A 57,671-nucleotide genomic window follows, 5' to 3' on the forward strand; every position below is an offset into this window, starting at 1 on the left:
TATAGCTCATAGGTAGCTTCAATAAGATTGATTTAGAAGTTCACACCAAAATACTTCCTCTCTGAAAAATCTATACAAATCTACTCATCCTAATCACAGCTAATTATTGAATTTTATAAAGAAATTATATTTTATATACTTAAATATGTCAATATTTTTAGAATAAATAATAATTTAAATCATCATAAATAACTTTTATTATAACACCAATTGGAACTGCAAGTATCATTCCACACACACCAAAAAGTCTTTCTCCTATGAGTAAAAGCACAATTATTATTAAAGGATGTATATTTGTACTATCCGCTGTTACCTTTGGTGCTAATATATTACCTTCAATCTGTTGTATTATAAATATTCCAATTATAACCCATAATCCCTTACTAGGCGAGTCTATAAATGCAACCAACACTGCTGGAATACCTCCAAAAAAAGCTCCAAAGTACGGAACAATATTAAAAATCCCATTTATTATTGATAATAATATTGCAAATTTCACATCAAGACCTAAAAACAAAACTAAGCATAAAACACCTGTTGCTATTGATAATATTACTTGACTTACAATATACCTTTCCAATAAAAGATTAATATCTTCTATTATCTTTTTAGTTACACTTCTTTTTTCTTTAGGCACTATAAGATACATTTTATTTGATATTTTTTCACCATCTGATAGAAAATAATAAGATACAACTGGCACTATAGCAATCGCTATAATATTATTTGCAAATTGTATAACCCATGTTATTAAATTTCTTGACAGTTCCATTACATAACCCCAAAACTTACCTTCTACATCATCATATATAGTTGATGCAATTGGAGAGTTATCTAAAAATTTAATGTTATTTCTAAAATCTTTAAGATAATTTGAAAAATCTTCTATTATTTGCACTGAATTACCCATCTCTCTAATTAATTTAGGGATTAAAACTGCAAATATTAGTAACATAACTAAACAAATAGACAACATTACTATTAATGTTGCTTTCCTTCTAGAAATCTTTATTTTTCTAATTATCATATCCCTAATTGGCTTTAGAACATAAGCAAGTATTGAAGATACTAAAATTAAATTTGATACTTCTCTAAAAATATTCCAATTTAAATATAATAACAGCGTAACTAAAACCATTAAAATTATAGTTATCTTTATTAATAAATCTCTGTTTAAAAACTTTAGCTTCATATTTTTTCAACCTTCCTAGGCATAGACTTTAAAGTGATTTCATTCTGTCCTAAATATAATATGTATTCTTCAGCTAATATACATTCATTAATAAGAAGTATTTCCTTGCCTTTTATAAGCCTCTCAATGATTCCAGTACTTACAACTAACCCCTTTATAGTATAATCTTCCTCATTAATTATGACATCTTCTAAGACGCCCCTAATAATACCAGTCCTATCTTTGATGTCCATTCCTTTTATTTCTTTAAATTCTAACCCTTCGTTAACAATATTTTTATTAGCTATAATCATTTTATCCATAGCTACTATATCTTCACTTTTTATATAAATCCTTTTTGAGAACAAAGAATAATTTGATATCTTTAGTCCAACTACTTTCCCTTCAAAAAAATTAATAAATAAGTCTTCAACTATCCCAAGTTTTTTACCTGCTACATTATATACACTTTTCATATAAAAATCTTTACTTCTTATCATTTCCTCCCCTCCTATTTTAAACATAATTAGTTTACCCAAATATACCCTTTTTAAACTAACTATTATTAACTTTTAAATTAATGGAAATAAAAAAAAGCCTAATAACTAGATTAAACTAGTTATTAGACTTAAAAATACGTAATATTTAAGCTAAACCTTCTATTATTCCTCCACCTACAACAACCTCTCCATCGTAGAAAACTACTGATTGACCCTTTGTTATAGCTCTTTGGTTATCTTTAAAGCAAACCTTAATCTTACCACCTGGAAGTGGTTTTATAACTGCATCTGATGGTTTTGCAGCATATCTAACTTTTGCTTGAACTTCCATTTCTTCTTTTAATTCATCAAAAGGAATAAAATTAACATCTTTTGCTACTAAATTAGCTTTAAATATATTCTCTTCAGCCCCTAAAACAACTTCGTTAGTCTTCGGTCTTATATCTATAACAAATACAGGCTTTCCAAGTGCTAATCCAAGTCCTTTTCTTTGGCCTATAGTATAGTATACAATACCTTTATGTCTTCCAAGAATATTTCCTTTAGCATCAACAAAATTACCAGGTTTAACTTCATTTGGTCTTTCTTCTTTTATGAATCTACCATGATCGTTATCTGGAATGAAACAAATTTCTTCACTATCCTTTTTATTATGAACAGCTAAACCTATTTCTTTTGCTATTTCTCTTATTTTATCTTTAGTAAACTCTCCACAAGGCATTAATGTATGTGCTAATTGATCTTGTGTAAAATTATAAAGAGCATATGTTTGATCCTTTTTATCATCATCTGATCTTATTAAAAGATGTCTTCCATCTCTCTCTTCGATCTTGGCATAGTGTCCAGTTGCTACATACTCAGCTCCTATACCTCTAGCTTTTCTTAAAAGTTCATCAAATTTTAAATGTTTATTACAAGCAATACATGGATTTGGTGTTTTTCCATCTATATATTCTTGAACAAAATATTTAATTACGTTCTCTTTAAAAGAGTCTCTAAAATTCATTACATAAAAAGGGATATCCAATTTTTCTGCAACTCTCCTTGCATCCTCTACAGCAGATAAAGAACAGCATCCGCCTTCTCTCTCTTCGTATTCTGCATCTTCTTGCCATATTTGCATTGTAACTCCAATTACATCATAACCTTGTTTCTTTAAAAGGTAAGCAGCGACGGAACTATCCACTCCGCCGCTCATACCTACAACAACCTTCTTCTTTTCCATAGAATTCTCCTATTCTTCTCCGTGAATGTGATCGTGTAAGTCATCTCCATGTTCTTCAAAATCCCAAGCTTCTAAGCCTTCTTTTTTTCTATAATCATTTATAGCCTTATGAATAGCTTCTTCTGCAAGTACTGAACAGTGCATTTTAACTGGTGGAAGACCATCTAATGCTTCTGCTACGGCTTTATTACTTAACTCCCAAGCTTCATCTATTGTCTTTCCAATAATCATTTCTGTTGCCATTGATGATGATGCTATAGCAGATCCACAACCAAATGTTTCAAATTTAGCATCCTTAACTACATTATCTTCTATTTTAAGGTATACTCTCATGATATCTCCGCATTTAGCGTTTCCAACTTCACCTATACCGTTTGCGTCTTCTATAACTCCTACATTTCTTGGATTTCTAAAGTGATCCATAACCTTTTCTGTATATATCATAATTACTTTTCTCCTCTCTTAATAAAGTCAGTCCAAAGTGGTGACATTTTTCTAAGTCTTTCTATAATTGGTGGTACAACTTCTAATACGTAATCTACATCTTCTTCTGTTGAGCCATCTCCAAGTGTTAATCTTAATGAACCATGTGCTTCTTCATGAGGTAATCCAATTGCTAAAAGTACATGTGATGGATCTAATGAGCCTGATGTACAAGCACTACCACTTGATGCGCATACTCCTTCAAAATCTAATGAAAGAAGTATTGATTCTCCTTCGATAAACTCAAATGAAACATTAACATTACCTGGAAGCCTCTTATCTCCTCTAGGTCCATTTAATCTTGTGTAAGGAACTTTTAATAATCCTTCTATTAATCTATCTCTTAAAACAGTCATTTTTTTAGCATGTTCTTCTAAGTTATCTGTTGCCATTTCTATAGCTTTTCCAAATCCTACTATACTTGCTATGTTTTCAGTTCCTGCTCTTCTGTTTCTTTCTTGACCACCGCCGTGGATTAAGTTGTGTATTCTAATACCTTTTCTTATATAAAGTGCTCCTATTCCCTTTGGTCCATATACTTTATGACCTGCAATAGATAATAAGTCAATGTTCATATCCTTAACATCTATTTCAACATTCCCTATAGCTTGAACCGCATCTGTATGGAATAAAATTTTTCTTTCTCTACATATTGCACCAATTTCTTTTATTGGTTCTAATGTTCCAATTTCATTATTTGCAAACATTATTGAAGCTAGTATAGTTTTATCTGTAATTGCATTTTCAAAATCTTCTACACTTACAAAACCTTCTTCATCTACATCTAAATATGTAACTTCAAACCCTTGTTTTTCAAGATACTGACAAGTGTGTAATACAGCATGATGCTCTATTTTTGTTGTTATTATGTGGTTTCCTTTATTCTTGTAAGCTGAAGCTATACCTTTGATAGCCCAGTTATCTGCTTCTGATCCACCACCTGTAAAATATATTTCATTAAGATCAGCATTTAAAGCTTTAGCAACTTGACCTCTTGCTTTATCTACCGCCATTTTAGTTTCTCTAGATAATCCATAAAATGATGATGGGTTACCAAATTTATTAGTGAAGTAAGGAAGCATTTCCTCTAAAACTTCTGGTTTTACGTATGTTGTTGCAGAATAATCCATGTATACTGATTTCATATCTATTCACCTCTGTCAATTAAATTTAATTCTTCATTTTTTCTTTTGATTGAGTAATAATCACTCACTATATCTTCAAGTGTTATACCTTCCATAACACTATCAATGCTATCTTTAATTTTTTGCCAAAGTATTCTAGTTGCGCAACAATCTATATTGTTACATTTAGAACCTTCAATACAATCTGCTATTTCAATAGGTCCTTCTAGTACATACATAATGTCTGAAACCTTTATATCTTTTGGTTCTCTATTAAGTACGTATCCACCTTGAGCTCCTCTTATACTTTTTATAAGTTTTGCTTTTCTAAGGGGACTAAAAAGCTGTTCTAAATAATATTCAGATATATTTTGTCTTTTAGAAATTGTTTTTATTGATACTGGTGACTCTCCATAATTGATTGCTAAATCAACCATAGCTTTAACACCATATCTTCCTTTTGTAGATAATTTCATTTTTTCACCCCTTCATAGTAGAGTAACTTACTACGATTTATGTTTATATCTTACCAAAGCACTCGGTTATTGTCAATAATGTTATGTAAATAAATTAATAATAATCAAATTATTTTTTTACTTTACTCCAATAATCATAAATCGCCTTCTCAAATTTATTATTTCCTTCAATATAATACTTTTTATTTTTTATATTATCTGGAAGGTATTGCTGTTTAACATATGAATTTTCAAAATCATGAGGATATTTATAATCTATTCCACGCCCTAAACTTTTAGCTCCACTATAATGTGCATCTTTTAACGTTTTAGGTATATCATCAACCTTTAAGGTATCTAAGTCTCTAAGGGCGCTATCTATTGCTGAATATGCACTATTTGATTTTGGACTTGTAGCTAAAAGCAATGTAGCTTCTGATAATGGTATCCTAGCTTCTGGGAAACCAAGCTCTCTTGCAGAATCAACTAATGATTTAACAATTAAAGATGCTTGAGGATATGCAAGACCAATATCTTCGCTTGCAATAACTTGAAGTCTTCTACAAATTGATATTAAGTCTCCAGCCTTTATAAGTCTTGCTAAATAATGTATTGATGCATCAGGATCACTACCTCTTATAGCCTTTTGAAATGCACTTAGAATATCATAGTGACTATCACCTTTCATATCGTAAGCAATTACTTTACTTTGAGTACTCTCTCTTGCAGTTTCTAGATTAATTATTATGTCACCTTTTTCATTTGGATTAGTTGAATTAATTGCAACTTCAAGACCATTTATTCCTTTCCTAACATCTCCATTGGAAGCTTTTGCAAAGTAATCATATGCTTCATCAGTTACAACTATTTTTAAATTTTCATATTCCTTTTCTTGAATTTCCTTTGCTCTTTTAAGTGCAAAAATAACATCTTCCTCACATAACGGTTTAAATTCAAATATAGTTGATCTACTTAATAAAGCTTTAAAAATATAATGATAAGGATTTTCTGTAGTTGAAGCAATTAATGTTATTCTTCCATCCTCTATATATTCTAACAGTGATTGTTGTTGTTTTTTATTAAAGTTTTGAATCTCATCTAAATATAAAACAACTCCGTCTCTTCCCATAAAAGTATCTAAGTCACGTCCAATATCTTGAATATCCTTTAAAGATGCAGTTGTTGCATTTAATTTATAAAATTTCTTATTTATTTTATTAGAAATTATATTCGCTACAGTTGTTTTACCTATTCCAGGTGGTCCATAAAAAATCATATTATTTATTGCACCACTTTTAACTATTCTATTTAATATTTTATTTTCACCTAATATATGCTTTTGCCCAAATACTTCATTTAGTTCTTTAGGTCTTACCTTTTCAGCTAATGGTTTATACATTGCACCTAACTCCTATTTTCATCTTAATTATTAAATAATTATATCATACTTAATAAAAAAAGCTGCACCTTAAAAGATGCAGCTTTTATAAACTATTTAAATATATCTCCCTTTAAAATATCTTCTCTTATCCTCATCTGTTATTTCTCTTATAACTTTGCATGGGTTACCACCTGCAACTACATTACTTGGTATATTCTTTGTAACTACACTACCAGATGCTATTACAGTGTTTTCTCCTATAGTAACTCCAGCGTTTACTATAGTTCCACCACCTAGCCAAGCATTATCACCTATTTTTATTGGAAAGGCATATTCAACGCCTTTAACATTTCTAAGTTCTGAATCAACAGGATGTCCTGCTGCAAAAAGAGATACATTAGGTCCCATAAGAACATTCTCTCCTATAAACACTTCTGCACAGTCTAATACTACAAGATTATAATTTGCATAAGAGTTCTCTCCAAAATGAATATTATATCCATAATCACAACGGAAAGGAGGTTCTATAAAGAAATTCTTTGGTCGATTTTTAAAAAGACCTCTTAACAATTCATTTCTTCTTTCTATTTCTCTTGGGTTTAGACTATTATATTCAAATATAACATCTTTAGCATGTTGTCTTTCCTCTAAAAGTTCATCCCCAAAAGCTAAGTATAAATCACCATTTAACATTTTTTCTTTTTCACTTCTCATAACATACTCCTCACTTAAATAAATTTAATTTTACAACTCTATTTCTACACCATAATGATCAGAAACAATTTCTTTATTTTTCTTATTAAATATAACTTCAGATCTTTCAATATATGACTTTTCATTTGTTAATATTAAATCTAGTCTTTTACTAGAATTACAATCTTTCCAACCATCTATTGTACCTTCAACTGTAATTCCAGAATCCTTAAACTCAGCTATATCATAAGTGTCATATAACTGTTTTTTTATCAAATAATCATACCCTTCATTTTTAACAAAAGCATCATTATTAAAATCACCCATAACAAAGGCTCTACAGTCATTTCTCACATGTTCATAAAGTTTATCTACTTGATGCGTAAAACTCTCACTTTCATCATTCCACCATCCTAAGTGACATGATAAAAACTGTATATCACAATTATTAATTGAAATTATAGCTTCGACTATCTTTCTACTTTTATAAAATTTATAATCCTTATTTTTAGAAACATAAAAGCTACTGCTCTCCTTTATTTCATGTCTTGTAAGTATGGCCAATCCTTCTTCAAAAATATCATACCCAATATGAGAGAAATCCCAAATATAATTATACATACCAGCACCGATATTTGTAAGCTCTTCTATTAATATATTACAAAAGTTATTTTTTTTAACCCCTATTTTTTGGCTAACTTCTTGAAGTGCTATTACATCATACTCTTTTTCTTTTATAACTTTTGCTAAATATTTTATTTTGTCTATCTGATTATCTTCTTGCCACGAATGGCAATTTAATGTTAATAACTTCATAATTATCCTAAATTCCTAGTGCATCTTGTATATTAGATTTTAATACATCAGCCTTAGGTCCATATATAGCTTGGACCCCTCTATCTTTTGTAATTAGTCCAAGTGCGCCATTCTTTTTCCATTCATTTTCACTTGATACTTTATCAATGTCTTTTACAGTAACTCTAAGCCTTGTCATACAAGCATCTATATCTTCAATATTTTCTTTTTCCCCAAGTAGAGTAATAATATTTTTAACTTGTTCATCATCAGTAACTATATTTTTCTCTTTTGAGCCTTCTACATTATCCTCTAGTTCAATATAATTTCCCATTCTTCCCGGAGTTGCAATTTTAAATTTCTTAATTAAAAAGTTAAATACGAAGAAGTTTGCGCCAAACATAACACCACATGTAATTACAAAATTAATTAAATCTCTTGTAAGTCCAGCATTTATCATCATTGGTGTTCTAGTAAGAAGTTCAATAAATCCAAAAGCATGTACCCTTGCCTGAATTAAATCTGCTATAGCAAATGCTATTCCAGTTAAAAGTGCATAAACACCATAAAGTATTGGTGATACAAATAGGAACATAAATTCAATAGGTTCTGTAACACCAGTTAAGAATACAGCAAGTGCTGCTGAGAAAAATATTGTTTTATATTTTTTTCTTCTATCTTCATCAACATTTTTATACATTGCAAGTGCAATTGCAATTAATGAAGAACATGATAATACTACTTGTCCAAATTTAAATCTTGCAGGCACTACACTATTTAAAAGTTCATTGTAACTTGCCATATCACCAGCAGACTTAAAGTTTATTAAATCTGTAATCCACGCAAGCCATAAAGGATCTTGTCCTGCAACCATAGCCCCTGCGTTTGTTCCAGTTAAAGCTTGATATACACCACCTAGTTCCGTATAGTTTATAGGAACTGTTAACATGTGATGCAATCCAAATGGCAATAATAAACGTTCTAAACAACCATACACAAATGGAGCTAACACTGGCGCTGTATCTTTTGACTCTGCAAGCCATATACCAAAATCATTTAAAGCTCCTTGTACAAATGGCCATAATATTGATAAACCTATTGCAACAATAGTTGACCATGCAATAACAACAAATGGTACAAATCTCTTACCATTAAAAAAGTCTAAAGCACTAGGTAATTTATTAAAATTATAATATTTATTATATAAAGTCCCTCCAAGAAAACCTGATATAATACCGATGAAAACCCCCATATTAAGAGCAGGTGCTCCTAACACATCAATAAAATAATTTGATACTACAAGAGGTGATCCAAATAAAGATTTTACAACCGATGTGTTATCTAATAACATTTCTGGGGTTACAGCAAATATTGCTCCTGTTATCCTATTTATTAATATAAAAGATAGTACACCTGCAAAAGCACCGCCTGCTTTATCTTTAGCCCAGGATCCCGCAATAGCTGCTGCAAATAATAGGTGTAAATTATTAATTACGGCCCATCCTATATCCTCCATAACTCTTCCTACTGTATCTATAATCGTTATGTCTGTGTACATTCCAATGAGTTTTCCTAAAGAAATCATTATTCCTGCAGCTGGCATTACTGCTATTACTACAAGAAGTGCCTTCCCAAATTTCTGCCAAAAATCAAAGGAAAGTATTTTTGCTTTTTTATTTTTACCTTTCATATCCTCGTCTCCCCACTATTTTATTTTTACCATAGTCTATAACTTGTACATTCTACACTCATAAGGTTTTAGTACAAATTCATTAATATCATCATGTTCTGAAACTTCATAATTGTTAATAAGTAAATTATTATATTTTAAAGTATTATCATAGCTATAATTAACATCATTTAGAGATAAATTAGTAATTATAATATACTTTTCATCTTCTAAAGTTCTTGTATACGCATATATGAAGTCGTCATCTTCTAATATAAGTTCATATACACCATATATTAATGCTAAGTTATCTTTTTTTAGTTTAATCATTTTTTTATAAAAGTTTAAAATAGAATTATTATCATCTTTTTCTCTTTTAACATTTATATTCTCATAATTGCTATTAACTTCAATCCAAGGTTCACCACTTGTAAATCCTGCATTTCTTGAATTATCCCATTGCATTGGTGTACGCGAATTATCTCTTGAAGTAGCTCTAAGTACTTTAAGAGCCTCTTCTTCACAAATCCCATTCTCAATTTTATCTCTATACTCATTAATACACTTAACATCATCATACTTATATACAGAATCATACCTTACATTTGTCATGCCAATTTCTTGACCCTGATATATAAAAGGCGTTCCTTTTTGCATGAAATACATAAGCGCTAAAGCAGTTGCACTTTCTCTCCAATAGTCTGTATCATTGCCCCAAGTTGAAACAGCTCTTGTTATATCATGATTTTCTATAAATAATGCGTTCCAACCAACACCTTCTAATCCTTGTTGCCATCTTGTGAGTATTTTTTTACACTCTTTTGCACTAAATTTCGAATCATTCTCATTATTCCAAAGATCTAAATGCTCAAACTGGAATACCATTGAGAATTTACCATTATCTTCTCCAACCCACATATCTGCTTCATCAGCACTAACTCCATTTGCTTCTCCAACTGTTACAATATCGTACTTATCGAAAGTTTCTTCTTTTAGTTCCTTTAGGAAGTCATGTATTCCAGGTACATTCATATGTTTCTCAAAAGATGGTACATATTCATAATCATCTTCACTTTCCATATTCTTAAGCCCTTCTTCTTTTTTTATGTGGCTTATTGCATCAACTCTAAATCCATCGATACCTTTAGCAAGCCACCAATTAATCATCTTATATAACTCTTCTCTAACCTCTTTATTTTCCCAATTTAAATCAGGCTGCTTCTTAGTAAATAAGTGCATATAATATTCATCAGTATTTTCATCATATTCCCAAACTGAACCTTTAAAAATACTTTCCCAATTGTTAGGCTCTTTATTATCTTCACCGGATTTCCAAATGTACCAGTCCCTTTTAGGATTATTCTTAGATGATTTAGATTCGATAAACCATTTATGCTCATCGCTAGTATGATTTATAACTAAATCTATAATTAATTTCATATCCCTTTTATGCACTTCTTCCATTAGAAGGTCAAAATCTTCCATATTTCCAAAATCTTTTAATATATTTTGATAATCACTTATATCATATCCGTTATCATCATTTGGAGATTCATAGACTGGGCATATCCATATAAGATTTATACCGAGTTCTACTAAATAATCAAGTTTTGATATAATCCCTTTTATATCACCTATACCATCTCCATTTGAGTCCTTAAAACTTCTAGGGTAAATTTGATATCCTATAGCTTCTTTCCACCACATTTTCTTCATATATTACCTCCAACAGTGCAACCGATTGCACAAATGCTTAAAAAAATTTCTTTTAGTTTTATGTTAATAATATATCATTATTTGAAAACTATTACAAAACACATTGCAGCTTGTTTACTTAATTTATACTTAAATATTTCCATTTTCCTCGTATTTCCTTTAATTTGTGCAATCGCTTGCACAAATTAATTTTTATCTAAATGAATCCCTTTTTATTAGCTCAGTTTCAATAATATAATTAGACTTACATTCATTTACTTTATTTAATCTATCAATTAAAAGCTTCGCTGCATAATATCCAAGCTTTTCAGAATTAATATCTACAGACGATAATGTAGGATTACTATGCATACAAAAAGGTATATTATTAAATCCTACTACTGCTATATTATTTTTATTTAAAGCCATTAAAGCTTTCTGTACTCCAAAAGCTAAAAGGTCATCTCCAGCTATAATAGCTGTAGGATTACTATTTTTTAATATCTCCATTGCTCCTTTAAAGCCAAATTTCTCTTTAAAGTCTTCTGCTTCATAAATTAATTTACTTTTAAGTTCTATCCCATTATCTTTAAGACCACTAATATAGCCATTTAATCTATTCTTTGATACATTTAAAGTATTATGTCCACCTATAAAACCTATCTCACTATGACCGATAGCAATAAGTTCATTTACTAGATCATATACCGCCTTAAAGTTATCATTATCAACCCACAACATATTATCATCATCTTCTGGCTTTCCTATAACTACAAAAGGAAATTCTATTTTTTTAAGATACTTTACATAATTATCATTTTCTTTTGCTCTAAACAAGCATATTCCATCTACTAAATTGCTATCACTAAATTTTCTAATCCAATCATCATTGTTTGAATTTGCCTCTTCAAAAGCATACATTATGTAATAATTATTTTTTTCTGCACATATACTAACTCCTTTTAGTACTTGTATGAAAAATGGATTTGAAAATATTTCCTCGGCACCTTCTGGTACTACTACTGCTAAAATATTTGTTTTATTATTTGCAAGTCCTCTCGCTATAGCACTTGGCACATAATTTAATTTTTTTATGGCATCATGAACTTTCTTTTTAGTTTCTTCACTAATTTTATTGCTATTAGATAATACTCTAGATACTGTTGACGTTGCAACATTAGCCTCTTTTGCTACATCTTTTATTGTCGCCTTCATACTCTCTCCCCTTAATTTACTTTTTATTAACTATAGTACCTAATATTATAAACTATTATTAAGTACTATAGTCAATATATAAATTTCTTAATCGCAAAAATATATTTATCTATTATGATATAGTCTAAAATTATAATTTGAATTTTTATATATCATATTTAGTATTTCAGGGTCTGTTTTTTCTATTACTTCATATGTAAATGCACAATATAATAAACCACCTATAGGTAACTGTTTAAATTGTATATCTCCTAATGAAATAATAGTTATACCTCCTCCTATTAATGAATAAATAAGCATCCTCTCTTTTGTACAATACTTTTTAAGCGACTTCTTTATTCTTTTTGGCGTTGGAATTGTTATTACTTTTATAAACATAATTAACCCTTCTAAAAATGATTCCATTATATATATACTTCTTTAGCACTTTAATTATTCTGTAAATATTTACCAGGAAATAATATTTGACAGCTATGATAATATTAAATTAAAAGGAGATGTTTTTATGGAAATACTAAATAATAAAGACTTAATAAATGAAAAGATTAAAGAAAATCAATTTACTCTTTTATATTTTTCATCACCAACTTGTAGCGCATGTTCTGCTATAAAAGAAAAATTATTAATTGACCTTAAAAGGTATCCTAAAATAAAAGCATATGAAATTCCACCTTTTAATACAGATGAAATACTTGCAGACTTTAGTGTATTTACTTTCCCTGCAATTTTACTTTATATAGATGGAAAAGAATACATTAGAGAAGCGAGATATCTTAGTGTAGAAAAATTAGTTGATGATATAGATAGATTATATAATCTTGCTTTAGAAGAATAAAAAATATGAGGATGAATAATCATCCTCATATTTTTATTCTACTTGTGTTAAAAGTCTTCTAAGTACATCTGACATTTTCACATCAGAAATTTCATCATTTCCAATAACAATAATTCCTTTAATATCATTATCTGAAAGATCCCACTTATATGTTACAAATCTTACCTTACTCTCCTCCGGTAAATATTCTTCTATTTCCATAGCTGATTCTTCAGCTGTTGCTAAATATTCTTCAAAAAGAGTATCTTCATCTAAACCTTCTATATCAAATCCTTCTAACTCTTCTTTTAATTCATCAATACCAATGCTTAAATTATATGCACAAACATCTTCTCTCTTAGTACCTTTGCTCATATCTTTAAGTACTTTAAATGCTGTATTTTCTTCAATACATTCCTTCATTTCAGTTGTATCCATTACTTTATTTCCAAATGCTATATACAAATAAATCACTTCTTTCTTTCAATATATCATCACTTTATCAAACATCACTATAAATTTCAATAAATAAATTATTATTTAGAAATTAAAAACTAGTTATAATAAAAACATATTTTATTATAACTAGTCTAAATTTGTAATTAAATCTTATAAAGGTATTGCTCTATGACCTATTCCAATTACAATCTCATCTAAATGCAGTAATCCTATACTCAAGAATATACAAACAGATATATGTTCTCCTCTTCTTGCAATACCAATCTTTCCACCGACATTTTGACCGCTTGCTCTGTTCTCTACTTGCATTAAAGCATCTCTAGTCGCTCCAATTATCGCACCTTCATGTAAATGTTCTTCTCTTATTAGCCCATTTCTTTTAGCAGCAACTAAAGATCTTTCAAGTATTTTATGTACAGAATCATTAATGTTTCCACCAATATTTACAGCAGTAACTTTGTAGTCAGTATTTCTGTACTGTTCTTTTAATGCTTCTTCTTCATCTCTAGTTGATATAGCCATTTTTGTTGCAATCTTAGCAACTTCTACACTATTGTTTCCCATATTATCGTCTCCAATTCATAATGGTTTTTAAAAAATAATAGCAAATGCAATATACTCTTCTATAAGATATATCAATTCTCTTTCTCCTTCTGTATCTAAATCAATTATATCGCCTTTAATATATTCAATATATCTCATCAAAACAATACAAAGTGATATTTTAAATAAAAGTTTATCACTTAAACCCTTACTATTAAAATTTTTCTTATCAATGAGCATATTGTAAATATTTAATACTTCTTTAGAATACACCTCTTCATTTTTAACAAAGTTTGATGCAAGTCCAATTAACGGATAAACATCATCATCTAATATGTTGAAGTGTTCTACTAAATAGCATCTTATATTTAATGCTCTTTCGATTTTTTCATCTAATTCTTCATTTGAAATAAGTAAGGAAAGATAAAAAGCATCAAGTTCTTTAACTTCTTTAAGCTTTATTTCTTTAAATCTTAAATCCATATTTTTTATAAGTTCTATTGTATCATTAAATTCTCTATCCATAAGCGTCAGATATACATGCATTATATAATCATTCTTCTTAAAGAAATCATATGAATATTTATCTAATTCGTCTTTGACATTTAATAAATCATTTAGATTTTTATCAAGTTCCTTTCCAGAAAATCTTTTAGCTAATAAAAACGCAGCATATAATGCCTCTTTATTTTTACAAAAGTCTTTTTCACTAAGTACAGAATAAACATACTTTGTATTTTCAAATACTTTATCATAATCTTTTCTAAGATTCATTAAAATAGAAAATACTTTTAAAAATTCTCCTCTAAATTCCGAGTTGAATTTTGTGCTTTTTCTAATATACTTTCTTATTGCTTTCATATTTTTTTCATCAAAGCCATCTAATGAACTTCCTGTAATTAAAGATGCAAGACAATTAACCTCGCTTCCATCCCATCTTAAATTTCTTCTAAAATCATTATTTACATCACTAAATATTCTTACTTTCTCTTTCAGCTCAATATCCATTTCATCATCCTCATAAAATTATTGTAAAATCTATAATATAATTATATATTATTTCTATTATATTATAACTGTCAATAACAATTAAAAAAAGAATTAGAACAAAATAATTATTCTAATTCTTTTTGTAATGTTATAAATCACTACCAAAGCTTCTAAACTTCTCATATCTTCTATTTAAAAGTTCTTCAATTTCAAGATTATTAATCAATTCTAATTGACTCACAATAGATTTTTTTAAGCTATTTGCAGCACGAACCTTATTTTTATGAGCACCGCCATTTGGTTCTTTAACTATAAAATCTATAATTTTATAATTTTTAAGATCTTCTGCTGTAATTTTCATAACTTCTGATGCTTCTTTAACTCTATCACTATCTTTCCAAAGAATAGATGCGAATCCTTCTGGCGATAGTATTGAATAAATTGAATGTTCAAGCATTCCTACAGAATCACCAACTGCTAGAGCTAAAGCACCGCCACTTCCACCTTCTCCAGTTATTACTGATATTATAGGTGTTTTAAGTCTACTCATTTTAAAGAGGTTAGTTGCTATAGCTTCCCCTTGTCCTCTCTCTTCAGCAGAAACTCCACAAAAAGCTCCTGGAGTATCTATTAGACATATTACTGGTCTATTAAATTTTTCAGCTTGTTCCATAAGTCTAATAGCTTTTCTATAGCCTTCTGGGCTTGGCATACCAAAGTTTCTTTTTATATTTTCTTTAGTATTTTCCCCTTTAGTTATAGCAATAACTGTAACTGCAATTCCTGAAATTTCACCTATTCCTCCAATTATTGCAGAGTCATCACCAAAATTTCTATCTCCATGAAGTTCAATAAAATCATCGAATACATTTTCTATATAAAATTCACCAGTAGGTCTTTCTTTATGTCTAGCTATAGCTACCTTATCCCAAGGGCTAATTGATTTTACAAGTCTTCTATTCATATCTATTCACCCCATGTAATCTAAGTAATTTATATACACAAGTTCTTAAATCTTCTCTATTTACTATTTTATCAACAAATCCTTTTTCTAAAAGGAATTCAGCTCTTTGAAAATCATCTGGAAGAGTTTCTTTTATTGTATTTTCGATTACTCTTCTTCCAGCGAAGCCAATCAATGCATTTGGTTCACTTAATATTATATCGCCTTCCATTGCAAAACTTGCAGTGACTCCACCAGTTGTAGGATCAGTTAAAACAGTTATATAAAGAAGTCCAGCTTCATTATGCTTTGCAAGTGCCGCGCTAACTTTAGCCATTTGCATTAAAGAGAATATCCCTTCTTGCATTCTAGCTCCACCAGATGCTGTAAATATTATTACCGGTAGTTTATGGTCAGTTGCATATTCAACCATTCTAGTTAATTTTTCACCTACAACAGTACCCATACTTCCCATCATGAAAAAACTATCCATTATACCTGTACAAATACTAATTCCATTAACTTTACCTTCACCTGTTATTACAGCTTCTAAGCTGTCAGTTTTAGTTCCTGCAATTTTAAGTTTTTTATCATAACCTTCAAAATCTAATGGATTATTACTCTTTAAACCTTTATCAAATTCCTTAAAAGAATCTTTATCAAAAAACATATCGACTCTTTCTTTTCCTTTTAGCCTAAAGTGATTATTACACTTTGTACATACATGCTTATTATTTATTAGATCTTCATAATAAATAATTGAATGACATGCATCACACTTAGTCCACATCCCAGATGGAATATTTGGCTTCATTTCTGTATCTATTTTTTTTATTGTTCCATAGTTACTTTTTTTACTAAATAAATCCTTAAGCATGTTTATTCACCATCTTCTCACCTAAAAATGCTGTATCATACTCTCCTCTTAAAAACTCTTCCATTTCTAGTATTGAGTATTGAAATTCTATATTAGTCTTAACTCCACCAACTCCGAATTCACTTAAAGCTCTTTTCATTCTAACTATAGCTTCATCTCTATCCTTACCGTAAGTTATAAGCTTTGCAAGCATTGAATCATAACAATGTGGAATTTTATATCCGCAATATATTGCTGAATCTAATCTAACTCCAAGTCCTCCTGGTATATACAACTCATTTATTAATCCTGGACAAGGCCTAAAATCATTTTTTGGATCTTCAGCATTAATTCTACATTCGATTGCATGACCTTTAATTTGTATCTCATCTTGAGAATATGCTAATTTTTCTCCACTTGCTATATAAAGTTGTGACTTTAATAAGTCTACTCCTGTTACCATTTCAGTTATTGGATGTTCTACTTGTATTCTAGTATTCATTTCCATGAAATAATAATTATTATCTTTATCTACTAAAAACTCTATAGTTCCTGCATTTTTATAATTACAAGCTTTTGCAGCTCTTTTAGCAACCTCGCCCATTTCACTTCTCATATTCTCAGTTAATACAGATGATGGCGCTTCTTCTAATACTTTTTGATTCTTTCTTTGAAGAGAACACTCTCTTTCACCTAAATGGATAACATTACCATGTTCATCTGCTAATATTTGAAATTCTATATGTCTTGGTTTCTCAATAAATTTTTCTATATATAAGGTATCATCACCAAAACAAGCTAATGATTCAGCTTTAGCAGTATTATATCCCTTCCTAAACTCTTCATCATTTCTAGCTATTCTTATACCTTTTCCGCCACCACCGGCTGAAGCTTTTACCATTATAGGATATCCTATATTTTTTGCAATATCTAAAGCATGTTCTTCACTTTTTATAACACCTTCAAATCCTGGAACTACTGGAACATCTGCTGATTTCATGACTTCTCTAGCTCTTGCTTTATTTCCCATAAGTTCTATTGACTCATAATCAGGACCAATAAATTTTATATTGCACTCTCTGCACATCTTTGCGAACTTAGCATTTTCAGAAAGAAATCCAAAGCCAGGATGTATAGCATCAGCACCGGTTAATACACAAGCACTTAATATATTCTTTATGTTTAGATAACTATCTTTTGCTTGGTATGCTCCTATACAAATTGCTTCATCTGCAAGCTGTGTATGAAGAGCTTCTTTATCAATATCAGAATATACTGCAACTGTTGCTACTCCAAGCTCCTTGCAAGCTCTTATAATTCTTACTGCTATTTCTCCTCTATTTGCAATTAATACTTTCTTAAACATATTTTTCACCTATCCTATAGCAAACATTATTTCTGCTTCACATACTTTCTTTCCATCAACTGTAGCTATTCCTTTTCCTATTCCAACAGGACCTCTTAATTTAATAATTTCACAAGTTAGTTCTAATTTATCGCCAGGTACTACCTTTTGTCTAAATCTAACTTTATCAGCGCCTGCAAATAGTGGAATCTTACCTTTAAATTCTTCTTTTGTAAGTATTGCAACTGCACCAACTTGGGCAATAGCTTCAAGTATTAAAACACCAGGCATTACAGGTTCTTCTGGAAAATGTCCTTGAAAGAATAATTCATTTGCACTAACATTTTTATATCCTGAAACACTTTTACCTTCTTCCATGCTTGTTATTCTATCTACTAATAGAAATGGATATCTGTGTGGTAATATTTCTTTAATTTCTTTTATTCCCATCATATTAATTTTCCTCCTTTATTTTAAATAGTGGAGTTCCATACTCTGCCATTTCTCCATCTTTTAATAGAACTTCTACTACAGTCCCATTAACTTCACTCTCTATTTCATTCATAAGTTTCATAGCTTCTACTATACAAAGGACATCTCCGCACTTTACTTTTTGTCCCTCACTTATAAATGCACCACTATCTGGTGATGGTGATCCATAAAAAGTACCGACCATTGGAGATGTAACTATTGTTAAATCTTCTAATGATTCTATTTTTCCCACTTTATTTTCTATAACTTTTTCAGTTAACTTTTCTTTTGGCTTATCTAAAATAGGTAATTCTCTAACTACCTTATCTTCTTTTATTGCTTCTTTTTGGCTATTTATTCCTCTAGTTAATGACTTATCCATTTTTATATGAGAGTCTGAACATTTATATTCAAAAAATGCAAGATCTGATGAATTTATAAGTTCAATAAGCTCCTTAATTTCTTTAATATCCATTTTATGTCCTCCTATTTTTCGTTCCATTTCTTAAATAATAATGTAGCATTATGTCCACCAAATCCTAAAGAATTAGTTAATGCATAATTAACTTCATGATTTCTTCCTTTGTTTGGTACATAATCTAAATCACATGCTTCATCTTTATTTTCATATCCAATTGTTGGAGGCACGAAATTGTCTCTTAAAGATTCAATACATATTATAGCTTCTATAGCTCCTGCTGCTCCTAAAAGGTGTCCAGTCATTGACTTAGTTGAAGATACAGGTATTTTATATGCATAATCTCCAAAAGTTCTCTTAATGGCTGCTGTTTCAAATTTATCATTTAATTGAGTTGATGTTCCATGTGCATTTATATATGAAACTTCTTCTCTCTTTATTTTTCCTTCTTCAATTGCTTCAATCATAGCACGAGATGCACCTTCTCCTTCTGGATCTGGTGAAGTAATATGATATGCATCACAAGTACTTCCGTATCCAACAATCTCTGCTAATATATTAGCACCACGGCTCTTTGCAGACTCTAAACTTTCAAGAACAACTATTCCAGCACCCTCTCCCATAACAAAACCACTTCTTTCTTTATCAAAAGGTGTTGATGCTTTTTCAGGGTCATTACTTGAATTTAGTGCTTTAAGACTTGCAAATCCTTCTATTCCAATTTTAGTAATAGGAGCTTCTACACCACCTGCTAACATTACATCCGCATAACCATGCTTTATTTGTCTAAAAGCTTCACCTATACTATTTGTTCCTGTAGCACATGCTGTTACAACAGAAGTTGATGGTCCTCTTAAGCCATATTTAATTGATATATTACCAGCTGCCATATTAATTATAGCCATTGGTATGAAAAATGGGGACACTCTCTTTGATCCAGTAGCCATTTTTGTTATTTCAGTTTCTATTGTATTAAATCCACCAATCCCTGAACCAACAATTACTCCTATTCTATTCTTATCCATATTATCTAATTCTAAACCTGATGATTTAATAGCTTCCTCAGCTGATGCTAATGCAAATTGAGAAAATCTATCTAACCTCTTACTTTCTTTCTTACCTACAACTAAGGCAGCATCAAAGTTTTTAACTTCACCCGCAACCTTTACGCTAACTTCATCTTTATTAACTAAAGTTACGAAATCAATACCAAGTTTACCTTCTTTTGCATTGTTCCAAAACTCTTCTACACTATTTCCAATAGGAGTCAAAGCTCCCATACCTGTTATAACTACTCTTCTTTCCATAATTATTCCTCCGCTTACATTACCATTCCGCCATCTACATTTAAAACTTGGCCTGTTATATATGATGCATCATCACCTACTAAGTAAGCGACAGCTCCTGCAACATCTTCAGGATTTCCAAGTCTTTTAAGCGGAATATTTTTTTTAGCTTCCTCTTTAAATTTTTCTCCAAGAATTTCTGTCATATCTGTATCAATAAATCCTGGTGCAACTGCATTTACAGTAATTCCTCTACTTCCAACTTCTTTAGCTAAAGACTTTGTCATTCCAATTACTCCAGCTTTTGAAGCTGCATAATTAACTTGACCTGCATTTCCTACAAGCCCAACAACTGAAGAAAGGTTTACTATTCTTCCAACTTTTTGTTTTACCATAATTGGTGTTATTGCTTTTAAGCAATTAAATACACCTTTTAAGTTTACGTCTATAACTTTATCAAAGTCCTCTTCTTTCATTCTTAATATAAGGGTATCTTTAGTTATACCTGCATTGTTAACCATTATATCAATATTTCCAAACTTTTCTTTTGAGCATTTAACCATTTCACTTACAGCATTAAAATCACTTATATCACACTTATATAATAAAACTTCAACCCCATATGCTAATATCTCTTCTTGAACTTTCAGAGCTTCCTCTTCGTTACTTCTATAATTTAAAACAATATTAGCACCAAGGCTAGCTAGCTTTTTAGCTATTGCTTTCCCAATACCTCTTGATGCACCTGTTACGATCGCACATTTATTCTTTAACATAAATTCCCTCCTAATTCTCTTCTTTTATACTACTTATAACTTTATTTAATGATTCCAAATCGCAAACATTATAAACATTTACTTTTCTATCTATCTTCTTTATAAATCCACTTAATGCTTTTCCAGGACCAACCTCAATAAAAGTATCCACGCCCTTATCTAGCATATCTCTTATAGTTTTTTCAAATAATACCGCTGTTCTTATATGTTTACTTAGTGACTCTTTAAGGTCCTCTGACTCTCCATAAGGTAATCCTGTAACGTTTGAGTAAACAACTTTATTTAATTTATTAAATTTTATATTTTTTAATTGTTCTAGGAATTCTAAGCTAGCTTCCTTTAACAGTGAACTATGAAAAGGCCCACTAACATTAAGTGCTATTCCCATTCCCCCAAGTTCTTTAGCAATCTTTATACTTTCATCAATTGCTTTATTTTCACCAGATACAACAACCTGACCTGGACAATTGTAGTTTGCCCCTTCAATTATTCCAAATTCTGATGATTTCTTTATAAGTTCTTCTACTTTTTCTTCATTCAATTTTAATATTGCAGCCATTTTCCCAAGACCTTTTGGAAGTGAACTTCCCATAATTTTTCCTCTTTCTTTAACAAGGCTTAATCCATCTTCAAAACTTAAAGCATTACCATACATTAAAGCACCATATTCTCCAAGAGAAAGTCCTGCTGTATATTCAGCTTCAATACCGTTAATTTCTAATGCCTTAGCACAAGCAAGAGATGTTAATAAAATTGCAGGTTGAGCATTCTCTGTAAGTTTAAGATTTTCTTCATCACCATTGAATATTAATTCTTTAATATTCATATTTAAGACTTCATCACCCTTATCAAATACTTCCTTGCATTCTTTAATATTTTCGTATAATTCTTTTCCCATACCTACTTTTTGAGCACCTTGCCCAGCAAATAATATGGCAATATTTTTACTACTCATATAGTCCTCCAAAATTTTTCATAATCTCTTTAGCTCCATTTATTAAATCTTCAATTATTTCTTTACATGTTTCTTCCTTAGTTATCAGTCCACTTATTTGTCCTGCCATTACTGATCCATTTATGATGTCTCCTTCTTTAGCAGCTTTTGGTAGTGTTCCTCTTCCTAGTTCTTCAAGTTCATCTATAGTTGCATTATTTTTTTCAAATGCTGAGAATTGTCTTGAAAGTTTATTTTTAAGTACTCTTACAGGGTGACCTGTGCTTCTTCCTGTAACATCTGTATCAATGTCTTTAGCACCTAATACTTTATCTTTATAATTTTGATGTACTGTACACTCTTTTGCAACTAAAAATCTTGTTCCAATTTGAACTCCTGAAGCACCAAGCATAAATGAAGCTGCAACTCCTCTGCCATCACCAATACCACCAGCTGCAATTACTGGTATACTAACACCATCTACTACTTGTGGAATTAGAGCCATTGTTGTTAATTGACCTACATGACCACCTGATTCCATTCCTTCTGCAACAATTGCATCGGCTCCCATTCTTTCCATTCTCTTTGCTAATGCTACTGATGCAACGACTGGTATAACCTTTATGCCACAGTCTTTCCACATTTCCATATACTTACCAGGACTACCAGCTCCTGTTGTAACTACAGCTACATTTTCTTCACATACTAGCTTTGCAACTTCATCTGCATGTGGAGACATAAGCATTATATTAACTCCAAAAGGCTTATCAGTAAGCTGTTTAGCCTTTCTTATTTCATCTCTTATCCATTCTATAGGGGCTGTTCCTGTTATAAGACCAAGACCACCGGCTTCACTAACCGCTGCAGCTAAAGATGCATCTGCAATCCATGCCATTCCACCTTGGAACACTGGGTATTTAATTCCAAGCATTTCACAAATTTTATTACTCATTAAAGCTCCTCCTAAAATCACCTATATATAAAAAATCAATTACTATATAAGTAAAATCGGGATCTATTTAAAAGAACCCGATTTTTTTGTTATACTACTTACTCTTTTATTTGCTTTATTTAAAATACTAATAAGCAAACTAAATATTTTTTATCTTTTAAAAATTAGTTATTTTTTGTTCTTTTCAACGTAATCTACTGCATCTTTTATACTCTTGATGCTTTCAGCATCTTCTAATTGTATTCCAAATTTTTCTTCAATCTCAATTACAACTTGGAATAAATCTAATGAATCTGCTCCTAAGTCTTCGAAAGTTGTTTCTAACTTTACTTCACTTTCCTCTACACCTAATTGTTCACATACTACTTCTCTAATTTGTTCAAATATCATAATATAATACCTCCATAATTTAAAATTCAAAATTTATTTTCAAAGCTTTTTGCTTTATTTATATATTTACCACTTTATAAGTGTTGCACCACAAGTTAATCCACCACCGAATCCAACTAAAATAACTATATTACCTTTTGTTATTTTGCCTTCTTTATATATTCCATCTAAGGCTATCGGTACTGATGCTGATGATGTATTGCCGTAATTTTCTAAGTTTGTATAAAACTTTTCAATTGGCATATTAAGCTTTTTAGCTGCATAATCAATAATTCTTAAGTTTGCTTGATGAGGAATTACATAATCCACATCCTCTAGTGTATATCCAGTATTCTTTAATACTTCTTCAACTGAATTTACCATAGCTTTTGTTGCAAATCTAAATACTTCTCTTCCATTCATCTTTACATACTTATTTCTATTTTCTATATCACCTTTAATGAAAGGATTAACAACATCATTTGCATAAGCAGTTAATGCATCTCCTTTTTCTCCGTCTGATATTGAGTATGTTCCTAATATTCCAGATTTTTCTTCACCATCTTCAGCTGTTAGAATAGCAGCACCGCCACCATCACCAAAAAGTACACATGTACTTCTATCTGTCCAATCAACTATCTTTGAAAGTGTTTCTGCACCAACTACTAATGCTTTATTATATCTTCCTGTTTTTAGTAAACTCTCAGCAACTTCTAAAGCATATATAAATCCAGTACATGCTGCATTAATATCAAAAGCAGTTGCATTTTTAGCACCTAATATCTTTTGAAGATTACATGCTACAGAGGGAGTAAATGAATCCGGAGTAATCGTTGCAACTATTATTAAGTCTAACTCTTCTCCACTTATCTTCGCGTCTTTAATAGCCTCTTCTGAAGCTTTAGCTGCAATGATTGATGTGTCTTCCCCTTCTGATATTCTTCTTTCTGAAATACCTGTTCTGTCAATTATCCACTCATTATTAGTATCAACTAATTTACTTAAATCATAATTCGTAACTACTCTTTGAGGGACATAAGAACCTACCCCTTTAATTTTTACATTTTTCATGACTTTCTCCTTAATCACAGTCATACTCCTTCTTAAAGAACACATTTAATCTGTCTAAGGAGGATACTAGAACTTTTTCTTCCTCTTCTGATAATCCTTCAATTGTTCTGTTTATCATATCAGAATGGAACTTTTCATGAAGTCTAAAAGCAAGTTTTCCCTTTTTAGTTAACTTGATTAAGACTACTCTTCTATCTTCTTCTATTCTTTTTCTTTCTACATATCCTTTTTTGATTAATTTGTTTATGGCTGTTGTTAATGTTCCAACCGTAATCTTTAAATCTTGGGCTACTTCTGACATTGTTCTTTCTGTATACATTCCGATAGCTTCAATTGTATGTATCTCAGTTACTGAAAGGTCATTTATAACGCCTTGCTTTAATGCTCGTTCTTCAATTTGAAGTATGTCATTAAAAATTTGTACTAGTAATTCGTTTAATATCTTTTTATTTTTATCCATCAATAAATCCTCCACATCAAATAATATATATATACTATAGTGTCTTTTTGAAAATAAATCAATGGACATCAAATATTTTCTATATCAAATGTTTTGATAATCAAACTATAATATAATCAAATTGTTTTGTCAACAAAATAATAGCTAGAAATTATGAAGATTTTAGTAATATTTTATTTACAATTATTCTTTATACGGCATTTAATATTCATTAATACTACCTGTAATCCCACTTATAATCTCTATTTTCTCAACTTTTAATTTATTTAATATTTTGTGTCCACTGCAGTGACAAAGTGATATTTTTTTAATATTCATTTTTTTAAACTTAAGTACAACTTCTTCTAATTCTAATTCATTTGCCTTTGACAAATGAATGCCTCCGACAATAATTAAATTTTCATTTTTATAATTCTCTCTAATATATTTTGCAATATAATCAATTTTATTGTGAGCACAACCTGTAACTACTATACTATTATTATTTTCTTCTATATTAATTACTAATTCTTCTCTAAAGTCATCCTTTAATAAAACACCTTCATTATTAATTGAAAGTACATCTTCTCCCTTTATAATTTTTCGTTCTTTAATACTCCCTAAATTACTTATTATATTTATATTATTCTCAATTACTAACTTATTTTTAACTTCAATAATATCTATATTTAGTTTTTTAAAATATTCAAAATCAAAATCAATTCCAATAAACTTTTTCTCATCATTTTTCAGATGATATTTATCTCCTCTTTTGAAAAATTCATTTCCTACAATAACTTTTGGTTTGTTGTTAATATTAGCAATGAAAGTTTTAAGTCCTCCTACATGGTCATAATGACCATGGCTTAATATTATATAATCTATTCTTTTGTTTTCTAATCCTAAAGCTTTAAAGTTTTCATAAGCTCTATACGTCTTACCTGTATCAAATAATATATTTATACCAAAAACTTCAATAAAATAACAAAGTCCATGTTCGTTATAAAGTTTACTTCCTTCTATAAGTTCATTTTCTATAATAGTTGTTATTTTCATATTGCCTCCACCGATGTTCATTTAATTATTTTATATGAACAAAATTTATCAATTTAAAATAACAGCCTAAAATTACTCATTAATCTTAGGCTGTTATTCTAATATTATACACTTTTAATTTGCATTTATATATTTATCATTTACATTAAAATCTTCATTGTATGAATCTTCTATTTTTTTTACTTTATTGCACGCGTCTTTATTTATATCGTATATTTCTTTAGATAATATAGCAATAGTTTCATTTGCATCAACTACTTTATTTTTAGTATATATGCTTATTATGTACGGCATATCTGTAAACACAATTCCTGTATCATGAACATATACCCCATAATCTCCTATTTTATGAGCACAAATCTCCTCAGGAACATATTGGTCTATTCTGTCATGAAACACCGTACTCTCCATATTTTTTATTATCTTATCATACATAGGATTATTATTTTCATTTTTATATAATTTCTCTAAAACCTTTCCTTGTTGTTTTGCGGTTAAATAATTTCCACCTTTCTTTCGATCAGTACCAGAAATATCTTTTATATATAAATCCATATCACTTTGAACTCTTTGAAGCATTTGAGTTGCAATATTATCAGAGTATATAATTGCAAGATCCATTAATTCTGTATACTTAATTGGTTTTTTAAGTCTATTCATATCATCTAATAGAACTCCAGCTCCATCTTCATAATCTGAACTTATATACTTAATAGAACCGTCCTCACTTAATCTTCCATCTTGAATCAAATCTGATATATCCATTACAAGTGCAACCTTTATTGTACTTGCAGCTAAAAACGGTTCATTTTCATTATATCCATAGGTATCTCCAGAATATAAATTCTTATAGTATATACCAAAATTCTTTGAATTTTTAACTGTCTTATTTACAACGTTCTCTATGTCTGCTATTTCAGAATTGTAGACAGCTTGTACACGACCTTCAACTTCTTTTGTTTTACTAATTACTCTTTCTTTCTTCTTATCAAACAAATATGTTTTTCCAATACTTAACCCAATTACAATTAAAGTAATTGAACTTATTCCTATAAGTATTGTAAATAATCTTCTTTTTTTCTTTTGTTTAGTCATTTGTATCCTCCATAATATTAAAAAGCACTCTTTTATAATAAATATTAATATAAAAAAAATCAACCTATACATCAAAATGTATAGGTTGTTATCTTTAAAATTAATCTGGCATTAGTACAAACCTTAAAATAAATAGTATTGCAAATACATATAAAATTTTATCAACTTCTTTACCTTTTCCAGTTGCTATCTTAACTACTGGATAGAATATCATTCCAATTGCTATACCGTTAGCAATTGAATATGTAAATGGCATCATAGCAATTGTAAAGAATGCAGGCACTGCTTCTGTAAAATCACTAAAATCTATTTCTGTAACTGCGCCCATCATTAAAATACCAACTATTATTAAAGCTGGTGCTGTTGCACTTTGAGGAACTATTCCAACTAACCCACTAAAGAATAAAGAAAGTGCAAGCATTATACTTACAACAACGTTAGAAAGACCTGTTCTTGCACCTGCTGCTATTCCTGAAGCTGATTCAACGACTGTTGCAAGTGTTGTTGTTCCAAGTAATGCACCACATGTTGTTCCAACTGCATCTGAAGTTAATGCCTTTCTTAAATTCTTAACTTCACCATCTGATTCAATCATTCCTGAACTTTGTGCAGTTCCAAGCAATGTTCCTATAGTATCAAATAGATCAACTAAACTTAAAGTAATTACAACCATAAATACAGTAAGTAATGCACCTAGAAATCCGTCCCCACTACTTGTTAACAATCCTTTTAAATCCATTGCAAAAAAAGTAGATCCTATTGTTGGCATTGAAAATAACTTTATTCCACTTAAATTAGTAACACCCATTGGTATACCAATTAAAGTAGTAATTATTATTGAAATAAGCATCGCCCCTGTAACTTTTCTTGCCATAAGTATAACACCTAATGTAATTCCAATAATAGTTAATATAACCGCCTTATCTTTAAAATCACCAAACGCTACTAAAGTTCCAGGATTTGCTACAACAATTCCACCACTTTTTAATCCTATTAATGCTATAAAAAGTCCAATCCCTGCTGTTATTGCAAATTTTAAATTTTTAGGTATTGCTTTGACTATCTTTTCTCGAATTGATGTTAATGTAATAATAATAAATAGAATTCCTGATATAAATACTGCTGCTAACCCTTCTTGCCAAGTAAAATCAAGCTTTATACATATGTTATAAGCAAAAAATGATACTAATCCAAGACCTGGCGCTAAAACAAATGGCAAATTTGCATGAAATGCCATAATTAAAGTACCAACTGCTGCAGCTATGCAAACTGATGCAAAAGCTGATGCTATAATTGGATCTTGAGCCATTGTTATATTAGCCGCTGCATCACCTTTAACTCCAAGTGAATTCATCCCACCCATCTTTAATATGTTAGGAATAACTAAAAGTGCATATGCAAATGTTACAAACGTCGTAAGACCTCCAATAACTTCTGTCTTTACGTTTGTCTTATTTTCTTTTAGTTTAAATACTTTTTCTAAAAAATTTTTCATTTGTTTTCCCCCATAATTTATTTAAAACAAAAAAACTAGCCGGTTTATGAGGTAAACCAATGCTAGTTAAACTATACATATATTTGATTTACCCATAGCGAGAAAATTAATGGTCTTCTCGTAGAAACCTCTGAACCGTATTATCAGAATTATATGGGACTTCGTATTTTTATTTTACGTTATTATACAACAATTCGGTCTCCATTTGCAATGTAAATTTTTTCATATACATTATATTAAAAACAATGTAAAGGAAAACACAAAAAATAATACTGACATTATCATTAATGTTAGTGGCAATCTAAAAAACTCCATTTTATCATCTACATAGAAATCATTCGTGTTTTTCTTGTTATAAACAACTTTAATCTCATCACCAACTTTTAAATCTCTAAATTTCGTTCCACTATCATGAAGAAATTTTATTATTTCCCCCTCTATTGTTGTAAACTCAATAACTTGTTTATATAAAGTAACAAATGTTACTTGATTAAAATCATCTAATATCGCTTCATCAGACTTTTTAAGTTCTAATACATTCCCAATAACTCTAATACCATTTCTATAAATATTATATTTCATAAAGAAAGTAACTATTGTGGCTAAAAACAAAATCCCTCCTATAGTTAGTAGCACGTATCCCTCCATATAACACCCTCCCTTATAACCTTATATTATATATTTATTATTTCGCTACTACACTTTATGATAACATTTACAATTTTGTGATTATTAATATTTTCTATAATTTATAGTTAATTTTTTAAGGAAAAAAGAGTTAACTTATAAAAAGTTAACTCTATATACTAATTAATATTCTTCTATTATTTCACCAAAATACAGTATATGTCCTTTAGTCTCTCCTTTATAAAAAGTATCAATTAAATCTTTATCAAAGTTATTAAGATCCATCTCATTTTTATAAAGAATTTTACATTCATAGTATTTATCACAACCTTCTATAATAGGTGTTGCAACACTCTTTGACTTAACAAATTTAATGTTTGACTCTTTTTCCTTATTTACATCTCTTCCTGATTTTGTTCCACATATTTTCAAAGCATCTTTAAGTTTTCCATCAAATGGTATACTTACAGTAAAACTTTCACCATTTTTTAAAAATTCATTAGTATATCTACTTTTTCTAACTAATGCCATAAACACAGGTCTTCTCCACATGAATCCTATACTTCCCCAACTTATAGTCATAGTATTTGCATAATCCATGTTTCCTCCTGTTAAGAAAGCTCCACTTATATGAAGATTCTCTAGTGAATCTTCTATGTCTTTAGTAAATTTATTTTCCATATATTACTCCTCCTAAGGTGAATTTATAATTAATAATTTTATTTATAACATTTAATAACTTCTTTAAGTTCGCTTGTAATATCTTTAAATCTATAACCACCAAGTTCCATTATATTCATAATATCTATAGTTAGTCCTAAATAATTATTGTAAGGTGATGTTTTTTCATCATCTTCTTTTTCATTAAGTACTGCCTCTTTATCGTATTCCTTTTCAATAATTTTGACAATATCTCTTAGTGATATTTCTCCAATACATGATGCATTTACAGGTGCATTTATATCTTTATTTAGTAACCATGCTAAAAATACCCCTGCTTCATTTTGAGTTATTAAATTCATACTTTCATCTAATTTAGTTGAAGCTATAGCCTGTCCGTTCTTCACTCTTTTAACATATGTTAAAAGTCTTTCTGTATAGTCATCTTTTCCTATTACAACTGGGAACCTAACGGATACAACTTGGAATTTTGCATTTTTATAAAGAGTTGCTTCCATAAGTCGCTTTCCTTCACTATATGAAAATTCCTCTCTCTCCCCCATAATGATCTTATACTTATTTGGGTTAAATGCAGTTTCTCTTAAACTATATCCTTTATCGTACACTGAAACTGAAGAAACTACTATATATTTTTTAGTTTTTTCTTTTAAAACTTTGCACATTCTTTCTGCATCTTTTGAAGAATAACATATAGTGTCATAAATAACATCATATTTTTTGTCAATAAGCGCATCTTCTAAAGCCTTTTCATCTCTTTTATCAACTCGTATACGTTTAACTCTACTCCCAAACCTATCTTCTCTAATTCCTCTAGTTGCAATTGTTATATCATGTCCATTAATTAAAAGTTCCTTTATAAGTTCTTTCCCAAAAAATCTTGTTCCACCAAAAACTAATACTCTACTCATAAGCATTATCCTTTCAAAATTAATATATCTATTAAATTTTTTTAATTTCCCCTAAATATATAATACCATATTAAAGTATTTTATCCAATCATTGTAAAAGAAAAACAACTCATATATTTGAGTTGTTTACATAGCTAAAAACATGTTAGCTAAAATTCTAAACAGAATAAACAATGCAACTGGTATAAGCACAACTGCAATTATCATATATCTACTTCCTTTTTTATTCATCTCTTTTAAACTTTCATCATTATTTTCATCTATTTCTCTGAAAGTTTTAATAGCTTTTATGAAAAATGTTATTATAACAATAATTACAACTAATAACATTAATGGCATACAGTAACCCTCCTCATTTATAATATTATTACTTCCATATTAACACATTTATATATATTTTATAAATCCATATATGGTTATGTATAGATTATTTTCATTAAATGATTTAAAATAAAATATATTAAATTTTAACTTAGGAGGTAATTATTATGACTATATTGTTTTACTTAGCAGTATCTCTTCCTTTGATATTAGTTATAGCATTAATTTTATATAATATATCTCGATTAAAAAATTCAAGAGATAATGCACTAAAAAAAAGAGATAACTTAAAAAAATAAAACAGAGCTTTATTAAGTATTCATAGGAAATATTTAATAGAGCTCTGTCTTTTTATTTAGCCATTGCCATAAAAAACATACCTAATGTTAGTAATAAACTAATAGGAACTAATATAACTGAAGCTATCATATACTTTTTAGCTTTCTTCCCCTCGACTTCTAAGTTACCTTTATTATCATTTATTTTCTTAAATATAGATGTTGCTCTTAAAAATAATATAAGCATTAAAATAACGATAAATATATTAACAAAAACCAAATACATCATAATAAGTATTTCCTCCTTTTATTCTATTTTCACACTATTATATTAACATATTTAATCATACAATTTATGTTAATATAATTAAAATTATTCTAATATAAATACAATTTCTGAATTATTGCTCAAATCTTCTCTATATTTATATCCTTCTTCATTAAATTTTTTTAATGTTTCAATATCATTAACCTTATTTTTCATAATATATGTTGCCATAAGTCCTCTAGCTCTTTTTGCATGAACGGTTACTACTTTATATTTACCATTTTTAAGTTCTTTAAATACTGGCGTTATAACCTTTATTTTATCCATATTTTTAAGTTTTGCAGATTTTGAGTATTCATTAGAAGCTAAATTGACTAATATATCACTTGCACTTTTCTTTATATCTATCATAAGTGCATTATTTATTTTATTATCCCAAAAACAATATAAGTTACTTGAATCTTCAATTTTAAGTTTTGTCCCCATTTCTAGTCTGTAATTATGTATTAAATCAAGAGGTCTTAAAACTCCATAAAGACCAGATAGTATTCTAAGGTTATTATTTGCATATTCTAGATCGTCTCTATCATAACTTTCAATATCTAACCCTCTAAAGGCTTCCCCATTAAACCCTAAAACACATGGAAAAGTATTATTAAATTCCGTACTCCATCTATGTATATTTAAAAATGTTTCATCTCTTAATTTATCTCCAATTTTCATTAGCGATGCTATTTCATCTGGGTTAAATTCTTTTAGCCTATCATTTATTACTTTTGCCTCTTCCATATACATTGGCTTTGATTCATTTATATCAAAATTCAAAATTTTCTTTTCTATTTTTTTAGCTGGTGATAAAATTACTATCATTTCTTTTCCCCTTTATATATTAATTTGCAATTTCATTATACCATTTTTGTAAATACATAAAAAATACTATATACTTATACTAACATTTTAAAAAGGAGAATATTTTATGACAAACTTAAATGATATTTTAGGAATAAATTTAGAGGAAACACCTCTTTTACATATAGATGAGGAAATATTAATCAAATTAAAATCCTGTAATTACAATACACAAAGTGATTTTTATTTCTTTCTTGTAGATAAGATAAATAATTTAGATGTTACAAACGCTGTTCTTTTAGCACATTGTCACTTTTTAATGTCTTATTTTTTATATGTAATATTTACACCACTTAAGCATGAATCAATTGCATTTTTCCATGGTAAACGGGCTAATTCTTTAAATCCATCACTAAAATATAAAGAATGGCTTGTATTCTTTTCACTAAACTCAAATAACCTTTTTAAAAGATATGATCTTTTAAAACTTTGCGAAGAAGTTTTAGAATTAAATCCATCAAGTGAAATAGCAACTACAATAATGACACTTTATTAAACATAAAGGACAAGTTTAAAGCTTGTCCTTCTAACTAAATATATTATAAGTCTCTTCCATTAAAATTTTTTAATATTTGTCGTGCAGACCTTCCCATTTCTATAGAAAAATCTCCTCCAGTTTTCCTAGCATAATTAAACTGTCCAAAATTACTAGCTCCATATACATTCTTTTTTGAAACTTTATTCTCTTTTTCTTTAAACATATCTTTTAACTCATCTTTACTTAATTCTCTATATTTTTCATTAAATACTATATACTCTTTTTTAAATCTATCTGTTAATATCCTCTCTTTTCCCTCTTCATAATGCCCCATGCAAAGCATACAAGCCGGATAAACATACTTCTTCAAATTAAACATTTCTTTATGAATTTCATAATTTTCTATTATATCTCCAATATAACAAGACCCAATTCCTAAACTCTCAGCACATATTGAAGCTGTTTGTGCTGCTATTATTGCATCTTGCATTGAAAGAAATAACTCACCTTCATCAGGTTTTCTAAATATAATTTCATTTTCATTACAAAATTCTTTAACCTTACACTCATTATAATAATCATACCATCTTGATAAATCACCCAAAAATAATAAAATCGTATCTGAATTTTCTATAAATGGTTGGTTATCACAAGTCTTTGCTAGTTTTTTCTTTGTTCTTTTGTCTTTAATAATTAATATAGAATATAACATCATATTACCAGCAGTTGGTGCTCTCATTGCAGCATGTAATATAATATTTAACTCTTCATCTTTTATAACATTATCTTTACTATATTTTCTAAGTGACATCCTATTATTTATTAAATTAATAGTTTCATTCATATTATTACCCCCAATTTATTAGTATTATTTTATAAGCCCCATATATTTATTTTATAATAACTAAATTAATATGTAAATAATTCCATAAAATCAAAAAAACAACTCCGATATATCAATTTAAAAATAAATTGTAAACATTAACAAATTGTGTAGACTTTTCTGAAAATTCAGCATATAATAAAACCAAGTTAATAAATAAACGGTGTTTAGAGATTGAGAGTTATACACTAATTTTAGAAGTATTCATAGTATTTTATAAATTGTTGTGTGGCTTTTTTTTAACATTCTTTGTTAAAAATTTAACCACACTGAAGGAGGATTTTTTATGGATTATTCAAAAGAATATAAAGAAAAACTAATAACAGTAAAAAAAGCATTAGATCTTGTTAAATCTGGAGATGAAATAGTTTGTTCTCTAGGCCCTTGCGAACCAAAAGGTTTTTTATCAGAACTTCACACAATAAAAAACAGGGTTGAAAATGTTAATATTATCACAATGTTAAGTTTAAATGAATATAAATATAATACAGATGAAGATATGAAGGGCCACTTTTTCAACGAATCACTTTTCATGGGAGGTGCAGATAGACAAGCTAATTCTCATGGACTTGGCTCATATATTCCAACTCACTTAAGATATTCTGCAACAAAAAGATTAAAGTATAGAAAACCAAATATATTTATAGGCGCTGTTGCTCCTATGGACAATCATGGTTTTTTCTCCCTTTCTCTATCATTAGTTTACGAGAGAGAGAATATAGATAATGCCGATATTGTAATATTTGAAGTTAATGAGAACTTACCTAGAGTTCATGGAGATACACAAGTTCATATAAGTGAAGTTGATTATATTTTAGAAAATACAACAGCTGTAAACGAACTTGCAGTTTCAGAACCTTCCACTATGGATTTGAAAATTGGAGAATATATATCCTCCTTAGTTGATGATGGATCTACTATACAACTTGGTATTGGTGGAATTCCAAATGCCGTTGCTAAATCTCTTATGACTAAAAAAGACCTAGGTGTTCATACCGAGATGATTACAGAAGGTATAGTTGATTTATTTAATGCCGGAGTAATTACTAATAGTAAAAAAACACTTCATCCACACAAAATTATTGGTGCATTTGCACTTGGAAGCGAAAAACTTTATGAATTTTTAGATGATAATCCTTGTGTTGAATTAAAAAAGTGTTCTTATGTAAATGATCCTTATGTAATAAGTAAAAATAGCAAGATGGTATCAATAAATACAGCCCTTGCAGTAGATTTAACAGGACAGTGCTCATCTGAGAGTTTTGGACTTACTCAATATAGTGGAACTGGTGGACAGTCAGATACAGGAATCGGTGCTGGACTTTGTGCAGATGGGAAATCAATTATTGCTTTACACTCAACAGCAAAAAATGGAACAATTTCAACAATAACTCCATCTCATTATTTAGGTTCTGCTGTTTCTTATTCTAGAAATGATGTTGATTATATTGTTACTGAATATGGAATTGCAAATCTTTCTGGTAAAAGTATTAGGGAGCGAGCTGAAAGTTTAATTGAAATAGCCCACCCTAAATTTAGAGATGAACTTAAAACTTTTGCAAATGAAAATAAAATATGTTAAAGGATGTGTGTATTATGAACCCAAAAGACTCAAACAAAAATATGAATTCAAAAATAGATGGTTTAACAAATCAAGTTAGAATGCTTGAATTAATAATAAGAAACTCTTCATCCTGCGATGAAGCAATGCAATACTTTGGAGAAGGATCTCCTGATTATATAGATACAATTATAGATAATGCAACTCAAGTTTTAGGTGATTAGTAAACCTATACATTGATAAGGAGACCATACTAAGATGGTCTCCTTTTATTTCTATCTTGTTTCCATTAAATCCATTCTATCAGTTGTGTATTTTGATTCTTTATTATCTTCACTTTCTTTCTCATCATAAAAGGCTACTCCTAATATTTTTTCTTTTTTAATATCTTGCATAAATATTACATTCTCTTTTATATTACCTTTTTCTAAGTTGCAAGTATACAAAGCTACTTTTTTATCTAAATATTTTTCAAAATTAAAGTTATATTCTTCTGATTTTTCTAAAAATATTTCCTTTATAACTTTTTCATCCTTCGTCTTTAAATCACACTCTCCCATTTCAGCCATTGAGTTAACCCCTATAGTATACCCATTATCTTTTGCAAACTTTTCTATAACATTTTTGTTAGCTTCTTCTACCTTATTTTCTTTGCATGAAATTAATGATATACATAATAAAGAAGCTAAAAGTAAAGCAGTTATTTTTTTCATATAATCCCCTCTCTTTCTACCACTATCATGATACCATTATTTTACTATTACTTATATAATAAAAAAGCTTAAAATTTCTTAAAGTATAGTTAAGTAATTTTAAGCTTTTTTTAATACTTATTGTTTCTCTTTCAAGAATCTATTTATATTATCCATATCCTTGTCGCCTCTTCCTGATAAGTTAACTATTATAATATCTTCAAATGTAACCTTATTTTTTAATTTCTGTAAAAAAGCAATTGCATGTGCTGATTCTAATGCAGGTATAATTCCTTCTCTTCTAGTTAACTTCATAACACCATCAAATATAGCTTCCTCATCAGTAATACTAAAATATTCAGTTCTATTAATACTTGAAAGGTAAGCATGTTCTGGGCCTACTCCAGGATAATCAAGTCCAGCTGATATAGAATAAGCCTCACTTACATCTCCAACATCATCTTTTAATACATAAGTGTACATACCATGTATAATTCCCTTAGTTCCTTTAGCCATTGTTGCGGCATGATACGTTGTGTTAAGTCCAAGACCAGCTCCCTCAATTCCAATTAACTTAACACTTAAGTCATTTATAAAAGCATTAAAAATTCCAATTGCATTACTACCACCACCAACTGCAGCTATAATAATATTTGGTAATCTTCCCTCTTTATCTAATATTTGATTTCTTGCTTCTTCCCCTATTATTTTTTGAAAATCTCTAACCATTTTAGGATATGGACTTGGACCAACTACCGAACCAATTAAATAATAACAGTCATTAGCATTTGATGCCCAGTATTCTATTGCCTCATTTACAGCATCGCTTAATGTTTTATTTCCACTTTCTGCACTAACTACTTTAGCACCTAAAAGTTCCATCTTACGCACATTAAGTGCCTGCCTTTTTATATCACAAGCTCCCATAAATATAGTGCAATCAATATTAAATTTTGCACAAACTGTAGCAGTTGCAACGCCATGCTGTCCAGCTCCTGTCTCAGCTATAATTTTCTTTTTTCCCATCTTTTTAGCTAGAAGTATTTGTCCTATTGTATTATTTATTTTATGAGCTCCTGTATGATTTAAGTCCTCTCTCTTGAAGTAAACTTTACATCCAATATCTTCACTTATATTATCTGCATAATAAAGTGGTGTTGGCCTTCCAGAATATTCTTTTAAATAATATAAATATTCATTTATAAAATCCCCATCATTAATATACTTCTCATAATTCTCTTCAAGTTCATCTAATGCAATTTTTATATTATCTGGTACAAACTGCCCTCCGAACTCGCCAAACATTCCTCTTAAATTATTATCTGTGTTTTCCATAATTAATACCTCCTAAATTTAATTTTATATAAAAAGGCACAAGTTACTCCGCCTTAAAAATGAGACGAAGTGACTCGTGCCACTCATTTTAAAATGTATGTAAAAAAATAAAACACCTCATCCTAAACTAGGACGAAATGTTATTTCTTTCGTTATACCACCTGTGTGCATACTTTTATCAAAGATACAGATATAAATCGATATCCTGTCCTTTTAACGGTAGACTTCCCGTAAAGTCCTACTCTAATACTTACTATTTCAGACAATCCTCTATAAGACCCATTCAACAATCTCTTAAAATATCTAGTTCTCACCACACTAGTTTCTCTGTAATTTCAGTTTTATTGTTTACTCCCTCTTATTTAAACGAGTTTTTATTTGTTTTATCTCATTATATGCACTATATAACAAAAGATGACTACTTTGAAAAAATATTTTCTAAGTAGTCACCAAAGTTTTATTTAAAATCTTTTAAAAGGGCAGCAAATGGATTATTAATATCCTCTTCAGCTTCCTTTTTCATTTTTTGCATTATTTTATTTGTTTCTCTTTTATTTACTTTATCGTTTTTATTAAATCTCTTTTTAAATTGAGATTCCTTTTCTCTAAAGCTACAATTAGTACCAGGACAAACATATATCTTTCCATCTCCTGAGCCTCTAAGTTCTAGCTTCTTTTTACACTCAGGGCATCTTGCATTTGTAAGTCTTGCTACATTTTCTCTATGTCCACATTCTCTATCTTGACATACATTCATAGTTCCATTTTTACCTTTAACTTCAAGCATGTACTTACCACACTCTGGACATTTTTTTCCTGTTAAGTTATCATGATGGAATTTTGAATTTTCTTGCTTTACAGCTTCAACTAAAGCTGTTGCATAATTTCTCATATTCTTTGTGAACATATTTGGATCTTCTTTTCCCTTTGATATTTTATCAAGTTCACCTTCCCACTTTGCAGTTAATAGAGGTGATTTTAATTCATTAGGAACAAGTTCCATTAATTGTTTTCCTTTTGAAGTTGGTACAATATCTTTGCCCTTCTTTTCTATAACAAATGAATTAAATAACTTTTCTATAATATCTGCTCTAGTTGCTACAGTTCCAAGACCACCAGTAGCTCCTAAAGTCTTTGCTGAATCTTTATCAACATTAATATATTTTTGAGGGTTTTCCATTGCTGATAATAATGTTCCTTCATTAAATCTTGCAGGTGGCTTTGTTTCTCCTCTTTTTTCAATAACTTCTTTTACTGTGAATTTATCACCTTTATTAAGCTTTGGAAGTTCTTGTTCTTTTATATCTTCATCTCTATCATCATCTTCTCTATCAAATACCTTTTTAAAGCCTTTTGATTTAACTACTTTTCCTTTAGCTATAAATCTTTCTCCATTTACATTACCTTCTAGTGTAGTTTGAATATATTCAAATGGTGGAAGCATAACTGATAAAAATCTCTTTACAACTAAATCATATACTTTTCTTTCTTCTGAACTTAAATTAGCTAAATTTCCTCTCTCTTCTGTTGGAATTATAGCATGGTGATCTGAAACTTTTGAATCATCAACGAAACTTTTGTTACCTCTAATTTCGCCTTTTAATAGTTCATTTGCAAGCATTCTATATTCACCAATTGCAATAGCTTTAAGTCTATCTTTTATTGTTCCTACAATATCCTTAGTTAAGTATCTTGAGTCTGTTCTTGGATATGTTAAAAGTTTATGATTTTCATAAAGTCTTTGCATTATATTTAATGTTTGTTTTGCTGAATATCCAAACATCTTGTTACAATCTCTTTGAAGCTCTGTTAAATCATATAATGCTGGAGAGTACTTTTTCTTGTTACTTTCTGTAACGCTAATAATATCTCCAATTTTACCTTTAATTTTTGATGCAACTTTATCGGAAACATCTTTATTAAACATTCTTGAGTTATTTTCTTTGTTTACCCAAGTAAAATTACACTTATCTGTTTTAATATCAATTGTATGGTATTCTTTTGGTTTGAAATTCTTTATATCTTCTTCTCTTTGAACTATCATTGCAAGTGTTGGAGATTGAACTCTTCCTGCAGATAATTGTGCATTATGCTTACATGTAAGCGCTCTTGTTACATTTAAACCAACAATCCAGTCGGCTTCCGCTCTACATTCTGCTGCATGATATAAATTATCATAAGATCTTCCATCTTTTAAATTATTAAATCCATCTCTTATTGCTTTATCTGTTTGAGATGAAATCCATAATCTTTTAAAAGGTTTATTAACATGTGCTTTTTCAATTATCCATCTAGCAACAAGTTCTCCCTCTCTTCCAGCATCAGTTGCAATGATTATATCACTAACATCTTTTCTAGTCATCTGATCTTTTACTGCTTTATATTGCTTACCACTACCTTTAATTACTGTAAGTTTCATATGTTTAGGTAACATAGGTAATGTTTCCATACTCCATTTTTTCCATTCTGGATTATATCCTTCTGGAGCATCTAGTGTAACTAAATGTCCAAGTGCCCAAGTTACTATATATTTATCTCCTTCTAAGAAGCCATTTCCTTTTTTATTACACTTTAGAACTCTTCCAAGTTCTCTTCCTACTGAAGGTTTTTCTGCTAAAACTAATGATTTCATAAATATTTATTTCCTTCCTTGTTTTAAATTACTTATATCATTATACTACACTTATATACTAATTGAGTAATCTACTTTTTTAATGTATGTAAATATTTCCTGTAGACCTAATTATCTATTACCTTTTTCATATATTTTTCTAAATATTTTTTATATATTTTTGTTCCTTCTAAATATTTCTTAAACCTTTTAGAACCTTTAGTAAAACATATAGCAGATAGTCCAAGAAATACTGTCCCTGGTATTAATGGTATTACTGAAGTTATAATTCCTATAACTAAAAGAATAGAGCCTGCAATCATATAAAATATTTTTTTTATTATGTTCATAGTAATTCACCTTATTCCTAATAAATATATAATTATTATTAGGAATATTAAAAGTTTTATTATAAAAATTTCTCTTCATATAATGTTAAGTCTCTTATTATATCAAGTTCCTCATCTTTTTTCATGTACTCTATAAAGAATCCATCCATTTCAGTAGCTTTAATTATGTCATTAAGTGCTAATTCTTTATCTCCAATTAACGCATAAAAGCATGCTCTATTGTAATATAAAAATGCTTCATCATTATTCTCCTCTATTCCTTTTGTTATAACATCTATTGCTTTGTTAAATTCTCCCTTTTCTCTATATATAACCCCAAGGTTTAAGTGACTAAAAGAATACTTTGGATTTCTATTAATTGATTTTTCATAATAAGTCTTAGCTTCATCTATATTTCCCAACCTTTTTTCTATAACTCCCATATTAAATAATATTCTAAAATGATTTGAATCTATCTCTAAAGCTTTTTTATTATAATATTTAGCTTCATCTAATCTAAATAGTTCCTCCATAATACATGCAATATTAGCATTAGCCCAAAGGTCTTTTGGATTTATATCTAAAACTTTTTTATATAATTGTATAGCTTTTTCTTTATTTCCTTCTTCATCGTATATATTAGCTAAGAAAAAATATGCTTTATCATAATTATTATTAAGGTTAATTGCCTTTTCATAATACTCTTTTGCTTCATCATAAAAACCATCGTCATCATAAAGAATACCAAGACCATAAAATGCTCTTTCTTCCTCTTTATCTATTTCTAAAACTTCTCTATACTTTTCTTCTGCTAAGTCCATCTGTTCTAGCTCATGATATAAAAGTGCCATATCTAAAAGAAGTTCAATATCTTTTCTGTGACCTTCTATGTTATATGCTTTTTTATAAAACTTTAGCGCCTTAAGTGTATTTCCTTCTTCTTTAAAATTTCTTGCAACATTTATATGATTATTAAATAAATAATTACTCATTTTCCTTTGTAAAACCTCACCTTATAATTTTGTAATTTATTATACCATATCATTATATATTATATTTCATTGTTCCATATATAAAATACGAGCAAAAAAAAACCATAGAACATATCCGTTCTATGGTTGTAATTAACTAATATTATCTATCGTTAAATCTTTGTTTTCTAGCTCTTCTACAATCAGGACATCTTTGAGGTTCATTATCGAAACCTTTTTCCTTGTAGAATTCTTGCTCTCCTACTGTGAAAACAAATTCTTTTCCACAATCTTTACATACAATAGTCTTATCTTCCATTTTTCATTCCTCCAAAACATATAAAGTATTCTGACAATTAATATTTTAGATGTTTTTAAATAAACCTTAAAATATTAAACTACCAAGACTCTTTATTTAATTTACAATAATAGTATATCATAGAGAATTTACTATTTCAATATAGTTTTCAAAATATTCTATATTTTTAAACAATTATAATAATTATGTATTATTCTTTTATTATAAATGGTTGTAGCCACGCTCTAGCACCATCTTCTCTATATACTTCAACCCTTACATAACCTTCATTGCCACTTATTTTATAACTCCCTTTATTTCCTGTTTCCTCTTTTAATACAACGCCATCTTTACCTATAAATTTAAAATTCACATAAGGTACTCTATCATCTCCGTTTTCTAAAGATATAAATCCATTTTTCAAAGATATATTTTTCACTTTAATTCCAAAGCTCGCATAAAAACTTCCTCTTCTTAATGCATTAATTATACTTTCAATACTCTTCTCTTCGCTAAGAACCATATTATAAGCTCCTCCAACTCTTGAGAATATGTGCATATCATCATTTGCAAATCCGAAAACTTTTTTACCATCGCTTAATAGCTTATCCCAAATATCTGTTGCAACTGCACGACCTTTGCAATCCATTCTAACATTATTATTAAACACTTCAATTCCAGTGTATCCATTTAATTCTATTAATTTCTCATAAGTCCAATAGTCCTCTTCTCCCATATGAGGGTGACAAATTATATTTATTCCACCTTGATTTATTACTTTTTTAAATAACTCATTATGGTTATTGTCATCATCTAAATCATCGTTATATTCTGATATATTAATGCCTAAAGTTTGATGTTTATGTCTTTTATGTTCCACACCTTTAATTAATAATATATCCTCTCTATCTTCATAATCACTTAAATCTGTTAACTCATAATGATCTGTTATTGCTAAAAAATCATACTCCATTTTATAAGATGTATACATTTTAACTATATCCTCTAATTCATAATGGCCACAGGGACTGTTTTTAGTGTGTGTATGAAGATTCCCCTTATAAAATTCACCCTTGTAATCATATGGATTTAAAACTTTCATATATTCAATTTTGCTCCTTCAATTTTTCTTTTGTTACTTCGTATGTTTAGCTATTATTTACTACTTCTTCAGCTAAACGTATAATTTCTTTTATTCTATCATCTTTTAGACTGTAATATTGGTACATTCCTTCTTTTGTTGATTCTACTAAATGAGCACTTTTTAATATTTTAAGATGTTTTGATATGTTAGCTTGAGAGTAATCAATATTTCTATTTATATGGCACACGCATATAGGCCCGTCATATAATTGCTTTAGAATTTGTATTCTTACAGGATGTGCTAAAGCTTTTAGCACATCACTAGTATTATCAATCATATTATTAAACCTCGCCAAATAGAAGCTTTAATACTTTTTCTGATACTTTTCTGTTAATACCTTTAAATGGATATGAATGAATGTGTATTGCAGGATTAAAGTTAACTTCTATTATTCCATAGTTATCTACAGTAGCCTTTTCTTTTATATTACTAATCATCATATCAACACCTGTTATTTTTGCATTTACACTCTTTGCTGATTTAATCGCTATTTCTTTGTAAGAATCATCAATATCATCTGTAAAATCTATACTATCTCCACCTGTACTTATATTTGAGTTTTCTCTTAAATACACTATTTCATCTTTTAATGGAACATATTCAAAATCTTTTTTGCTCTCTCTTAAAAATATAGCTTCTGCTTCTCCTAAAGATATCTTCTCAAGAGGAGTTTTATAGCCTTTTCCTCTTAGTGGATTTTCGTTTTTTTCTTCTACAAGTTCTCTTATAGTTTTAATTCCATCTCCTGTTACATTTGCAGGAACTCTATGAAGTATTCCACACACCTCATCATCTATAACTAAAAATCTATATTCTTTTCCATGAATAAATTCTTCGACTAATATTTCATTATCATTTTCAAATCCAATTTCAACAGCTCTTTTATATTCTTCTTTTGAAAATTCATTCTTAAATATAGTTATTCCTATTCCAAAATTAGTTGATTTTGGTTTAACAACTATTTGTTTTCCACTATATTTATAAAAATCTTCTAATGCATCTTCAATATTTTCATAATATCCACCTTTTGGAACTCTTATATTATTTTTTTCTAAAACAATTTTTGTAACAAGCTTATTTTCCATTATTAATGCTGTTATGTAAGCATCTTTTGAAGTTTTTGTTGCCTGTTTTACATACTCTATATGATTACTTTTCTTAAGGGATATAAAATTGTCACGCCTATCTAAAACATTAAATTCTATTCCGTGTTTCATTCCATCTAATATAAGTATTTGTGTTGATAATTCTAAATCCTCATACCCTTTTAACTTAAATACATTCTTTTCACTAATTTTTAAATAATCTTTTGCTAAATCCATAAAATAATCAATATAATCCGATTTCTTCATTTCAGCCATAAGCTTACTTGCAATTGTATCTTTGTAATTTTTAAATCTTTCTTTTGAAATAGTAATGGCTCTTTTTATATCTTCATTCCCTTTAAATATCTTATCTGCTAATAGTTCCATTTCTTCAAGTACTTCAAGGCCTTTAACTCTAAGTCCAACTTCTTTTCCGCCTATATTAATTAAATTGAATTCATTATTTTCTATAGCTCTATTTTCATTTAAAACATATTCATCATGGAATGCTGATGTATACTTATAATCTTCAGTAAATAATGTAAATAGTATAAATATAAATATTAAGTTTAATGTATCCTTACTTATTCCAATTGGGCACAGTGGATCTAAATCTAAAAGTCTTATTTCTATATACTTAACACCAGGTTCTAAAAGAATATCAAGCATATCTCCATCTTCTTTTGTTTTAAACCTTATTGGACTATAATATTCCCTTGGTCCTTGTATACATTTATCATTAACTAAGTTTTTAATATCATTTACATATTCATTTACATTATTGTATGATACATAAAAATCTTCTAAATTTTTATAACCACATTCACTATTTCTAAGAGAATTAACCCCTTTAAAGTAATAATCATCTTTCCCTATTTTTTTAACAGCTTTCTTACAAGCTCCTTTATAACTTTTATGAAATACTGGACTTGCACCTGTTAAATATATTAATAGCCATTTATATTTTAAAAGATTTCTACCTATTTTAAAATATATTTCATTTTTAAAATCTTTATAGCTAATATTTAAATGAGCTAGTGAATATAACTCTTTTAGTAATTCTTCATCAAATGAAAAATTATAATGAACTCCACTTACTAATTGTCTTTTAGCTCCATATTTTTTCACAAGTTCTTCCCTGTATAATACTTCTTCTTTTTTATGAAGCTTTGCTACAGGAATTTCATTATCATTTGGTATTATAGGAGGGTTACTTTGTGGCCAAAGATATTCTCCATCTAATGATGTTGTAACTATATTATGTAAGTTTTCCATAAAGTCATAAACTTCATTAATAGACTTACAAGCTGGTGTAACCATCTCAACTTGACTTTCTGAGAAGTCCCTTTTAATATAAGGATTTTCTTCCTTAAATATTTTAGGGTGTTTAGTTAATGCAAGTTTACCTTTGCTATCTACTCTTAAGTTTTCTTTTTCTAAACCAAAATTACTTTTTACTAATCTTTTATTAAAATTATTTTCTAATATTAAATTTAATAATTTATTATACATATTAAATTCCCGCCTCTCTTCTATCTCTAAAATTCAATTTCTTTAGTCCTATAAGAAATAATGTAACTAATATTACACCCTTGAACAGACTACTTACACTTATACTCATCCATATACCATTTAACCCAAATAAGCTAGGATTTGATAAAAATATTGCCATTGGTATTCTAAGCGCAGTGAAAGCTATACTTATAATTGGTGCAACATACGTTTTACCAATTCCATTAAATGCTCCAACTGTTAATAACTCCATACACATAAATACTTGTGAAAAAGCAAGTATTCTCATATAAGTACTTCCCATTTCTAATGCATCTCTTTCTGATAAAAATATACCAAATATCTGCTTTGGAAATATCAAAAATATTACTGTTATAAAGGTTCCAAATAATATTGTAAGCTTTAATGATTCATAATATCCTTTTTTTATTCTATCTCTTTTATGCGCTCCAAAATTTTGTCCCATAAAAGCTGCAATAGCTCCTTGAAGTCCACCAATTGTAATATATGATATTGATTCAATCTGAACCCCAACTTTCTGTACAGCAATAGCTGTTGAACCAAAATCAGAAACGATTTTTGCAATAGCAATAGATATTAAAGTAAATATTACTCTTTGGGCTGTTATTGGCAAACCCATTTTTATAACACTTATACTTCTATCATAATTTAATTTTATGCCACTTTTAAGAAAAGATAATCTTCCGTTTGAAGTTTTTATAAATATTAAAAATACTACTATCCTAGCCACTAAAGTTGCAATTGCAGCTCCAATAACCCCAAGTGGTTTTATAGGACCAATTCCAAATATTAAAATTGGGTCTAAAATTATATTAAAGAAAAATCCAATAGTATTAGCTACAAATGGCATCTTACTTTCACCATAACTATTAAATATAGTAGTTAATAATGAATTTAAGTACATAAATATAATACCAATTGCTGATATTACTAAGTAATTTACCGCCATTTCAGAAACATTTTTTGGAAGATCGTAAAAATCTATTAATCCATTTCTACAAATAAAAATAAATATCATATATAAAATAGCTAATATAATACTTAATATTATTCCATTATGAATATACACTTTTGCATCATTGCTTTTTCCAGCACCAATTGCATGAGATATTTTAACTCCAGTTCCAATTACAATCAATGTAGAAAGTGCCATTGCAAGATTTATAAAAAAGCTTGCTGTTCCAATTGCTGCAACAGAATCACTTCCAAGCCTTCCAATCCAAATCATATCAATCATCCCATAGGCTGTTTGTATAAAATTTGTTCCTATAATAGGAAGCGATAATTTAAGTAATGATTTTGTTATGTTTCCTTCTGTTAAATTTATACTTTGCATATTTAATACCTCCACTATATAACTATATAAGAATATAGTTATATAGTAAAGAAAATTTTTATTATTTTTTAAATTATAAATTTAATATGATATAAAATGTCAATTAACAGTTTCTTTGTATGAAGTCATAAAAGTCCTCTTTTAGTGTTCCATTATTAATATAATAATCTGAAACTGCCTTTTCCATTTCTTCGATTGAAGTTCCTTCTTCTTCGTTACCTAACTTTTTATACTCATTTCTTATTTTATTTTCAATCTCCTTTGTTCTTTCCTTTATAGACATAGTATGTACCTCCTTATATATAGTTAATCAATTTATACTATATATACTAAACCTATTTTATGTTATTAATTTAAACTTTTTTTAAACATATAAAAAACTTGCCTTATAGCCACAAAGGAATAAGACAAGTTCTATTTTTAATCTATATTTTTTCCAAGTGAGCTTTGCCATATTTCATAAAAATGGCTTTTTGTGAAGTTAAGATTCATTCCATTTATTGCAGAATCAAGTCTTTCAATCTTACTTGAACCTACTATTGGCATTATTTTTGATGGATGCATTAAAAGCCACGCATATATTACTTCATCGATTGAATTTGCTGATATTTCTTCTTTAATTCTCTCTAGTGTTCTTCTAAGTCTAACCGCTTGTTCATCAGTTGATGTAAAGATCCTTCCTCCAGCAAGTGGTGACCACGCCATAGGATGCACTCTATTTTTAAGGCAATTATCTAAAGTTCCATCAATAAATGGATCTAAGTGTAGGGGCGATACTTCTATTTGATTTGTTACAAGTGGCACATTAGTATATGAACTTAACATATCAAATTGTGAAGGCTTGAAATTTGAAACACCAAAGTTTCTTACCTTTCCATTATTTTTTAAAATATCAAACGCCTCTGCAATTTCTTCTGGGTCCATTATAAAATCTGGTCTATGAATTAATAATAAATCTATATAATCACTTCCAAGTCTTAATAATGAGTCATCCACAGATTTTAATATATGTTTTTTTGATGAATCATATTGAAGCATATCATTATCTTTAAAAAGTGGACATACAGGCTTTATTCCACACTTAGTTACAATCTCCATCTTTTCTCTTATAGAAGGCTTAAGTTTCATTCCATCGCCTTGAAGACTTTCTGCCATATATATATCTGCATTATCAAAAGTAGTAACCCCTCTTTCGATGCATTCTTCTATAAGCTTTAATGTATCTTCATTACTAAATCCCCAGTGGCTTAATCTCCAAAACCCTTGTATTATTCTAGACATTGAAAGTTCTTCATTTACTTTAACTCTTTCCATTTTAAAACCCCTCTCATCTCATAAGTTTCTTATTATTTTACATCATTTCTGTAAACTTTTCCATAGTATTTTTTTCTCATATTCATAAAAGCTATTTTCTAAATATTTTTTAAGCTTATACGAGATTATAATAAACTCATTTTCTAATATAGAAATCTCTTCTTCTATCTTTTGAGTTTTAGATATCCCTCCATATCCCGCTTTAAAAATAGCGCCCATAATACCATATGAATTCTTTTCTTCTTCAAAATTTATACTATCTATAAGCTTTCCTATTTCACTGTTATCACCTTTTTGTAATGTCTCGTTTTGTAGATTTTTAGACGTTAGATCAAATATATACCCATTTTTATAATAAAGTGGTTTAAACCTTTTAATTATAGTATTTATATCTACTATATAACTTTTCAACTCAATGAATAATTCTTTATTAAATTCTCCCTTTGTCCTCTTTATAATACTTTTACATACATCTTCATTATAGTTTGAATCTTTTGCTTCCATCCTTAATTTGTTCATAATACAAAATATACTTCTTATGCAAAAACCAGAAAATTTTTTAGGCATATTTACTTTATAACTACTCCAAATTGATTTATATAGCATTATATTTATTTCCTTATCATTTAAATCTTCAAAAGAAATTACTTTTAAATTTTGTATATTACTAAGATTTTTCTTTATAACTCTATTTTTTTCATTTTCTATACGCTTATAAGTTGGAGTTATAACAACAACTGGTACATTACTATCATTTCTTATACTACAAAATTCCTTAATATAGTTATTTTCTAATGCTTTATCAAATTTAGAAATACATACAAATATACAATTAATGGACTCCTTAATATTTTGACCCCCATCGTTGTTATCAATTAAATGCTTACACTCTTCCCACGTCTTGTTTAATTTTTCATAATTAAAGGCTAGATTATAATAAATAGAATATTCAATATTACTTATATCATTTCTAAACCTTATTTTTTCAAGCTTTACCTTTTCATTGTTATAGTCTAAACCTTTTATAACATTTTCTCCTATAACATTATTTATAATAGTCTTTCCTTTTAAAAACTCATCTCCTAAAAAAATCATATTTACTTTTAACATATAAGATAACCCCCACTAAAACCTATACTAATATTATTAAACAATTTGGATATATATGTAAAGTACTTGTATAAAATAAATAATATTAAAAAAAGCCTAAAAAAATCTTTTTTAGACTTTTTAGGCTTTTTTTTAATCTTTTTTATTATGTTTTATAGGAAGAGTTATTCTAAACTCACTTCCTTTGTTAACTTCACTTACTAATGATATCTTTCCATTATGAAGCTCAACTAAATTTTTAACTAATGTAAGTCCTATTCCACTACTACAATGTTTACTTGAAACTTGTGCTTCAAGCTTTGCAAATCTATCAAATATAATATCTTGTTGCTCTTTTGGAATTCCAACTCCACTATCTCTAACAATGATATCAATAAAATCACCATGTTCCTCTATGCCTACAAAAATAGTACCATGTTCCTTGGTAAACTTAACTGCATTAGATACTAAATTTATTACACATCTCTCAATATTAGTTTTATCACATTCAATTAATTTTTCTTCTATTTCTGGATCAATTATTAGATCTATCTTATTACTTTCTATATAAGATTTCATAGATAGTGTAATTTCTTCAACTAAATATACAATATCAGTCTCTTCAATTTTAAGAGTGTAGGCTCCTGCCTGTATTCTTGAATTATCAATTAAATCATTAATAACTTTAAGTAATGTTTTTGAATTTTTCTTTATTATACTCATGTATTTACTTAAATCTTTTTTCTCTATTCCACTCTCATTTTTATTTAATGAACCTATAAGTTGCTCACTCGATAATATTACATTAAGTGGTGTTCTAAGTTCATGAGATAAATTTACCAAATAAGTATTTCTAAACTTTTCATGTTTCAAAAGTTCATTGTATATAGCTTCCTTCTCAACTAATTCTCTATTAAGTTCATTAGTTCTTTGTCTTACTAACCCATTTAATATTTTTACATAATTTAATATAAAGTATCCAGTACTCAATAAAAGTATTATATAAATAATATATGCAAGTGTTGAATTATACCATGCTTTTTTCACCTTTATTTTAACTTCTGTAGAGTCACTTATTTTACCATTTCTATTTCTACTTCTAACTTTAAAAGTATAATTTCCTGGCTTAATATTAGTATAATTTACATAATTTCTTTCCCCTGAGAAAATCCAATTTTCATCAAGCCCCTCAAGCATATACTCATAACTAACATCTCCAAGCTTTCTATAATCCGGAAGAAAGAATTCAAAAGAAAAAGTATTTTCATTATGCTTTAATTCTAAATCTCCATTAAGCCTTATATCATTATTATTATAAACTTTAAAATCACTTATTGTAACTTTTGGATTAGCCCCTTCTTCTCTATAAATATTTTTTGGATAAAATGCTGTTATCCCATTTACTCCCCCAAAAAACATTTCTCCACTTTTACTTTTATATTCTGATGTACCATTGAATTCATTACTTTGTATTCCATCTACATAGGTAAAGTTTTCAAATCTATTAGTTTTTTTATCATATTTAGATAATCCTCCATTTGTGCTAACCCAAATATTATCATGTTCGTCAATAAGTACTCCATATACATAATTATTAGCTAGTCCATCTTCTTCTGTAAAAACTTTAAACTCACCAGTCTTTACATCTAATTTATTAAGACCTACAGACGTAGTAAGCCATATATTACCTTCTGAATCTTCATTAATGCCTTTAATTGCATTATTGCTTATCGAAGTTTTTCCCTTATCTTCTGATTTATAGTTGATCACTTCATTCTTATTTACATCAAGCTTTATTAATCCACCATTCCAGCCCGTTGCAATCCAATAATTATTTTTTGAATCTTGAAATATTCTTCTTATATATGTTTCCTCGATATTATTTTTAGTTAAGATGTAATTTAAATTAGTAAACTCCTCTTTTTCCATATTGAATACTTCAAGACCTTCACGAGTCCCTATCCACATAAGACCTTTGTTGTCTATAAATAATTCTTTTACATCATTATTTGACAATGAATTTTTTCCATCTTCATGTTTAAAGACCTTTATCTTACCATTTTCTTTATTAATTTTAGCTATTCCTTCTTTTGTAGCTACCCAAATATTACCTTTTTTATCACCGATAACTTGGAATATTGTATTACTTGGAATACTATTTGGTTCATTTGGATCAAATTTAAATTGTGTTATTTCACCAGTACTTCTATTGAACTTATTTAATCCATCATTAGTTGTTCCAATCCAAAGTATTCCCTCATCATCTTCATATATTCCGCCTATTGAGTTACTACTTAAAGTATTTTTAGAACCTAAATCTCTTTTATAATGTGTAAATTTTTGGCCTGGATCTACAATACTTATCCCACTGTATGTTCCAATCCACATAAGTCCATCATCATCTCTATAAACGCTTTGTATACTATTGTTTACAAGACTTTCTGGATCGTATGGTTTGTTTTGAAAACTATCTATTTCACCATTTACTAAAGAATACTTAATTAATCCACCTTTACTTCCGAGCCAAACATTCTCATACTCATCTTCATACATACTGTTAATTGCAAACTTTTCAGATCCATAAAGTTTATTTACATTTTTTAAAAGATCTGCTTTTTCTGTATTTAAATCATATTTAACTACACCTTTTTCTTGTGTACTAACCCACATATTATCTTTTGAATCTTTATATAGCTTAATTATATTATCACTTGGTAAACTTTTATCAACTTTATTAGAAACCCTAGTTACTTTATCAGTTTTCTCATCTAATATACTTACGCCCTCTTTAGTTCCAAGCCATATTTCTCCTTTTTTCCCTTCCATAATAGATGTTATATAATTACCGCTTATTGTATTTAAATTGTTTTCCTCACTAAAATATTTTTTAAATTCACCAGTTTTAAAATCATATTTATTTAATCCATTTTCTGTTCCAACCCAAAGGTTACCACTACTGTCTATATATAAATCCCATATATGTTTACTAGACGTTTTTTTAGGATCATTTACATCAGCATCAATTCGTTCAACTTTTAATGTCTTCTTGTTTAATCTACTAAGTCCTGAACTAGTTCCAATCCATAAATACCCATAATTATCTTCAACTATAGAACCAATTATCCCTGGATGAAGTGTAGTCACGTCTTTATCTGAAGACTTTATGACAGTATAGTTATAACCATCAAATCTATTTAATCCATCGTTTGTTCCAAACCACATGTAGCCATCTTTATCTTTAAGTATTGAATATACAGACCCTTGCGATAGTCCTTCTTTAACAGTTAAATTTGTAAATTTTAAGTATTTATCGCTTTCCTTTGCATCTGCTTTAACTATATTAATATTACTTATAATTATATTGCACATTAAAAATATAATTAATAAAATTACAAATAAGGATTTTTTCTTCTTAATAGCCTTCAACTCCTAACCGTTCGACATTTTTGCCTAAATATACCTTTATTTTTACATATTCTTCATTTGTTGTCAATCAGTTAACTTTATTAACTAACTGTAAACTGAAAATTGCCATAAAAAACAACACATTTATATTAAATGATCATATAATGCTAATCATAAAATAGAAAAAGTCACTATGTTCACTACATAGTGACTTTTTCTATTTAAGATAAATTTTGAACATTTCTTTCATAAAGGTTAGCTATAAGATTAAATACTTCTTTATCATCTACAGCACTATAAGAATCTCCCTTTAATGGATCATGACAATAATTTAATATTAAGTATTCCCCATTAGAATCTATTACTCTAAAAGTTTTTTCCTTATCTAGTATACATACCTCACATAAAACTTTCACTTTATCATAAGAACTTGTATCAGAGTTATATAAGTCTGTTAATAAGTTTTTAAACATTATTACATTATATTTATCATAGTTGCACTCTGTAACCTTTCCTGTTCTATCACAACAAAGACAAGAATTATATCTACATTTTTTAATGCATTTTAAACAATTACATTTAGCACAGTACTTTAATTTATATAAAACATCCTTAAATTTGTCCTTATATTCCATTAAATCACTAATTGTTTTACTTGCTTCAGTGCTATCTGTCTTATTAACTTCAAAAAATAAAATCTTTTTCTTTTGATGAAGTTTACTGTCTGCATCATTTAGCAATCTTATATATTTATCTAGAATTGAAATATTTTTTACAAAAAATCTATCCTTTATCTCCGTTTCTTCTTCGAAATCTATAATATCATTTATAGAAAAAGTTATGTTCGTATAATCTTCTCCCCATAAATTCTTTTCGTCTTTAATCCATTCTTTTGCTACATCTACATTCATAATAGTCTCACCTCCCCACTATTCTAATACATTTTCTAATTGTTATATATTACTTTTAATAAATGATACGGATTGTTCATCTATTATTCATCTATTATTTATATTTATCTCTTATTTTTATAGTAACTTTAATATAAGTACATTTTGAGAGGGGGATATTAATGAATCCTAAAAAAAAGTCAATTATAAAACTACTTATTGTTTTAACTATTGTTTTAACTAATTTATTTCAATTGACTATTCCAACCTATGCATTTGGTTTTAAATCTTCATCTACGCATAGTTTAGCACATACAACAACTATTTCATCATCTACTAGCAAAAGCTCAACATCTTCTAAGTGGAACTCAAGATTTAATACGTCTGATAAGTATAATAATTCAAAAAGCAACTCTGGTTCAAAATTTAAAACATCAGATAAGTATAATGATCAAACTAAAAAAAATGAAAATAATCAAAGTAATACTGATAGTAATAAAAACAATAATTCTACTACCAATAATGATACAAGTAAGACAGAAAATTCAAACTCAAACAAACGTGGTTTTTCATTTATGCCAAGGTTTTCTCCATTTGGATTTTTAGGTGGTACTTCATTTATTTTTAAAGCAATATTAGCACTAGCAGTTATTGCAATAGTAATTTTCCTTATATATTATTTTTTCTTTAATTAATAATTTGTAAATTATTTTTAATTACTATTGTTTTATCTATTTTAGGTATTATAATAAACTAAAACTAAAGGAGGATATAGTAATGGGTGTATTTAATAGAATATCAAATATGTTTAAATCAAAAGCTAATTCAGCACTTGATAATATAGAAAATCCAATTGAGTTATTAGATCAAAAAGTTAGAGATATGGAAGAAAGTTTAAATAAGGCTAAAATTTCATCTGCTCAAATTTTCGGAAATTTAAAAAATACTCAAAAGGAAATGGACAGGTCTAAGGATGCTTCTAAAGACTATGATGACAAAGTTAGACTTGCAATGAATAAAGGTAATGAAGATTTAGCAAAAAAAGCTCTTCAACTAAAATTAGATGAAGATAAAAAGTTCGAAACGTTAAAGAAATCTTATGAAGAACAAAGTGTAAAAGCAAAAGCGCTTAAAGAAAATTTAATTAAACTTCAAGAAGAAATTGATAAAACTAGAAGTTACAGAGATGAAGCTGCCGCAAGACTTAATAATGCAAATGCTTCTAAACAAATAAATGAAATAATGGCTAATGTTCAAACAAAAGGTAACTCAATTAACTTAGATGATATTGAAAGAAAAATATCTAAAGAAGAAAGTTATGCTGATGGATTAGCTGATTTAAAAACACCAACTCTAGATGATGAATTCGAAGCTTTAAATAATACAAGCTTAGACGATGAATTAGAAAAATATAGAAACAATAACTAATATGTAAAAAAGGTCTAGAAGTGCTTATTTACTTCTAGACTTTTTATTAATCTTTTTATTCAAATACAATTTCCTCTGATGACATTCTTAATATTTCATCAAAAAACTCCCTTTGACTTTTATTATTTTTATAAATAGATTTTTCAATTTCTCCATCTTTTATATTAAGAACTTTATGTGCAAAACTTGCAATCAAAGCATCATGAGTAACCATAAGTATTGTAATTCCATCATTTTCATTTAATTCTCTAAAAAGTTTCATAACTCTATTAGAATTTTTACTATCTAAATTACCTGTTGGCTCATCTGCAATGATTATTTTAGGTTTCGCAATTAATGCCCTACTTATTGCGATTCTTTGTATTTGTCCGCCTGAACATTGTGATGGATATTTATTTAATAATTCTTCAATAGAAAGCCTTTTTGCTACTTCATATACTTTTTTATCTATTTCTTCTAAAGAAGTATTTGCTAACGTAAGTGGAATCGCAATATTTTCTTTTACTGTTAATCCATCTATTAAATTAAACTCTTGAAACACAAAGCCTATTTTTTTATATCTAAGCTCTCCAACTTCTCTCTCTTTAAGAGTTTTTATGTTTTTACCATCAATTATAACACTCCCCTTCGACGGTGTATCTATTGTTGATATCAAATTCATAAAAGTAGATTTTCCAGCTCCAGAAGGCCCCATAATAGCTATAAACTCTCCTTCTTTAATAGTAAAGTCTATACCTTTTAATACAACTAATTTATCTGAAATTAACTTTAAATTTTTATCATACTTAAAATTAATTAAATATTCTTTATATAAATTTTTAGTTACAATTATATCTTTCATCTATCTTCCTCCTAAAACATCATCTGAATTTAATATTATTTTTTTATAAACATTGTAGCTTATGAAGAAAGTTGCGACAGCAAGTACTACAATCACTATAGCTAATGTCAGTAATATTTCTACCTTAATAGTTCTACTTTTCACATATCCATAAAATATAAATAATCCTTGTAGAAATGGCATTATAAATACAATAAAATAGTACATAAGAACTTCTTTTTCTATTATTTGTGCTATTTTCTCCTTAGTATAACCTAACAAAAACATCTGTTTAAATGAATTTTTCCTATTCAATGCTTCAATTACGATTTTATATATTATCGTTATTGATAGTAACACTGTAGTTGAACTTAATCCAATTGTACTAACAGTTGAAAATCTAATGTCATTCCCAGCTCCTCCAATTACAACAGTTATTGCAATTATTATTACACTAAAACAAATCATTATAACAGCACTTTTCTCCATAATATATTTAAGATTTCTTAAATACATTACTTTAATTGGATCCTTTCTTCCAATCTTGTTTAAATAAAGTTCAATGATACATGGTATACCATCTTTAATAAAGAATGCTAAGCCTATACCTCCTATAATTGCAGTCATTTGAATAATAACTTCATATCCTTCATTTGTAAAATTTATAAAAAATATACTCATTATTGGTGCCATAAACATGATAAAATATATTAAAGTTTTTAAAATAGATGTTTCTTTTTTCTTAGGATTATATCCTTTACTCGAATTTTTTATTAAATTGCATACCTCTGTTCTATGACCAACTCCAACATCAACAGCACCAACAAACATTATTTGAATTATTATTACTAAAACAGTACAAAAGATTCCATCCATAGAAATAGCATATCTATCTCCAGATATACCGATTAAATTGAAAGCTAACGCATTAAATATAGGTAATAAGATAACTCCACCTATCACACCTATAAAAGCAGCAAGTCCACTTAAAATTATATTTTGTACAATAAAACTTACTGATAACCCTACTAAACTAAGCCCGCTCATAAGTTCTACTCCTACTTCTTTTCCTCTTCTGCTTAAGAAAAATAAATTAGAATAGTATCCTAAAAGTAAAATTATGGCAGCTATTACAAGTATAACCCCTCCAAAAAATATTTTTTCACCACTCTCTTCTGGTCTAATTCCATCTAAGAAAAATAGATTAAATATATTAAACAAAATTAAGAATCCCATGGCTAAAGATAATACATATGCAGCAGATGTTTTTTTATCAATTTTTATCAGTTTTATGTAAAATTTAATATTTCCCATTTCACCACCCCTTACTCATATATTACCATATTTAATATTTTTTACATATTGCTTCATATAAAAAAAGCTATAAAAAGTTTTAATTTTTCTTTTTATAGCCTTATAATTATGTATTATTATTGTATACTATTTTTTTATTACTTTCCTTGGAAAACTTTTGCAAAATCAGCAAAATCCTTAAGGTTAAATGTCTCTAAAATAACATTTTCCCAATCTTGAATTTTCCATACATTATCCTTCTTAACTAATCTAATAGTAAAGTTTTGAGTTGATTTCTTTGCATCTTTATTATTAGCTAGTTTTAATAACTCTTCATTTGACTTCTTTTCAAGTTCCTCATCAGTTTCACCCGAAACTGCACCATTAAGTGCTGTAGTTAATGAATACTGCATATAATTTTTCATTATGTCATTTCCATCAATAGCAGTTACTTCTACATCAACTG

General features: G+C 28.4%; 63 protein-coding genes and 1 riboswitch (1 of these 64 only partly in view). Of the genes, 7 read left to right on the top strand and 56 right to left on the bottom strand.

Translation table 11 applies throughout. The features are described from left to right. Positions 1-157: 157 nt before the first annotated feature. The 13 genes from RSF37_RS01080 to RSF37_RS01140 form a co-directional block, all read right to left on the bottom strand. On the bottom strand, positions 158-1,192 hold the full coding sequence (locus RSF37_RS01080; protein WP_332562523.1) for an AI-2E family transporter: 1,035 nt from the start codon (positions 1,190-1,192) through the stop codon (positions 158-160). Continuing rightward, a complete protein-coding gene (locus RSF37_RS01085; protein WP_332562524.1) occupies positions 1,189-1,671 on the bottom strand; it encodes a PRC-barrel domain-containing protein in 483 nt (160 codons plus the stop codon). The genes RSF37_RS01080 and RSF37_RS01085 overlap by 4 nt, the downstream gene beginning before the upstream one ends. Before the next feature lie 145 nt (positions 1,672-1,816). Further along, entirely contained in the window at positions 1,817-2,896 is a 1,080-nt protein-coding gene (mnmA, locus tag RSF37_RS01090; RefSeq protein WP_332562525.1) for a tRNA 2-thiouridine(34) synthase MnmA, read from the bottom strand. A gap of 9 nt (positions 2,897-2,905) precedes the next feature. Beyond that, positions 2,906-3,340, bottom strand: coding sequence for a Fe-S cluster assembly scaffold protein NifU (nifU, locus tag RSF37_RS01095; protein WP_332562526.1), 435 nt, complete (start codon positions 3,338-3,340; stop codon positions 2,906-2,908). A gap of 2 nt (positions 3,341-3,342) precedes the next feature. Beyond that, positions 3,343-4,524: a cysteine desulfurase NifS gene (gene nifS, locus RSF37_RS01100; RefSeq protein ID WP_332562527.1), complete on the bottom strand. Its 1,182-nt coding sequence runs from the start codon at positions 4,522-4,524 to the stop codon at positions 3,343-3,345. 2 nt (positions 4,525-4,526) lie between these two features. After that, on the bottom strand, positions 4,527-4,979 hold the full coding sequence (locus tag RSF37_RS01105) for an RrF2 family transcriptional regulator (RefSeq protein ID WP_332562528.1): 453 nt from the start codon (positions 4,977-4,979) through the stop codon (positions 4,527-4,529). A 109-nt stretch (positions 4,980-5,088) separates the two neighbouring features. Further along, positions 5,089-6,357 carry a replication-associated recombination protein A gene (locus RSF37_RS01110; protein WP_332562529.1) on the bottom strand — a complete coding sequence of 423 codons (1,269 nt, stop codon included), beginning with the start codon at positions 6,355-6,357 and terminating at the stop codon, positions 5,089-5,091. 96 nt (positions 6,358-6,453) lie between these two features. Further along, positions 6,454-7,053, bottom strand: coding sequence for a sugar O-acetyltransferase (locus RSF37_RS01115; RefSeq protein ID WP_332562530.1), 600 nt, complete (start codon positions 7,051-7,053; stop codon positions 6,454-6,456). A gap of 30 nt (positions 7,054-7,083) precedes the next feature. After that, positions 7,084-7,848, bottom strand: a complete 765-nt coding sequence (locus tag RSF37_RS01120; RefSeq protein WP_332562531.1) for an endonuclease/exonuclease/phosphatase family protein — start codon at positions 7,846-7,848, stop codon at positions 7,084-7,086. Between the two features lie 7 nt (positions 7,849-7,855). After that, positions 7,856-9,517: a PTS transporter subunit IIBC gene (locus RSF37_RS01125; RefSeq protein WP_332562532.1), complete on the bottom strand. Its 1,662-nt coding sequence runs from the start codon at positions 9,515-9,517 to the stop codon at positions 7,856-7,858. A gap of 36 nt (positions 9,518-9,553) precedes the next feature. Next, positions 9,554-11,212, bottom strand: coding sequence for a glycoside hydrolase family 13 protein (locus RSF37_RS01130; RefSeq protein WP_332562533.1), 1,659 nt, complete (start codon positions 11,210-11,212; stop codon positions 9,554-9,556). Positions 11,213-11,404: 192 nt separating this feature from the next. After that, positions 11,405-12,406, bottom strand: a complete 1,002-nt coding sequence (locus tag RSF37_RS01135; RefSeq protein WP_332562534.1) for a LacI family DNA-binding transcriptional regulator — start codon at positions 12,404-12,406, stop codon at positions 11,405-11,407. Positions 12,407-12,511: 105 nt separating this feature from the next. After that, on the bottom strand, positions 12,512-12,784 hold the full coding sequence (locus RSF37_RS01140; protein ID WP_332562535.1) for a hypothetical protein: 273 nt from the start codon (positions 12,782-12,784) through the stop codon (positions 12,512-12,514). A 127-nt stretch (positions 12,785-12,911) separates the two neighbouring features. Between RSF37_RS01140 and RSF37_RS01145 the strand changes: the two genes are divergently transcribed. Beyond that, the gene (locus RSF37_RS01145) at positions 12,912-13,241 is read left to right on the top strand and encodes a thioredoxin family protein (protein WP_332562536.1); all 330 of its coding nucleotides are present in this window, start codon (positions 12,912-12,914) and stop codon (positions 13,239-13,241) included. 33 nt (positions 13,242-13,274) lie between these two features. Here RSF37_RS01145 and RSF37_RS01150 read toward each other — a convergent pair whose 3' ends face one another. The 22 genes from RSF37_RS01150 to RSF37_RS01255 form a co-directional block, all read right to left on the bottom strand. Then, on the bottom strand, positions 13,275-13,685 hold the full coding sequence (locus RSF37_RS01150; RefSeq protein ID WP_332562537.1) for a hypothetical protein: 411 nt from the start codon (positions 13,683-13,685) through the stop codon (positions 13,275-13,277). Positions 13,686-13,829: 144 nt separating this feature from the next. Then, positions 13,830-14,243, bottom strand: coding sequence for a HutP family protein (locus RSF37_RS01155; RefSeq protein ID WP_332562538.1), 414 nt, complete (start codon positions 14,241-14,243; stop codon positions 13,830-13,832). 27 nt (positions 14,244-14,270) lie between these two features. After that, positions 14,271-15,230 (bottom strand): DUF4003 family protein, encoded by a 960-nt coding sequence (locus tag RSF37_RS01160; protein ID WP_332562539.1) that lies wholly within the window; start codon positions 15,228-15,230, stop codon positions 14,271-14,273. A 130-nt stretch (positions 15,231-15,360) separates the two neighbouring features. Then, complete coding sequence (locus tag RSF37_RS01165; protein WP_332562540.1) at positions 15,361-16,176, bottom strand: acetyl-CoA carboxylase carboxyltransferase subunit alpha; 816 nt, start codon at positions 16,174-16,176, stop codon at positions 15,361-15,363. After that, on the bottom strand, positions 16,169-17,032 hold the full coding sequence (accD, locus tag RSF37_RS01170; protein ID WP_332562541.1) for an acetyl-CoA carboxylase, carboxyltransferase subunit beta: 864 nt from the start codon (positions 17,030-17,032) through the stop codon (positions 16,169-16,171). Before accD ends, RSF37_RS01165 begins: the two co-directional genes overlap by 8 nt. Further along, positions 17,025-18,377, bottom strand: coding sequence for an acetyl-CoA carboxylase biotin carboxylase subunit (locus tag RSF37_RS01175; protein WP_332562542.1), 1,353 nt, complete (start codon positions 18,375-18,377; stop codon positions 17,025-17,027). Before RSF37_RS01175 ends, accD begins: the two co-directional genes overlap by 8 nt. Before the next feature lie 9 nt (positions 18,378-18,386). After that, positions 18,387-18,809 carry a 3-hydroxyacyl-ACP dehydratase FabZ gene (fabZ, locus tag RSF37_RS01180; RefSeq protein ID WP_332562543.1) on the bottom strand — a complete coding sequence of 141 codons (423 nt, stop codon included), beginning with the start codon at positions 18,807-18,809 and terminating at the stop codon, positions 18,387-18,389. Between the two features lies 1 nt (position 18,810). Further along, the gene (gene accB / locus RSF37_RS01185) at positions 18,811-19,302 is read right to left on the bottom strand and encodes an acetyl-CoA carboxylase biotin carboxyl carrier protein (protein ID WP_332562544.1); all 492 of its coding nucleotides are present in this window, start codon (positions 19,300-19,302) and stop codon (positions 18,811-18,813) included. A gap of 11 nt (positions 19,303-19,313) precedes the next feature. After that, positions 19,314-20,552 (bottom strand): beta-ketoacyl-ACP synthase II, encoded by a 1,239-nt coding sequence (gene fabF, locus RSF37_RS01190; protein ID WP_332562545.1) that lies wholly within the window; start codon positions 20,550-20,552, stop codon positions 19,314-19,316. 14 nt (positions 20,553-20,566) lie between these two features. Continuing rightward, complete coding sequence (gene fabG / locus RSF37_RS01195) at positions 20,567-21,307, bottom strand: 3-oxoacyl-[acyl-carrier-protein] reductase (protein ID WP_332562546.1); 741 nt, start codon at positions 21,305-21,307, stop codon at positions 20,567-20,569. 10 nt (positions 21,308-21,317) lie between these two features. Continuing rightward, the gene (gene fabD, locus RSF37_RS01200) at positions 21,318-22,262 is read right to left on the bottom strand and encodes an ACP S-malonyltransferase (protein WP_332562547.1); all 945 of its coding nucleotides are present in this window, start codon (positions 22,260-22,262) and stop codon (positions 21,318-21,320) included. Further along, entirely contained in the window at positions 22,255-23,193 is a 939-nt protein-coding gene (fabK, locus tag RSF37_RS01205; RefSeq protein WP_332562548.1) for an enoyl-[acyl-carrier-protein] reductase FabK, read from the bottom strand. Before fabK ends, fabD begins: the two co-directional genes overlap by 8 nt. A gap of 168 nt (positions 23,194-23,361) precedes the next feature. After that, positions 23,362-23,583: an acyl carrier protein gene (gene acpP / locus RSF37_RS01210; RefSeq protein ID WP_332562549.1), complete on the bottom strand. Its 222-nt coding sequence runs from the start codon at positions 23,581-23,583 to the stop codon at positions 23,362-23,364. Positions 23,584-23,649: 66 nt separating this feature from the next. Then, entirely contained in the window at positions 23,650-24,633 is a 984-nt protein-coding gene (locus RSF37_RS01215; protein ID WP_332562550.1) for a beta-ketoacyl-ACP synthase III, read from the bottom strand. A 10-nt stretch (positions 24,634-24,643) separates the two neighbouring features. After that, positions 24,644-25,093, bottom strand: coding sequence for a MarR family winged helix-turn-helix transcriptional regulator (locus RSF37_RS01220; protein WP_332562551.1), 450 nt, complete (start codon positions 25,091-25,093; stop codon positions 24,644-24,646). Positions 25,094-25,294: 201 nt separating this feature from the next. Next, a complete protein-coding gene (locus RSF37_RS01225; protein ID WP_332562552.1) occupies positions 25,295-26,128 on the bottom strand; it encodes an MBL fold metallo-hydrolase in 834 nt (277 codons plus the stop codon). 114 nt (positions 26,129-26,242) lie between these two features. Further along, positions 26,243-27,223, bottom strand: a complete 981-nt coding sequence (locus tag RSF37_RS01230; RefSeq protein WP_332562553.1) for a serine hydrolase — start codon at positions 27,221-27,223, stop codon at positions 26,243-26,245. A 100-nt stretch (positions 27,224-27,323) separates the two neighbouring features. Continuing rightward, entirely contained in the window at positions 27,324-28,718 is a 1,395-nt protein-coding gene (locus RSF37_RS01235; RefSeq protein WP_332562554.1) for an NCS2 family permease, read from the bottom strand. Between the two features lie 75 nt (positions 28,719-28,793). Then, a riboswitch (purine riboswitch) is annotated at positions 28,794-28,895 on the bottom strand. A gap of 54 nt (positions 28,896-28,949) precedes the next feature. Further along, the gene (locus RSF37_RS01240; protein WP_332562555.1) at positions 28,950-29,366 is read right to left on the bottom strand and encodes a DUF3592 domain-containing protein; all 417 of its coding nucleotides are present in this window, start codon (positions 29,364-29,366) and stop codon (positions 28,950-28,952) included. Between the two features lie 162 nt (positions 29,367-29,528). Continuing rightward, on the bottom strand, positions 29,529-30,026 hold the full coding sequence (locus RSF37_RS01245) for a flavin reductase (RefSeq protein ID WP_332562556.1): 498 nt from the start codon (positions 30,024-30,026) through the stop codon (positions 29,529-29,531). Between the two features lie 38 nt (positions 30,027-30,064). Next, positions 30,065-30,934, bottom strand: a complete 870-nt coding sequence (locus tag RSF37_RS01250; protein WP_332562557.1) for an NAD-dependent epimerase/dehydratase family protein — start codon at positions 30,932-30,934, stop codon at positions 30,065-30,067. A gap of 126 nt (positions 30,935-31,060) precedes the next feature. After that, entirely contained in the window at positions 31,061-31,273 is a 213-nt protein-coding gene (locus RSF37_RS01255) for a hypothetical protein (RefSeq protein ID WP_332562558.1), read from the bottom strand. Between the two features lie 149 nt (positions 31,274-31,422). On the opposite strand from RSF37_RS01255, the gene RSF37_RS01260 reads away from it, so the two are divergent. After that, entirely contained in the window at positions 31,423-31,554 is a 132-nt protein-coding gene (locus tag RSF37_RS01260; protein ID WP_332562559.1) for a hypothetical protein, read from the top strand. A gap of 52 nt (positions 31,555-31,606) precedes the next feature. Here RSF37_RS01260 and RSF37_RS01265 read toward each other — a convergent pair whose 3' ends face one another. Together RSF37_RS01265 and yaaA are read right to left on the bottom strand one after the other, a co-directional pair. Beyond that, entirely contained in the window at positions 31,607-31,822 is a 216-nt protein-coding gene (locus tag RSF37_RS01265; RefSeq protein ID WP_332562560.1) for a hypothetical protein, read from the bottom strand. A gap of 84 nt (positions 31,823-31,906) precedes the next feature. Further along, complete coding sequence (yaaA, locus tag RSF37_RS01270; RefSeq protein ID WP_332562561.1) at positions 31,907-32,671, bottom strand: peroxide stress protein YaaA; 765 nt, start codon at positions 32,669-32,671, stop codon at positions 31,907-31,909. A 106-nt stretch (positions 32,672-32,777) separates the two neighbouring features. On the opposite strand from yaaA, the gene RSF37_RS01275 reads away from it, so the two are divergent. After that, entirely contained in the window at positions 32,778-33,206 is a 429-nt protein-coding gene (locus RSF37_RS01275; RefSeq protein ID WP_332562562.1) for a hypothetical protein, read from the top strand. Between the two features lie 43 nt (positions 33,207-33,249). Here the strand turns inward: RSF37_RS01275 and RSF37_RS01280 are convergent, their stop codons facing one another. Then, positions 33,250-34,032 (bottom strand): nitroreductase family protein, encoded by a 783-nt coding sequence (locus RSF37_RS01280; RefSeq protein ID WP_332562563.1) that lies wholly within the window; start codon positions 34,030-34,032, stop codon positions 33,250-33,252. 325 nt (positions 34,033-34,357) lie between these two features. Between RSF37_RS01280 and RSF37_RS01285 the strand changes: the two genes are divergently transcribed. Together RSF37_RS01285 and RSF37_RS01290 are read left to right on the top strand one after the other, a co-directional pair. Continuing rightward, positions 34,358-35,653, top strand: coding sequence for an acetyl-CoA hydrolase/transferase family protein (locus tag RSF37_RS01285; protein WP_332562564.1), 1,296 nt, complete (start codon positions 34,358-34,360; stop codon positions 35,651-35,653). 14 nt (positions 35,654-35,667) lie between these two features. Next, positions 35,668-35,856: a hypothetical protein gene (locus RSF37_RS01290; protein WP_332562565.1), complete on the top strand. Its 189-nt coding sequence runs from the start codon at positions 35,668-35,670 to the stop codon at positions 35,854-35,856. 51 nt (positions 35,857-35,907) lie between these two features. Here the strand turns inward: RSF37_RS01290 and RSF37_RS01295 are convergent, their stop codons facing one another. The 15 genes from RSF37_RS01295 to RSF37_RS01365 all read right to left on the bottom strand — a co-directional run bounded on the left by RSF37_RS01295 (position 35,908) and on the right by RSF37_RS01365 (position 53,685). Next, a complete protein-coding gene (locus RSF37_RS01295; RefSeq protein WP_332562566.1) occupies positions 35,908-36,345 on the bottom strand; it encodes a hypothetical protein in 438 nt (145 codons plus the stop codon). 117 nt (positions 36,346-36,462) lie between these two features. Further along, entirely contained in the window at positions 36,463-37,659 is a 1,197-nt protein-coding gene (gene trpB / locus RSF37_RS01300) for a tryptophan synthase subunit beta (RefSeq protein ID WP_332562567.1), read from the bottom strand. A 457-nt stretch (positions 37,660-38,116) separates the two neighbouring features. After that, positions 38,117-40,291, bottom strand: a complete 2,175-nt coding sequence (locus tag RSF37_RS01305; RefSeq protein ID WP_332562568.1) for a DNA topoisomerase III — start codon at positions 40,289-40,291, stop codon at positions 38,117-38,119. 107 nt (positions 40,292-40,398) lie between these two features. Further along, positions 40,399-40,620: a DUF454 family protein gene (locus tag RSF37_RS01310; protein WP_332562569.1), complete on the bottom strand. Its 222-nt coding sequence runs from the start codon at positions 40,618-40,620 to the stop codon at positions 40,399-40,401. Positions 40,621-40,679: 59 nt separating this feature from the next. Next, a complete protein-coding gene (locus tag RSF37_RS01315; RefSeq protein ID WP_332562570.1) occupies positions 40,680-41,591 on the bottom strand; it encodes a tetratricopeptide repeat protein in 912 nt (303 codons plus the stop codon). 142 nt (positions 41,592-41,733) lie between these two features. Further along, a complete protein-coding gene (locus RSF37_RS01320) occupies positions 41,734-41,889 on the bottom strand; it encodes a zinc-ribbon domain-containing protein (RefSeq protein WP_332562571.1) in 156 nt (51 codons plus the stop codon). 190 nt (positions 41,890-42,079) lie between these two features. After that, positions 42,080-42,970, bottom strand: a complete 891-nt coding sequence (locus RSF37_RS01325; RefSeq protein WP_332562572.1) for a hypothetical protein — start codon at positions 42,968-42,970, stop codon at positions 42,080-42,082. Between the two features lie 46 nt (positions 42,971-43,016). Further along, positions 43,017-43,289 (bottom strand): ArsR/SmtB family transcription factor, encoded by a 273-nt coding sequence (locus tag RSF37_RS01330; RefSeq protein WP_332562573.1) that lies wholly within the window; start codon positions 43,287-43,289, stop codon positions 43,017-43,019. A gap of 4 nt (positions 43,290-43,293) precedes the next feature. Further along, positions 43,294-45,609, bottom strand: a complete 2,316-nt coding sequence (gene gshAB / locus RSF37_RS01335) for a bifunctional glutamate--cysteine ligase GshA/glutathione synthetase GshB (protein WP_332562574.1) — start codon at positions 45,607-45,609, stop codon at positions 43,294-43,296. A 1-nt stretch (position 45,610) separates the two neighbouring features. Next, a complete protein-coding gene (locus RSF37_RS01340; protein WP_332562575.1) occupies positions 45,611-46,966 on the bottom strand; it encodes an MATE family efflux transporter in 1,356 nt (451 codons plus the stop codon). Positions 46,967-47,069: 103 nt separating this feature from the next. Next, the gene (locus RSF37_RS01345) at positions 47,070-47,249 is read right to left on the bottom strand and encodes a hypothetical protein (protein WP_332562576.1); all 180 of its coding nucleotides are present in this window, start codon (positions 47,247-47,249) and stop codon (positions 47,070-47,072) included. A gap of 137 nt (positions 47,250-47,386) precedes the next feature. After that, positions 47,387-48,280 carry an aldo/keto reductase gene (locus RSF37_RS01350; protein WP_332562577.1) on the bottom strand — a complete coding sequence of 298 codons (894 nt, stop codon included), beginning with the start codon at positions 48,278-48,280 and terminating at the stop codon, positions 47,387-47,389. A gap of 42 nt (positions 48,281-48,322) precedes the next feature. Continuing rightward, the gene (locus RSF37_RS01355; RefSeq protein ID WP_332562578.1) at positions 48,323-49,390 is read right to left on the bottom strand and encodes a hypothetical protein; all 1,068 of its coding nucleotides are present in this window, start codon (positions 49,388-49,390) and stop codon (positions 48,323-48,325) included. 132 nt (positions 49,391-49,522) lie between these two features. Continuing rightward, entirely contained in the window at positions 49,523-52,795 is a 3,273-nt protein-coding gene (locus tag RSF37_RS01360) for a ligand-binding sensor domain-containing protein (protein WP_332562579.1), read from the bottom strand. Positions 52,796-52,995: 200 nt separating this feature from the next. After that, positions 52,996-53,685, bottom strand: coding sequence for a hypothetical protein (locus RSF37_RS01365; RefSeq protein WP_332562580.1), 690 nt, complete (start codon positions 53,683-53,685; stop codon positions 52,996-52,998). 161 nt (positions 53,686-53,846) lie between these two features. On the opposite strand from RSF37_RS01365, the gene RSF37_RS01370 reads away from it, so the two are divergent. After that, positions 53,847-54,359, top strand: a complete 513-nt coding sequence (locus RSF37_RS01370; RefSeq protein WP_332562581.1) for a hypothetical protein — start codon at positions 53,847-53,849, stop codon at positions 54,357-54,359. An 82-nt stretch (positions 54,360-54,441) separates the two neighbouring features. Continuing rightward, the gene (locus RSF37_RS01375; RefSeq protein WP_332562582.1) at positions 54,442-55,092 is read left to right on the top strand and encodes a PspA/IM30 family protein; all 651 of its coding nucleotides are present in this window, start codon (positions 54,442-54,444) and stop codon (positions 55,090-55,092) included. Between the two features lie 55 nt (positions 55,093-55,147). Here RSF37_RS01375 and RSF37_RS01380 read toward each other — a convergent pair whose 3' ends face one another. From RSF37_RS01380 to RSF37_RS01390, 3 genes are all read right to left on the bottom strand, one after another. Next, positions 55,148-55,933, bottom strand: coding sequence for an ABC transporter ATP-binding protein (locus tag RSF37_RS01380; RefSeq protein ID WP_332562583.1), 786 nt, complete (start codon positions 55,931-55,933; stop codon positions 55,148-55,150). Further along, positions 55,934-57,226 (bottom strand): hypothetical protein, encoded by a 1,293-nt coding sequence (locus RSF37_RS01385; RefSeq protein ID WP_332562584.1) that lies wholly within the window; start codon positions 57,224-57,226, stop codon positions 55,934-55,936. It lies immediately after the preceding gene. Between the two features lie 137 nt (positions 57,227-57,363). Beyond that, positions 57,364-57,671 carry the 3' portion of a hypothetical protein gene (locus RSF37_RS01390; RefSeq protein ID WP_332562585.1) on the bottom strand. It continues 271 nt past the right edge of the window, so only the last 308 of its 579 coding nucleotides appear in the window; its start codon lies beyond the right edge, outside the window — the gene reads right to left on this strand; its stop codon occupies positions 57,364-57,366.

It is taken from the genome of Clostridium sp., assembly GCF_036643715.1.
Classification (GTDB): domain Bacteria; phylum Bacillota; class Clostridia; order Clostridiales; family Clostridiaceae; genus Clostridium.

Bases quoted from the DNA above. Each gene is read 5' to 3' on its own strand.
- RSF37_RS01350 (WP_332562577.1), bottom strand. From the start codon at position 48,280: ATGGAAAGAGTTAAAGTAAATGAAGAACTTTCAATGTCTAGAATAATA.
- RSF37_RS01370 (WP_332562581.1), top strand. From the start codon at position 53,847: ATGAATCCTAAAAAAAAGTCAATTATAAAACTACTTATTGTTTTAACT.
- RSF37_RS01235 (WP_332562554.1), bottom strand. From the start codon at position 28,718: ATGAAAAATTTTTTAGAAAAAGTATTTAAACTAAAAGAAAATAAGACA.
- RSF37_RS01295 (WP_332562566.1), bottom strand. From the start codon at position 36,345: ATGAAAAAAATAACTGCTTTACTTTTAGCTTCTTTATTATGTATATCA.
- RSF37_RS01155 (WP_332562538.1), bottom strand. From the start codon at position 14,243: ATGGGAAACAATAGTGTAGAAGTTGCTAAGATTGCAACAAAAATGGCT.
- RSF37_RS01315 (WP_332562570.1), bottom strand. From the start codon at position 41,591: ATGAGTAATTATTTATTTAATAATCATATAAATGTTGCAAGAAATTTT.
- RSF37_RS01330 (WP_332562573.1), bottom strand. From the start codon at position 43,289: ATGATTGATAATACTAGTGATGTGCTAAAAGCTTTAGCACATCCTGTA.
- RSF37_RS01240 (WP_332562555.1), bottom strand. From the start codon at position 29,366: ATGGAGGGATACGTGCTACTAACTATAGGAGGGATTTTGTTTTTAGCC.
- fabZ (WP_332562543.1), bottom strand. From the start codon at position 18,809: ATGATGGGAATAAAAGAAATTAAAGAAATATTACCACACAGATATCCA.
- RSF37_RS01230 (WP_332562553.1), bottom strand. From the start codon at position 27,223: ATGACTAAACAAAAGAAAAAAAGAAGATTATTTACAATACTTATAGGA.
- RSF37_RS01160 (WP_332562539.1), bottom strand. From the start codon at position 15,230: ATGGATATTGAGCTGAAAGAGAAAGTAAGAATATTTAGTGATGTAAAT.
- RSF37_RS01275 (WP_332562562.1), top strand. From the start codon at position 32,778: ATGACAAACTTAAATGATATTTTAGGAATAAATTTAGAGGAAACACCT.
- RSF37_RS01125 (WP_332562532.1), bottom strand. From the start codon at position 9,517: ATGAAAGGTAAAAATAAAAAAGCAAAAATACTTTCCTTTGATTTTTGG.
- fabG (WP_332562546.1), bottom strand. From the start codon at position 21,307: ATGTTAAAGAATAAATGTGCGATCGTAACAGGTGCATCAAGAGGTATT.
- RSF37_RS01175 (WP_332562542.1), bottom strand. From the start codon at position 18,377: ATGTTTAAGAAAGTATTAATTGCAAATAGAGGAGAAATAGCAGTAAGA.
- yaaA (WP_332562561.1), bottom strand. From the start codon at position 32,671: ATGATAGTAATTTTATCACCAGCTAAAAAAATAGAAAAGAAAATTTTG.
- RSF37_RS01285 (WP_332562564.1), top strand. From the start codon at position 34,358: ATGGATTATTCAAAAGAATATAAAGAAAAACTAATAACAGTAAAAAAA.
- fabK (WP_332562548.1), bottom strand. From the start codon at position 23,193: ATGAGTAATAAAATTTGTGAAATGCTTGGAATTAAATACCCAGTGTTC.
- RSF37_RS01165 (WP_332562540.1), bottom strand. From the start codon at position 16,176: ATGAATAGAAGACTTGTAAAATCAATTAGCCCTTGGGATAAGGTAGCT.
- RSF37_RS01320 (WP_332562571.1), bottom strand. From the start codon at position 41,889: ATGGAAGATAAGACTATTGTATGTAAAGATTGTGGAAAAGAATTTGTT.
- fabF (WP_332562545.1), bottom strand. From the start codon at position 20,552: ATGGAAAGAAGAGTAGTTATAACAGGTATGGGAGCTTTGACTCCTATT.
- RSF37_RS01280 (WP_332562563.1), bottom strand. From the start codon at position 34,032: ATGAATGAAACTATTAATTTAATAAATAATAGGATGTCACTTAGAAAA.
- RSF37_RS01345 (WP_332562576.1), bottom strand. From the start codon at position 47,249: ATGTCTATAAAGGAAAGAACAAAGGAGATTGAAAATAAAATAAGAAAT.
- trpB (WP_332562567.1), bottom strand. From the start codon at position 37,659: ATGGAAAACACAGATAATAATTTAAGAGGAATGTTTGGCGAGTTCGGA.
- mnmA (WP_332562525.1), bottom strand. From the start codon at position 2,896: ATGGAAAAGAAGAAGGTTGTTGTAGGTATGAGCGGCGGAGTGGATAGT.
- RSF37_RS01340 (WP_332562575.1), bottom strand. From the start codon at position 46,966: ATGCAAAGTATAAATTTAACAGAAGGAAACATAACAAAATCATTACTT.
- nifU (WP_332562526.1), bottom strand. From the start codon at position 3,340: ATGATATATACAGAAAAGGTTATGGATCACTTTAGAAATCCAAGAAAT.
- RSF37_RS01105 (WP_332562528.1), bottom strand. From the start codon at position 4,979: ATGAAATTATCTACAAAAGGAAGATATGGTGTTAAAGCTATGGTTGAT.
- RSF37_RS01365 (WP_332562580.1), bottom strand. From the start codon at position 53,685: ATGAATGTAGATGTAGCAAAAGAATGGATTAAAGACGAAAAGAATTTA.
- RSF37_RS01265 (WP_332562560.1), bottom strand. From the start codon at position 31,822: ATGATGTATTTGGTTTTTGTTAATATATTTATCGTTATTTTAATGCTT.
- RSF37_RS01145 (WP_332562536.1), top strand. From the start codon at position 12,912: ATGGAAATACTAAATAATAAAGACTTAATAAATGAAAAGATTAAAGAA.
- RSF37_RS01140 (WP_332562535.1), bottom strand. From the start codon at position 12,784: ATGTTTATAAAAGTAATAACAATTCCAACGCCAAAAAGAATAAAGAAG.
- nifS (WP_332562527.1), bottom strand. From the start codon at position 4,524: ATGAAATCAGTATACATGGATTATTCTGCAACAACATACGTAAAACCA.
- RSF37_RS01310 (WP_332562569.1), bottom strand. From the start codon at position 40,620: ATGAACATAATAAAAAAAATATTTTATATGATTGCAGGCTCTATTCTT.
- RSF37_RS01375 (WP_332562582.1), top strand. From the start codon at position 54,442: ATGGGTGTATTTAATAGAATATCAAATATGTTTAAATCAAAAGCTAAT.
- RSF37_RS01260 (WP_332562559.1), top strand. From the start codon at position 31,423: ATGACTATATTGTTTTACTTAGCAGTATCTCTTCCTTTGATATTAGTT.
- RSF37_RS01305 (WP_332562568.1), bottom strand. From the start codon at position 40,291: ATGAAATCATTAGTTTTAGCAGAAAAACCTTCAGTAGGAAGAGAACTT.
- RSF37_RS01225 (WP_332562552.1), bottom strand. From the start codon at position 26,128: ATGAAAATAACAACTATTATAGAAAATGAACTTATAGAAGGAAGTAAA.
- RSF37_RS01120 (WP_332562531.1), bottom strand. From the start codon at position 7,848: ATGAAGTTATTAACATTAAATTGCCATTCGTGGCAAGAAGATAATCAG.
- fabD (WP_332562547.1), bottom strand. From the start codon at position 22,262: ATGAGTAGTAAAAATATTGCCATATTATTTGCTGGGCAAGGTGCTCAA.
- RSF37_RS01085 (WP_332562524.1), bottom strand. From the start codon at position 1,671: ATGATAAGAAGTAAAGATTTTTATATGAAAAGTGTATATAATGTAGCA.
- RSF37_RS01215 (WP_332562550.1), bottom strand. From the start codon at position 24,633: ATGAAAAATGTAAAAATTAAAGGGGTAGGTTCTTATGTCCCTCAAAGA.
- gshAB (WP_332562574.1), bottom strand. From the start codon at position 45,609: ATGTATAATAAATTATTAAATTTAATATTAGAAAATAATTTTAATAAA.
- RSF37_RS01220 (WP_332562551.1), bottom strand. From the start codon at position 25,093: ATGGATAAAAATAAAAAGATATTAAACGAATTACTAGTACAAATTTTT.
- RSF37_RS01355 (WP_332562578.1), bottom strand. From the start codon at position 49,390: ATGTTAAAAGTAAATATGATTTTTTTAGGAGATGAGTTTTTAAAAGGA.
- RSF37_RS01385 (WP_332562584.1), bottom strand. From the start codon at position 57,226: ATGGGAAATATTAAATTTTACATAAAACTGATAAAAATTGATAAAAAA.
- RSF37_RS01080 (WP_332562523.1), bottom strand. From the start codon at position 1,192: ATGAAGCTAAAGTTTTTAAACAGAGATTTATTAATAAAGATAACTATA.
- RSF37_RS01245 (WP_332562556.1), bottom strand. From the start codon at position 30,026: ATGGAAAATAAATTTACTAAAGACATAGAAGATTCACTAGAGAATCTT.
- RSF37_RS01380 (WP_332562583.1), bottom strand. From the start codon at position 55,933: ATGAAAGATATAATTGTAACTAAAAATTTATATAAAGAATATTTAATT.
- acpP (WP_332562549.1), bottom strand. From the start codon at position 23,583: ATGATATTTGAACAAATTAGAGAAGTAGTATGTGAACAATTAGGTGTA.
- RSF37_RS01110 (WP_332562529.1), bottom strand. From the start codon at position 6,357: ATGTATAAACCATTAGCTGAAAAGGTAAGACCTAAAGAACTAAATGAA.
- accB (WP_332562544.1), bottom strand. From the start codon at position 19,302: ATGGATATTAAAGAAATTAAGGAGCTTATTGAACTTATAAATTCATCA.
- RSF37_RS01135 (WP_332562534.1), bottom strand. From the start codon at position 12,406: ATGAAGGCGACAATAAAAGATGTAGCAAAAGAGGCTAATGTTGCAACG.
- accD (WP_332562541.1), bottom strand. From the start codon at position 17,032: ATGCTTAAGGATTTATTTAGTAAAAAAAGTAACTATGGAACAATAAAA.
- RSF37_RS01255 (WP_332562558.1), bottom strand. From the start codon at position 31,273: ATGCCATTAATGTTATTAGTTGTAATTATTGTTATAATAACATTTTTC.
- RSF37_RS01130 (WP_332562533.1), bottom strand. From the start codon at position 11,212: ATGAAGAAAATGTGGTGGAAAGAAGCTATAGGATATCAAATTTACCCT.
- RSF37_RS01290 (WP_332562565.1), top strand. From the start codon at position 35,668: ATGAACCCAAAAGACTCAAACAAAAATATGAATTCAAAAATAGATGGT.
- RSF37_RS01115 (WP_332562530.1), bottom strand. From the start codon at position 7,053: ATGAGAAGTGAAAAAGAAAAAATGTTAAATGGTGATTTATACTTAGCT.
- RSF37_RS01250 (WP_332562557.1), bottom strand. From the start codon at position 30,934: ATGAGTAGAGTATTAGTTTTTGGTGGAACAAGATTTTTTGGGAAAGAA.
- RSF37_RS01325 (WP_332562572.1), bottom strand. From the start codon at position 42,970: ATGAAAGTTTTAAATCCATATGATTACAAGGGTGAATTTTATAAGGGG.